Raw genomic sequence first — 57,671 nt, forward strand, 5'->3', positions numbered from 1 at the left:
CTTCTGTAATTTTTCCGTCTCTTAACACAATTCGGCGCGAAGAATATGCCGCAACTTCTTCTTCATGCGTAACCATAACAATCGTTGTACCTTCTGCGTTTAACTTTGTGAAAATATCCATAACCTGCTCTCCAGATTTCGTATCAAGAGCACCTGTTGGTTCATCGGCCATAATGAACGTTGGGTCATTTGCAATGGAACGTGCGATGGCTACACGCTGCTTTTGCCCACCTGAAAGTTCGCTTGGCAAGTGATGCACGCGGTCAGACAATCCGACTTTCCCAAGTGCTTCAAGAGCTCTCTGACGGCGCTCCGCTTTCTTCACGCCGCCATATATAAGCGGAAGTTCTACATTTTCTACCGCTGAAAGACGTGGCAATAAGTTAAAATGCTGGAATACAAAGCCTATATATTCATTGCGAATGAGAGCAAGCTTTGACTCGTCTGCTGTTAAGATATTCACATCGTTCAACATATATTCGCCTTCTGTTGGACGATCTAAACAACCGATAATATTCATGAGCGTTGATTTCCCTGAACCAGACGGTCCCATAATGGAAACAAACTCACCACTTTGAATCGTTAAACTAATACCGTGTAAAATCGGTACCGCCAGTTTCCCTTGATAATATGTTTTATGAATATTGTTTAACGTAATCATTTTTCTTTCACTTCCATTCCGTCATATACATTGTCGGAAGGATTTTTAACCACCTTTTGCCCCACTGTTACGCCTTCAAGAACTTCTGTCCAGTCTCCATCAGTAGAACCTTTTTTCACATTTTGTTTACGAAGTTTTCCTTTTTCTTCTACATAAACAAATGGTTCACCATCTTTTTCTACAATGCTCTTACTAGGAACAGCAATCATTTTCTTGTTTTCTAGGTTTACTTGTAGAGATACATGATAGCCCGGAGATAAACCTTCTTGTCCATCTAAACTAGCTTTATATGTATACTGAGACATGTTTTGTGCTCCCTCACCAGCACCGGCTGCTTGCGCCATTTCTGCACTTGTCGGGAACTCGCTTACCTCTGTAATTTTACCTGTCCATTTCTTCTTACTATTTGCTTTTGCAGTTGCAGTAAATGGTTGATCCTTTTGAATTTGTGATTTTTGAAGTTCTGTTAATGTCCCTTGAATTTGGAATGAATCTTTAGAAGCGATTTGTAAAAATGATTTTCCTTGTCCACCCATTGCTTGCGCTGAACTTTGTGCTGCATCTTTATCTAACTTTTGCACAACACCAGCGAAATTACTATAAATTGTGAGTTCATCTTGTTTTTTCTTTAATTGTTGTGATTGTAATTGACCTTTTTCTTTCTCAAGGTCAATTGTTTTTTGCCCTATTTCTAATTCGCTTACTTGCTCTTCTAACGGATCTGTTACCTCTTTCCCAGCACCGCTATCTTTCGCTTTCTTAATCTGGTTCTTTACTGAATCTATTTTCTTTTTCCCTTGATCATAGCGCATACTTGCCATTTTTTGATCAAGCTCAGCTTGTTTCATTTGTAAATTGATTTCTTCATTATCATAAGAGAATAATTTCGCGCCCTTTTCTACTTCCTGTCCTTCTTTCACCGCAATGTCCTTCACTTTTCCTTTTGTCGGATCTGCGTAGAAGCTCTCAATATTTCCAGGCTTTACTTGTCCGGAAATCAATTTCGTATTATTCAATGTACGTTCTGTTACTTTCTCAAAGCTAACAGCGTCTCCCTGTGCCGCGCCTTTTTTCTTTCCTTGCATGATAAAAATATTGACGGCTGCAACGACGACAATTAATGCAATAACCCCAATGATAATCCATTTCTTCTTTTTGTTTGGAGTACGAACCGTATTTGGTAACATATTCTCGCTCCTTTTATATCTTTATATAGTGGTTCTTTAATTATGTAAGACTTTCAGAAAACGATACCCGCATCTCTTAAATTATTACGCTTTCTTTACAAAGTTTTACACTATCACTTACATTGTAACAAAAATACCAATGTTTAGAAATATGACACTTTATCTTTTAAGCAAGTTTTAAGAAACTTAAAAGCCACATGAAAAGACTAAAAAAAAAAAACCACCTTACATAAGGCGGTTTGGACGTTTCCTCCAAGTACTCCATTTCGCTTGATCCAAATCATGCTCAAATGGAAGAGTTGTCACGTCTTTTCTCATCTCGCGCGGAATATTCTTTTCTATCGTTTGAAACGCTTCACATTCATCAGCTCGCATTGCTCTTTGAACAATGCCTTCTAGGTTATCACCTTGCTTGTCTAACATCCAGCCATTTTCACTATTTAACTGTTTACGAAATTCCTCTTTTGCATCTTCATCTGGAAACATGCTTCCATTCACTTTCAAATAGGTTTCAATTCTCATCGGAAGCCACTCTACTTCATAATCCTCTACTAAACAAATTGCAATCCCTATCGGCGTACTACGAACGACAAAATCAAATGTACAATCTCGCTGTGTGACTGTTGCGGAACAGAACAAAAACTTTTCTACTTCTGATACAAAAATTCCCACTTTCCAGCATCTCCTTCATACATATAATTTGTCTTGCTAACTCCTACTGAATTTTAACATTTGTTTTTGAAGATATTGTAAAATGAATGTTAATTTTCTATATATAATGTACTTTCACTCTATCCGTTCACTCATTCTTAATAGATATCACATATAATCTATTAATTTATAACCATAATACTGTATGTACTAGAAATAACATTATGTAATAAGTGCATCAAAAAAGATTACAAGAAAAAAATTTTGATACTATTACTATTCCAGTAGTCACATTCACATATAATATCCTTGAAACCAATTATAAAGATACATTGAAATATATAACAGTTTGATAAAGTGAAACTTTAATCAGTGGGGGTTTTCTTCATCCCCCACTGATTTTTACGGGCAGTTTATCTCCCACCTAACTTCTTTTCTTTCACCGAATTTTGAGGTAGGAGTATTACTTACTACCCGTTAATGCGGGATAAACCAAGGCTGTAAAGAAAGATATATTATATTTTTCATTGCAATCAAATATTCATACATTTGCCCAAGCTAATTCACGCTTGTCTGAATACTAATATATTAAATCTATTTAAAAGTGAGGTGATAGAATATGCCACCAAAACCACGTACTTGTTGCCCTGCATATAATCAAATACGTGCATTCTATGTGCAAGCAGCAGTAGCAGGGTTTCAGCAGATAAGCTTTGATGTTATCATACCTTTTTCAGGAGCAGCACCTTTAACATATTTTGTAGATAGCATAGATTGGTTCGATAACAAGCATTGCGTTATTATTACTAACTTCCAGTCCCCAACGCTAGGCGTTTCAGATTCAGCATGGAGTTGTGAAATTCTTAATTTATATTTTGCAGGGAACCTTCAGAGAATAGTTTAAAATCTTTCTTATTTTAGCTAACTATCCCCCTCTTTTGTCATCGAAAAATCCCCTCACCAAGATGGGAAAAATAAAACGAAACTTCCATCATTGAGGGTTTTCTTCATCCCTCAATGATGGAAAGCCTCTACCTATCCTCCTTGCTTTTCTCTAAATCTTAAGGTAAAGGTCTTACTGCTCACAAATAAAAAGTGCATCCGAAAACGAGTGCCTTTTTGATAAACTGTTACTAAGTTTCAAAAACTACACCTTATCTCTTTCATTTTATATAAATCTATACTGATAAGATGTACATAAAAGGAGCTGCCCAAAAGTAGTACTTTTGGACAGCTCCCTTAAATAAACGATTATGCTATTTTGCTCTCAGGACCTTTTCTCTCATGACCAAATTGAACGATAAATAAGAATACCGTAGATAAAATACCGCCTGCTAATAATAGAATGAAACAGCCGTCCCACCCAGAGCGATCAACGATAACACCAATCGCTGCGTTTGCAACTAAGCTTCCTCCTAAATAACCGAACAGGCCGCACATACCAACTGTTGTACCTACTGCAAATTTTGGTACTAATTCCATTGCACTTAAACCAATTAAAAATTGTGGTACATAAATTAAGCAACCAATAATCGAAACTGCAGCACTCACAACAAGTATATTCGATGCTTGCCAGTATACTACCGTTCCAATAACAACACCAACCATGCTAAACACACATAGTGGCATACGTTTCCCTTTGAATAACTTATCACTTAACAAACCTACGATTAATGAACTTGGAATTGCCATTGCTTCAAAAATTGAATATGCTGCATGCGCTTCTGTTTTTGTAAATCCTTTAACCGTTGTTAAATAAATCGGTACCCAGTTAATAACACCGAAACGAATTAAATATACAAATGCATTCGCAATACATAAATACCAAATAAATTTGTTTTTCACTACATATTTCATCAAAATTTCTTTTGGTGACATTTTGTTGGCATTGTCTGCCTTCTCAAGATCTTCATAATCATTGCGATATTCATCAATTGGTGGAAGACCTGCAGATTCTGGTGTATCCTTCGCATTCACCCACATAAGAACTGAAATGACCATTGCAATTATCGCTGGGAAGATAAACACGCCGGCTTGCCAATGACTTTCACCGAAAATACCAACACCAATTCCAACAAGCGGTGGTACAAGCATCGCACCAATATTATGTGAAATATTCCAAAGTCCTGTTTTTGTACCGCGCTCTTTCTTCGAGAACCACTTCGTCATTACGGTACTACAAGGAGGCGCTCCCATTCCTTGGAAAATATTATTGAAAACTAATAACGTTAAAATCATGCCAAATGAAGATGCAAAACCAAAACAAATATTTATAATTGCTGATAAGAATAAACCAACCGCAATAAAACGCTGCGCATACGCTTTATCTGATAAATTTCCCATAAAGAACTTACTTAGTCCATACACAATCGCCGTAACGGAACCTAATAAACCATATTCCGTTGTACTAAAACCATATTCTTTTATTAAATACGTACTAGATAACGTAAAGTTACTACGAACTAAATAATACGCTGCATATCCAACTGAAATTCCGAGCAGCACACGAAGACGTAGTAGTCTGTATACTTTGTCAATCATATTCGCTGGCAAACGCTCAATTACTGGTGCAGGCTTAAGCCAATTAAACATATTATCTCTTCTCCTTTTTTCACTTTTGAGAGAGACGTTGTCTATTCCATATCTCGATTACTCCACTATCTGATACATTTTTGTTCGTTCTTCTAACAGGCTGACCTTCTATTTCTTTCTGATTCTTCGCAAGCATTGTTGGTACGCCAAACGAAACTTTTTCTAAAATATGCCCTGCTTCTTCTGATAAACAATAATCAATAAATAAATCCGCTATAATACCACTCGGTGCATGTTTCAGTTTCGAAATTGCATTGACAGATAACCCCGTTTGCTCAGGCACTTTACTCAAAATCGGAAAGCCTTGTTTTTGAAGCATCCGTTGGTCTCCCATGAAGTTAATACCAATCATATATTCACCGCTTGCCACATACTCAGCAGGCATATAACCATTCACCGTTACCTCTGCAACTTGCTTGGCAAGGCTCCTTACATACCCCTTCGTCTCTTCTTCACCAAATGTATCAATAAGTGATTGGAACAACGTATAAGCTGTTCCTGAAACATTCGGATCAGGCATGACAATCTTTCCAGCATACGCTGGATGTAATAAGTCTTTCCACTCCGTTGGATATGAAAGTCCTAGCGGTGCTATTTCCTTATTCCACCGCTCTTTATTAATCGCGATGGCAAGCTTCTCTACTTCATAACCATACCAAAAGCCATCCTTATCTTTAACGGCTTTTGAAATGCTACTTGCATGCTGGCTTGTAACAGGAATAGATAGATTTTTTTGCTTCATCATTTGATGCGCATCCAATGTACCTCCAATGATGATATCGGCTTTTGGATTTCCCGCCTCTTCTTCCACTCTTCTAAGCAGCTCTTCTGTAGAAAGACGAATAAACTCATACGTACATCCACGCGGTTTACAAAACGATGATAAAAGCGCTTCACCAACTTCTTCACGGGCCGCGACATACGCGACAAGATGGCGATCTTTCAAAATTGGAAGACCATTTTTACTATATTTGATAGAGGTAGTATCTCGAGAGCAACTAGACATCGCTCCTCCAATTACTAGCAAAAAGAAGAAAAAGGCTATCTTTCTCATGAAACATTCTCCTTTACAAATAGATTTGCTAGGGAGCCTTTCATATACATCACATTCCCATTATTATCGCCAAGATATTGCACGACAAAGTAAGAAGGATATATAGAAATCGTTAAAATATCCTCACGTTCATTCTTTACATGTTTACCATTTTGATAAGCAGTAATATAAGCGATTGGATCCTTCTGCGATTGCAGCAACTTCTGAATTTCTCCGTAATCTGTCATTTGCTTTGCTTGCCGAATCGAATCAAGTATTGGCGTAAGATTCATAGTACGCACTACATCACCTTCTCGCAAAACAACTTCCTTTGCTGATGCAAAGAAATCGCTAATACGCTCTGGCGTATAATATAGGCCCAGCAAATATGTTTGAAATGCGGAAATCATCGGATCTGTACCATTCTTCCCATATACATTTGCCTCGTACTGGAACAAGTCACCTACTGCAAAAGTACGCCTATGTCCATTCAAGTACGTTACTTCTCCAGTAAATACTTGTTCGTGGATTTTCGCTTCTGTTTGCTTCATTCGAATCTGGTCAAAGAATGAAACAATTGCATGCAGACGAACTTCATCTGTTACAACTACTTCTCCCCACTTCTCATGTCTTACTTTCACTTTAGTAGGAAGAGATTCACTTGCTCTTTCTAAAACAGCCTGCTTGTCATCTAAGGTTGTAACGTGGTTATACAATTGCTTCTCTATGGCAAAAAACAATACAAAAGCAGCAATCGTGCAAAAGACAAACAAGAGAATTTGAAATGATAGCCTTTTCATTTCTGCCTACCTCCAAGATAAAAAAACGTTGTTTCGAAAATACCGCATAATTGTTTCATAAATGTATCATTTAATCGCTTTCAAATTTTTTATATCTTCCATGCGTCTTGGTAATAAGAACGTGATCATCACCATCGTTCCCATTTCCTCACTACTTTCAATTCGCATGCTTCCGCCTTGCTTCGTCATAATCTCCTGACAAATGAACAAACCGTATCCATTTCCATAACTAGAAGAGAGTACTTTTCCTTCCCGAGAACGATTCCACTCTGCAAGTATCGCTTCATCCATACCAATCCCATCATCATGAATGAAGACTTTCGCTTCCTCTTCATTTTTAGCGACGTTCATCCTCAGTTGCGTGGCATCACTATATTTAATCGCATTATCAAACACATTCAAGAAAATCTGCTTCGTCTTATCAAAGTCTGCAACAACATGTGCCTCTGTTAATTCATTTATAACTTCTATCTCGTATTGCTGAAGACGAGGCTTCACGATCGAAATTGCCTCTTCTGCAATTTGCTTTATATCCACAATCGTCGGAGAAACTTCAAACGTACTCGTTCCATACTTCGAAGATTGTAATAACTCCTCAACGAGTGATAATAGACGCTGACTTTCAATCGAAACATAATGAAGACTTTCCTCTATATCTCGCGCAGATTGCAGTTTCGGAATTAAATCTACATATCCAATAATTGCAGTGAGCGGCGTTTTCAGTTCATGTGTAATTCGGTCCAAGAAATCCTTTTGCTTCTCTTTCTCCTCCTTTAACTGCCTCATATGCAGCTCAATCGCATCAGCCATTGCATTGAAAGATGCTGATAACTGGGCAATTTCCACATACTCATTTAGCTCAATCTTACTTTTATAATCCCCATTTGCGAGCCGCTTTGCCATTTGTCTTAACTGATCAATTGGCTTATGAAGAGACTTCGCTAAACGAATCGCAAAGAAAATGCCGCCTGCTACTAAACAAATCGATGTAACGAGAAATGTCCAGCTCACATTCGTTAAAACTTCTTTCTCATCTTGTAATTCATTAATAAAGCGAATTGCCCCTATGACATCGCTTCCATGATAAACCGGACTCGAAAATAAAAGAAGTGGTGCTGGATCATCATTTTCAAACACATATGCCTTCTTTCCTCGTAAGGACTGATCAATATCTATATTCTTATGAAGCAAGGCCCCTTTCTCTGTATCGGCAACGACCTCTCCATTCTTTCCAATCATCTGCACACGAACATCCATCCGCTTCGCTAAATAAGAAGCAATCAAGAGTGAATTCGGTCCTAGTGTCTCCACTTCTGCTTCCTTCTCTAAATAATTCATCGTGTAAATTTGTGCTTCTACACTTAACTTCTCTAAAGAACCTGCTGCATTATGATACATATTCTTTTCCAGTGCAATGTAAATCACCGTATAAAGAAGAAACAAAATCGGAATCAATAATCCTACTATACCAAGTACCATATTTCTTTTTAACGACATCTTATCACCTTTTAACAATCCAACTTATAACCAACGCCATAAATCGTCTTAATATGTTCTCCGCTTGCTCCAAGCTTCTTCCGAAGGCGCTGCACCATAATATCAACTGCTCTCGTATTTCCGCTATACTCAAAGCCCCATACTTTCTCTAATAGCTCATCGCGCATAAACACACGCTGCTTATTAGAAGCAAACAACTGGCATAAATTAAACTCACGGTACGTTAAATCAATTTCTTCTCCATTCACATGCACTTTTCGTTCCTTCGGATAAATGACTAACTCACCGGCCCGAATGACCTTATCATCCTTAGGTACCCCGTGCTTCATTACACGCCGTGCCATATTCTTCACCCGAAGAATCAACTCTGCATAATTGAATGGCTTCGTCACATAATCATCAGCCCCAAGCTGAAGACCAAGCAACTTATCATTCATCTGACTCTTCGCTGTTAACATGAGTACTGGAATATCTCGGTCCTTCTCCCTGAACAACCGAAGCAGCTCATAACCATCCGTATCCGGAAGCATCACATCTAAAATCAATACATTCGGCTCTTCATCCCACCTTTGCAGCGCCTCTTTTCCATCAGCGGCCGTAAGCACTTCATATCCTTCCATCTCTAGCTGCATCCGAATTAAATTCCGAATGCTCGACTCATCATCGACTACAAGTATTTTCATGGTTCCCCTCCTTTCGCAGTACATTTTAGTATAGCAAATATCCCATACAAAAAAAGAGTGCACTATCGAACATATGTTGAACGACAATACACTCTCTTTTATAAATCACTCTTACTTCGTATATCCATGCGGCTTACTTTGATGCCAATCCCACGCATGTTCAATGATTGTTTTCACATCTGTATATTGCGGGCTCCAGCCTAATTTTTCTTTTGCTTTTTGAGACGATGCAACAAGGCGCGCTGGGTCTCCAGCTCTTCTTGGCGCAACTTCTGCTGGGATTTCATGATTTGTTACTTCGCGAACTGCTTCAACAATTTCTTTTACACTAAATCCGTTACCGTTTCCTAAGTTATAAAAGTCACTGTCTCCGCCATTTTGTAAATCTTTCAGTCCAAGGAAATGAGCCGCTACTAAATCATCAACATGGATATAGTCACGAATACATGTACCGTCTGGTGTATTGTAATCATCACCAAACATCATGATTTTCTCACGTTGTCCTAAAGCCACTTGCAGTACAAGGGGAATTAAATGCGTCTCAGGACGATGATCTTCACCAATAATACCGCTTGGCGTTGCACCAGCTACATTAAAGTATCTGAAGATCTTATATTTTAAATTAGAAGCTTGGCTATACCAATGCAACATTTTTTCAATCGCTAATTTTGTTTCTCCATATGTGTTCGTAGGATTTGTTGGTGTTTCTTCTGAAATTAACTCAACATCTACATCTCCATATGTTGCGGCAGTTGATGAGAAGATAAATTTATCAATTTTAAACTCATCCATCACCTCTAGTAAGCATAGCGCACCGTATACGTTGTTATTATAGTATTGAAGCGGTTTTTCCATACTTACACCAACTAAAGAATCCGCTGCAAAATGCATGACTGCGTCAATTGTTTCTTGCTTAAAAATGTCTCTTAAGAAACTTTTATCGCGAAGATCACCTTTATAAAATTTCACGCCTTCTGCAATAGCATCTTCATGACCTGTTTGTAAATTATCAACTACAATTACAGATTGTCCTTCATCAACTAACTTTTTTACAGCATGAGAGCCAATATAACCAGCTCCCCCACACACTAAAATAGAACCCATGTTCTCCACACCCAACTTTTAATGAATTATTTTACCCTGCTATCTGCGGACAGAAAAACCTCTACATCAAAGAAGATAGGTAGAGGAGCACTGCCTGATCGATAAGAACCTTCCATCATTTTGGGGATAAAGCGCCCCACTGATGGAAGGTTCACTTTATAGTACTTTTTAACCTATAAAATATAGCTTATCTTCTTTTATTTTATAGGGCAAGTTAAATTCCAATTATTTCATAAAACCATCAACAATAATTATTTCGCTAAAACAGCTAGTTTTTCTTCTACTTTCTTCAAGTCCAGGGCAGAATCAATTTCAAAACTATCGTTGCTACCAATTTTGTACAAATGAACATTTAAATCTTGAATGTTATCTTTTACAATATTATCCCAGTACAGTTCACTAAAATCTTCCTGATTTACTACTTCTTCTAGTTTCTTCACAATATGGATGCCATCTTCTTTTGACCAGTATGAAATACCACATAAAATGTAGTCATCGTTACCATCACCAATTTCAATATCATATACTTTACGATTTTCGTCATGCTTAATGATCCATTCATTACGGAAATCTTCTTTCTTCGCACTAAAGTATAGGGATGACTCTGGGTTCTCTATAAAAATATTACGGTGTAAATAAACATCCGCATCCATTACATATGCATCTTGTAAATATTCACGAACTAAATACATCGTATAAATGTTGTTGTACACATTATATTTGTCATTGTGCACAAGCTTCACATTATACTTCTCAACAAGATAATCGAATTTCTCTGCTAAATAGCCTGTTACGACAATAATTTCTTCTACACCAATTTCCTGTAAATATTCAATTTGACGCTCTAGCATCGGCTTGCCATTTACTTCTACTAATGATTTTGGAGTCGTTAACGTTAATGGACGTAAACGAGTTCCCATACCCGCCGCTAATAAAATCGCTCTCATGTTACTTCACCTCTATATTTTTTCGCTTTTGTAAATTCAGTTATATCTGCAACTGTTAATATAGCTCCTACAAGGATCGCAATACAACAAATAATTAACTTCCATGAAAACGGTGATCCTAATGCTAACATAGAAATGACAACCGCCCATGCAGAATACGTAATGTTAAGCGCCATCGCTTTTGTCGGTCCAATTTCATGAATTGCCTTATAGTAGAACACGTAGGAAGCTGTTCCAACTAATGCAACCACAATGATTAAAATAAACTCGCTGCTCATCACAACCTCTTTTGTTAAGAAATGCCCTCCAACTGAAGGTAAAATAACAAGTCCATATGTGACTGCTGAAACAAGCTGACGAATTTGGAGTGCCTCTTCTGGAGATACTTCTTCATCTTTCATACCGTACGCACAGATAACACATTCTAAGCCCCAGCCAACGATACAAATAAGGACAAAAATAAATCCTAACATATAGTTTTCCGTTGCAAATCCATCGCCTGTAAATCCAAGTACGATAATAAATGCAATACTAATGATAAGTCCAAGCCAATTCCATGAACGAAGACGGTCTTTCAAAAACACAAATGCAAAAAACGCACCCACTGCTGGATATACAGCTGAAATCGCTGCTGTATAAGAAGCCCCGATATACTTTACAGCTAATACATAAAACGTCATCCCAATTGGTCCACCCATAAGTGCTCCTAACATAACGAACCGTCCACTTCTCGTTTTCAGCTTAGAAAGGGCCGTTTTGAGTTGACCCTTTATCGCCATATAGATCATCATCCATAATGTGGACATAAAGTCGTGTAAAAACGTACTAACTAGAGGAGCAAGAAACACAACTTGTTCTGTTGCTAACATCAGTTGTGAAGATAAAATAATCCCAATCAATACCGTATCTACAGCCCAAGCAAATCCAGAAAATATTCCATAAAATATGCCTTTACTTTGCACTTTTCTCATCGTTATATCCCCCACTACAACTCTAAGAAGAGCTGTAAGTTTTTCTTCGCACGATTATAGCGATCCATTCCATATGTCCCAAAATCACTGCCTGTTGCTTCTTTAATCTTCGTCCAAATACTCCATAAGAAATCTTGGAAAATCTTATTCATCAATATTCTTCTCTGGTAAGACTCTTCTACTTCCTCGTTAAAATAGTAGGATAAGAATAACTCCTCCTCTTCTGAAGAAAAGTCGCACTCTAAACTATGTGCTGCAATATCCCACATCGGATCGTTCATACCGCCATATTCCCAATCGATTAAGTATATTTTGTCTTCTCCACTCTTAACAAAGTTTTCAGGAACCGTATCATTATGACAAGCTGTTAACGTAACATCCATCGCCTCATACATATCCTTTAACCGCATTACTTTGTTCTTCACTTCTGCATAATCATCAAAGTTAGAGCCGTTTACTTTATTTAAAAGCCCTTCATAATGCTCTATTTTTTCAAACACATTGAAAGTATTATTCATTTCGGCATTTGAACTGTGTAATTGTTTTAATATATTCGCCGTTAACTTCATATTATCACTGCGTTTTGCCGTTTTCGGATTCAATGTTTCTGCGTTTGGAATTAACTCTGCTAATTTCACACCAGTTTCTTCATTAAAGTATAGAAGTTCTGCATCAATTCCTAATTGGCTCGCTAAATTAGAAGTTACCATTTCATCACGGCGACTAATCATATCTTCTGTACCGCTTCCTGGAATACGTAGCACATATTCGGATTTTCCAACACTTACTTTGAAATTCGTATTCGTCATACCACCAAATGGCTGAATACCTGTAATTTCATCTTTTGAAATAGAAAGTGCTTCCGAAACATATTTTTTAATTTGTCGTTCTTTAAACTCTGCTTCTTTTTTCACTAAGCGAGGATAGATTTTATTTTTCACAACTTCATATTGCTTCGGTGTATCAATCTCTGCCCATACAACATCTGGTAACTTTGCATAGCCGACATCGTACAACCTTGCAGCATCAAGAAGTAAATATTCATAGTTCACATATGGATTTTGATTATGACGGAATGTTGCTAACATGTTCATGAACACTTCATACGAGATTTTAGAAATCCCAACCATCTCACCATCAATACGATTTAACTGATGAATGTCCTTTGAAATTTTATACAGATAGCCATCTTGAATCTCAACAAACGCTTCATCACCAGATCCACTCTCATTTGTAATGAGTACACAGTCCGGTTCTGGATGATGTAACACTTGCACAAGTGCCTTCTCTTCGATTAAAATATCATCTTCAATTAATAAGAAATCATCTGTAATCAGTTCCTGAACCTCTGCTAGCGATGCCATTGATCCTGTCCACTTATATTTCGGATTTTCCACAAAGTGCACATTATGACGACCTGTCCAGCCTTCAAACTGCTCCTTCTTATAGCCAACAACCACCACAATTTTTTCAATGCCATTATTTTTAAGGATTTCTAAACTGCGATCTAACAAAAGCTTTTCCCCAACCGTTAACAAACCAGATGGTTTTCCAAACTCATGACGCTTACCAGCCGCAAGAACAACAGCTTGCGTAACCTTCTTGCCCTCTTTGCGATGGACTCTAAGCTTCTTCCCTTGGTAAGCCGCTAGCTCCTGTCGCATGTATTCAAAGCCTTTCTGGTACAAATAATAATTCATGTACTTCCCTGACTTTTTGCTATAGATGTATTGATTCTTCGTTAAATCATTCATAATATAATTCACTTTACCAACAGATATATTGCACTGCTCTGCAATCTTTTTTTGGTTCATCTGTGGATTTTGATTGATAACCTCTAATATATTTAATACTTGTTGCATAGAGCTCCCCTCCATCACCCGATTTCATCCGTTCATTTTTTGAACATGTCATTATCATATCATCTATGGACATAAACGTAAATATTTTGTAAATTTAATGTATGCTTTGTAAAGAACATCCTTTATGAATAATATTAACGAAAAAACATAATCAATAAAAGTATAAGGAACAACATATAAAAAGACTGTAGTTGCGTGTCAATTTATCACTGATGTATACTTAAACTTATGATTGTAATCTCTTTCCATGCAATCTGAACCATAAAAAATTTGTCGTATCGATTAGAACAATGGAGGAATTTATTTTGGATTCAACACAGTTAACACCTTTAGAGCAAGCTCAAAAAGTGATGCTGGATATGCTCATAACGGTTCATAAAATCTGTAAAGAACATAATATTAAATTTTGGATCACAGACGGTACTTTACTAGGGTCTGTTAGACATAAAGGATTTATCCCTTGGGATGATGATGCAGATCTTGCTATGCTAAGAGAAGATTACGATAAATTTTTACGCATTATTCCAAACCATTTACCAGAGCCATATAAACTAGAAACAGAAAAAGTAAACACACACGGCAAACATAACTGGACGAAAATTCTCTATCTAGATGATTTTGAATGGCAAGAAAGCGATGGTACACACCGAAAAGGAATATCCATTGATATTTTCCCATTTGACTACGTTTCAGAATCGGCAACGCCGTTAGAAAAAATTGTCCGAAAACTTGCCGCAATCAATTATCCTTCAAAAATAAACGGTCCTGCAGATGTAGCAAGAAGAATTCTAAACAAATCGAAATTCTTTAAACTATATGTAAAAGGCCTTAAAAAAACAAACACTGTAACATACGGAATGGAAACCGGCTATTACAGATGGCATAACTTCGAGCTTAGTGAAATCTTCCCGTTAAAAGAAGGAATTTTCGATGGACACATGTTCCCTGTTCCAAATGATGCAGATCGCTACTTATCAGGAATGTATGGAGACTACATGCAAATACCAGAAGAAAGTAAACAAAAAGCTCATATGCAAAATTTAAAAGTTGGATAGGCTACACATATAAGATTTGGACAAAAATAAGGCGCTACCTATCCTTTATACATAAAGGATAGGTAGCGCCTATTATTTACTATATAAATACAAATTGAAAAACCGACATAAAATCCTTCTTTTCAGGTGGGAGAGAGCATCCAGCCATGTATAGAAGCGGTCAGACCCTTTTCCTGCCCCATGCCAAGGAAAAACAGAGAGAGAAAACAAGTAGCAGGTCACCTTTTGCTGTTCTTAGCAGCTTATATATGAGACATCAAAAAAAGTCTAATGTCCCATTACAGGATCATTAAGCTTATTCCTTATACTCAACTACTATTTTGTTAACTCTAAATGAGTTTTTAATTTATTAGACAAATCTTTACGATCTTTATCAGGAACGAAATAGTACCAAACACCATCCTGCTTATGACCGTCACCAGGAATTTGAATTTCCTCTTTTTTATTCATCGCAGCTTTATAATTACTTTGAAGATCCCACATTTGATCTTGATTTAAATTTGTTTTTACGTTTTTCTCAACAGCACCTAACATCGTGCCAAGTTTTGTAATAGATGATATGTTCGCGCCTTTACTAATAACCGCTTCTAGCACTTGACGCTGACGCATTTGACGACCAAAGTCACCGCGTGGATCTTCCTTACGCATACGCGTATACTTCAGTGCCTGCTCGCCATTTAGATGAATGTTCCCTTTCTCAAATGACATACCTTCAAGCGTAAATGCCAAGTCATTATTCACATCGATCCCGCCAACAGCGTCAACAATATCACGGAAACCTTCCATATTTACTTCAATATAATAATCAATTGGAATATCTAAAAAATTTTCAACCGTCTTCACAGACATATCAATTCCACCAAATGCATACGCATGGTTGATTTTATCTTTCTTCCCTTTCCCAACAATCTCCGTATATGTATCACGAGGAATACTTACAATTTCCATCGAACTTTGCTTCGGATTTAATGTTAATAACATAATCGAATCCGAACGCCCTTTATCTGCCCCACGCTCATCTGCACCTAATAATAAAATAGAAACAGGTTGTTTATTTCCTAACTTCACATCAGTAGAACGTTTCTCAGAATGATCTCGTTCAAGCGGTGTATACACTTTATCTATTGTCCCCGAAACGGATGAGTACAGATAATACGCATAACCGCCTCCTGCAATGACAAGAACGCCGATAATACCCAGTATCCAAAATAGAATTTTTTTCATTATGTAACCTTCTTTCTTGAATCAGCTTTATAGGTTTTTAAGGAATAAAGTACCACACCCATTATACATGGGATTAGTTTCTATATCCAAATTATTCTATAATTTCATACATATATGTTTTCTCATTAGATACCTTACCATACACAAAAAGCCTCGTCTTATCTAGCATAGGATAAGACGAGGCTTTTTCACGTTTACATTATTTCTTCAAAAAAATTGATGATATGTCTAGCAAATCATAAAGAAAGCATTTACAAGATCATATTCACTTCATACATTCTGCTTCTTGGTAGCCATCCTTATTATTCGACTGCCATTTCCATGAGTCCGCGCACATTTCTTCAAGCCCGCGCTTTGCTTCCCATCCTAATTCACGTTTCGCTTTAGATGCATCTGCAAAACATACAGCAACATCTCCAGGACGACGCTCTGTAATTTTATATGGAACGGACTTTCCTGAAACTTTCTCGAATGCTTGTACCATCTCTAGCACGCTATATCCAGTACCTGTACCAAGGTTATATGTATCTACACCTGTTGTATGTAATACTTTTTCAAGAGCCTTCACATGTCCATTCGCAAGATCAACAACGTGAATATAATCACGGACACCTGTACCATCTTTTGTCGGATAATCGTTTCCAAATACACTTAGTTCTTTTAACTTACCAACTGCTACTTGCGTTACATATGGCATTAAGTTGTTCGGAATTCCATTTGGATCTTCTCCAATACGCCCACTTTCATGTGCACCAAATGGATTGAAATAACGAAGTAATACAACACTCCACTCAGAATCAGCTACAACTACATCACGCATCATTTGTTCAATCATCAACTTTGTTTGACCGTATGGGTTTGTTGCATTTAAAGGAAATTCTTCTGTAATTGGTGATGTTTCAGGAAGACCATATACCGTTGCTGATGAACTAAAAATCATTTTCTTTACATTATGCTTCTGCATAACATCGCATAATATTAATGTACTTGTAATGTTGTTATGATAATAAGTAAGCGGAATTGCTACTGATTCTCCAACTGCTTTTAAGCCAGCAAAATGAATGACTGCTTCAATTGTATTTTCTTTAAAAATCACATCGATTGCATCACGATTTAGAAGATTTTCTTCATAAAATTCAAACTGTTTTCCTGTTATTTCTTTCACTCGATTCAACGATTCTACTGAACTATTAGAAAGGTTATCAACTACTATAATATCATAACCATTATTTAATAATTCCACGCATGTATGACTGCCGATATATCCTGCTCCACCTGTTACAAGTATCGCCATAATGAAGACCTCCCAGGGTTATTTATTTCTTATTTATTAACTTTTCATTACTTCTCTTTGTGAATTCCAAACAGAATGAGTTCCAACACATTATATCTATGTACTTCCTATTTTTCATTTTGCATCAAGAAAGCCCAATTGTATAAAAGGGAATTGGGCCTTCTTTAGACCATGACTATTTCTCTAAATCCGGCTTAGACACAAGCTTCGTATACACAATAAAGCGATCCGGAGCATCACCAATATACTCAAACGGATAACATGTCGTTAACGTTAATGTCTCATAATCAGTTAGAACGATAATCGTCTCATCATTCGCTCCCGTAATTTTGAAATCTGTTATTTCATAAACACACTCACCATACGGCGTTGCGAATTTGATTTGATCACCTTTCTTCACATCTTCCAGCTTACGAAAACTCGTATTCCGGTGTCCGCTTAACACAACATTCCCGCCTTGTCCTGGCAACGTACTCCCAGCAAAATGTCCGACTCCTGATTTCAGCTCTTTCGGGTGCGTCCCTTCTACAACAGGAACCTCATAAGAAAGAGAAGGAAACTTCAATTCACCAAGCTTCTCTCCTGGATCAGGAATTTTAGACCAAATTTGTTTAAACTCTTTTTCAGCCTCTACAGGCTTATACGGTGTAACAACTGTATGAGCTAACAATGTTGTTTGCTTTGTAAGTTCCCAGCCGAAAAAAGCAATAATCCCAAGACCTAACAAAATAATGGAAACAGGAATCCCGATGATTACCCATCTCCATTTTGACTTACGCTTATGTACTTTCTTTCGCTTTTCCATAGAGCGTATTACGCTTGTTCTACTTTACGAGCTAATCGTACTGCTGGAACTAATGCAGCTACACCTAGAAGTACAATTAATCCCCCAATTAGCATGTAAGTTTGTTCATAAGATGCTGTATTTGGCATTTCAGCATTTGGCATTGGAACAAAATGATCAGTTGCATTTAGCTCACGCTTTGCTTCCATCGCAACTTTCAATGAATTTACCAAGCTTTTAAAGTTAGCTGCTTGTACCATTTCTCTCGTTGGGTTAATTGTCGCAAGTAACTTTCCATCTAAATCTTTTAATTGAATTAATAAGTTATTATCCTTACTAATTGTATAGTTTAAAAGATCCAACGAATTTCCTTTTTCATCTACAAGTGCTACTTGTAGATGTGCAAGTTTCGCACTATCCAAGAATAAGCGAAGCATTTCTACTTTTTGCTCAGTTTTTAAACTCATTAACCCTTGCTGCATGTGCAGCCGGTGTAGCGAATGCTGTTCAACCGAGAGCAAGTGCAGCGACTAATGAGCCTGTTTTCATGACACCTTTGAAATTCATGGCTATTTCTCCTTTTTATAACAATTTATTAATTTAAATATATCATAAGCAATCCTATGTAGGACAACCTAATTGTGTGTATATCTTTTTACTAGATATAAAAAATGAATGGTTCCCATTCTTTGTACAATCATTAAACGTTATATTCACCTTTTTACCTGCTATTTTCTCACACACTTGAATCTAATAAACTATGCAGTGCTAATACATGTGCTTTTGCTACATCCATGACATGTACATAATCACCGACCGCACTACCATCTTTTGTACCGTATCCACCGTCTATCATAAAACTCTCCTCTTGTTTTTTTACTATATGCAATAAAACATTTGGTACAATATATGTTTCTGGGCGATGGTCTTCACCTATTTTCCCATCTGTATAAGCACCTATAGCATTGTGGTAATGAAGAGACATATAACGCCTTATAAAAATCTTCTAAAGCCTGTTCAATAATAAGCTTAGAATTCCCTTGAAAGACAACTGGGAATGGGACATATATTTCCTGCAATTGATCTTTATAAGGCATACCATGAACTGATATAGATGATGAAAAAACAAAATGTTTAATTTGATACGTGATCATTGTTAGTAACGGTGGTAAAATCCTTTATAACAGCTCGATGTTTTTGTGATAGCAGTTCTTTCACAACATGACTCCCGATATAACCCGCACTGCCGATTACCAGTATCACTTACCTACTTAAAATAAAAAAGTGCATTCAAAAAAAGAATGCACTTTTTATAATTTATTTCGTTACAACTTGCTTTGCTAATACCTCTTTAACAGTAGCGATAACCCTTTCTTGATCTTCCACTGTCATACTTGAACCAGAAGGTAAACATAAACCTTGACTAAACAGCTTATCAGAAATACTATCTGTATCACCATGAGTATAATATTTAGAACCTGCGAAGACAGGCTGTCTATGAAGCGGCTTCCAAACTGGACGCGCTTCAATATTTTGTGCCGCTAAAGCTTCAATCACATCTAAATACGTAACACCTGTTACCTTTTCATCAATTAATAATGTAGATAACCAACGATTTGGAACTGCATCTTCGAATTCTGGCATAAATGTAATTCCAGGTAATTCACCTAAAGCTGTTTTATAGCGAGTAAAAATATCACGACGTGCTTGCACACGATTATTTAATACTTCCAACTGCGCTCGTCCTACACCAGCCACAATATTACTCATACGATAATTATAACCAATATGACTATGTTCATAATGAACTGCTGGATCACGTGCTTGTGTCGAAAGGAAGCGTGCTTTTTGAATCGCCACTTCATCATTAGAAACAAGCATGCCACCACCAGAAGTCGTGATAATCTTGTTACCATTGAAAGAGAAAATACCAAACTTACCAAATGAACCAGTTTGCTTCCCTTTATAAGTTGTTCCAAGTGATTCCGCAGAGTCTTCCACAACTAGTACACCATACTTATCACAAACATCCATAATTTCATCCATCTTTGCACTTTGTCCAAATAAATGAACAACAATTACTGCTTTCGGAAGTTTTCCTGAAGCTTTTGCATCTTCAAAAGCTTTCTCAAGTGCAACTGGAGACATGTTCCATGTATCAGGCTCTGAATCTATGAAAATTGGTTCGGCCCCTTGATACGCAATTGGATTTGCACTTGCTGCAAACGTTAATGAAGAACAAAATACAGTATCATCTCTATTAACACCTAACAGTTGAAGTGCTAAATGGATTGCTGCAGTACCTGCGCTAACAGCAGCGGCACTTTTCACTCCAATATATTCTGCAATTTGATGTTCAAATGCATCTACGTTAGGTCCTAGTGGCGCAATCCAGTTTTGCTCGAATGCTTGATTTACATATTTTTGTTCATTTCCGCTCATGTGTGGTGGTGATAAAAAGATTCTTTTGTTTTCCATGCTTCCATTACACTCCTTATGGTAACGTAACTTATTTTATAACTCTTGCGGGCAAACCTACTGCTGTACAAGAAGATGGTATATCATGAATGACTGTTGCTCCTGCACCAATTATACTCCATTGGCTAATTTTTCGATTCGGGATAACAATTGCCCCTGCACCTATTTGTGTACCTTCATTAACAAAGACTGTTCCCGTTAACGTCGCATTTGGAGAAATATGTGCAAAATCACCAATCTGATTATCATGTTCTATCACTGCTGCAGTATTAACAATAACATGCCTTCCAATTATAGTATCCGCATTAATAACTGCTTTAGGCATAATAACAGTTCCAAATCCAATGGAAGCAGACTCACTCACTACAGCAGTTGGATAAATAATTGTCTCATAACTTCCATCCTTCAATTCTAACTGCTCAACTATCCTTTTTCGTACAGCATTATGCCCAATCGCAAGCACAAGTTTAAATCCAATCTCTTCTATTATTTCTTTAATAGAAGAGATTGGTCCATAACATATGCCCTGGTCCTCACTTAAACATTCATATTTATCATCAAATATAGCAACAATCTCATAACCTGTATTTGCATGAATCATATCTATAATAACTTTCGCATGCCCACCTTGACCAATTAAAGCTATCTTTTTCATTTCACCACTTCTTTATTTGAGTTTAATCCTGTAAATTTCTGCATCGTCACATGACCTTGTTGACTAATCCCTTCTGATTTAAAAACCTTTGCAACTGTTAAAAATAAAATCTTTATATCTAACCAAAGGGACTGATTATCCACATACCAAACATCTAATTTAAATTTATCTTCCCAAGAAATTGCATTTCGTCCATTTACTTGCGCCCATCCAGTAATACCAGGGTGCACTTCATGACGTCTAGCTTGTTGGGAGGTATACAGTGGGAGATATTCCATTAATAATGGACGAGGTCCTACTAAACTAATATATCCTTTTATTAAATTAATAAGTTGTGGTAATTCATCTAGACTTAACTTTCTAAGTAATTTACCAAATGATGTTAAACGAACATTATCTGGTAAGAAATTACCCTCTTCATCTTTTGCATCTGTCATTGTACGAAACTTGTATACATAGAAGGGTTTTCCATGTAAGCCTGGACGTTGTTGTTTGAAAATAATAGGACTACCTAGTTTGAACCTTACAAGAAGAGCGACAATTAAAATTATAAAAGACAACAACATCAGAGTTAAAACTGCTGTAAGAGCATCAAAAGCCCTTTTCATAATATCCATCACACGCCTTTAATTATTTACTAATTGCTTCTTGACACTTTCTAAACCTTTAATTTCATATAAATTATTAAAATTAATATACATTATTTCTGGGTTTTTACATTTCACACAATTACGTGTATCCAGGATAACAGTTTTTTTTGCATGTTCTAAAATACTGGTCTCATTTAGATGCTTAAATTCATTATGATCTGTTAAAACAAGTACACAATCTGCATCTATAATCGCTTCTTCAAAGTCATATAGATTAAATACTACTTGTTGTTGATGGACATGTGGATCATGTACCGCTACTTCATATCCTTTAGCTGTTAATAAATCTACAATTGTCATCGCAGGACTTTCTCGAACATCATCAATATTTCCTTTATAAGTAATGCCTAGAACAGCAACCTTCCCATTACTTGGAACTATTTTTTCTATTTGATCTGTAATAAATATCGGCATAGAATTGTTTATTTCTCTAGAATTTGAGATTAGTACGGATTGTTCTGGTGCCTTTTCGATGATGAAATAAGGATCGACTGCTAAACAATGGCCTCCAACACCTGGTCCTGGTAGGTGTAGATTCACACGCGGATGATGATTAGCTAAACGAATTACATCTAATGCATCAACATTTAACTCTTGAGAAATTTTGACCAATTCATTTGCAAGTGCAATATTAACATCACGATACGTATTCTCCATTAACTTAGACATTTCAGCTGTAACAGCAGTAGTCTCTAATATCTGTCCTGTAACGAAGCTACGATATAGCTCTGCAGCCTTGCTAGTAGAAATATCATTGATTCCCCCAACAATTCTTGTATTTTCAACTAACTCAATTAATATACGTCCTGGTAACACTCGTTCTGGACAATGGGCTAGATAAATATCTTCTCCTACAATCCATCCATGTTCTTTGAAAATTGGCGCCACTACATCATCAATTGTTCTCGGAGGAATTGTAGATTCAACAATAACTACATTTCCTGGTTTTACAAAGGGTACAATAGATTTTGTCGCCCCAATTACATAATCTAAGTTTGCAGTATGATCTGCATTATGCGGTGTTGGTACCGCAATGATATATGCATCTGCATGAGTTGGTTGAAGACTAGCTTTTAATCTTCCCTTCCCAACCATTTCTTTAACTAATTCTCCCAAACCAACTTCCTCAATGTGGATTTCCCCTTGATTAATCATTTCTATCGCAATTGGATTTACATCTACACCTGTTACAGTATAACCAGCTTTTGCAAACATTGCTGATGTGGGTAATCCAATATAGCCTAGTCCTACTACGCATAAATTTTTACTCATTGCTATTTCCTCCTATTTGATTATACTTTCAATTTCTTGAATGTATTTATGTGCTAAAGCTTTTCGACTAAATTTCCTTTGCACGTATTTATAACCTTTAAGACCCATTTCATCTAATCGTTCTCTATTATGATAGAATTCTAATATTTTCTCTTTAAACTGGATAATATCTTCAGGATCAACATAAACTCCACATCCACTTTCCTCTACTAATTCTCTAGCAGCTCCATCAATTCCAAGTAAAATCGGTTTTGCACATGACATATAATCAAACACTTTATTAGGATATACTGTTTTAAATGTATCTACCTTTTTCAAAACTGCAGTACAAATATCTGAAGCATTACAAAAATCAGGAATAACTGCCTTTGGTTGCGAGTCAATAAATATAATATTTTGTAGCCTTTCACTCTTAACTCTTTTTTTCAGTCGTGCTTTTTCCATCCCATCTCCAACTAATAGAAAAGCTATATCTTCATATTCTTCGCATGCCTTCGCAAGATTTAAAAGACTATCTAAATTATTCGCTAGCCCATGTGCCCCCATATAAGTAACGACAAACTTATTTTGCAAACTGTATTTTTCACGAACCCAGTTATCTTTTTCACCTGGTTCGAAAATATCTAAATCTGCCCCATTTGGGATAAAAGTTATTTTATCTGGAGAAATATGTTTCTTCTCAATTAATACATTACGAAACGCAGGAGTTAAAACATTGATTTTATTCGCAAACTTATAAGACATTTTTTCAACAAAAAAAGCCATTTTTATTAATGGCTTACTCTTTAAAACCCCAGTATCAATAGCCGATTCTGGCCATAAATCTCGAACTTCAAATATCATCGGTATTCTTTTAAACCATTTTGTAAAAATACCAGTAACCCCAACAAATAACGGCGGAGAAGTTACAATTACAATATCATGACTTTTCACCCTGAAAAGAATAGCTGTTAATGAAGAAACTGTAAACGAAAAGTACCCCCATAGCCTTCCAAAAAATGACTTATTATAAGCTTCAGATACATATGTTCTTAGTACTTTTACATTCGGGGAATACTCCTCTGCTACAATCCATTTTCCTTTATACTTCTCTTCTTTTTTACCCGTAGTGTAATGTACAGTCCCAGCCACAACTGTAATCTCATGTCCTTGCTCTTCCCAATACTTAACAAATTGATTAAATCTAGAACCACCTGGGTCATCTTTTCCTAAAAAATACTGATGAAGTAATAAAACCCTCATAATTTTTATGCTCCTACTAATTTATTTTTTTATAATACTCTATAAGTTTTTCCGATTCTCTTTCCCAATTAAATTTTTCATAAATATATTTCTTTCCATTATTAGATAAATAACTTTTCAAATTTTCATCCGAACCAATCTTCAATATCAGATCTGCAATCTTGTTTATATTTTGTGGATCTACAAAATATCCCGCATTACTACACCCTATTTTCTTTTCCCATTTCGGGAAGTCACTTGCAATAAATGGGATACCTAAAGTCATATACTCGAAAATCTTATTGGGGCTTGTCTCAGCATGATCAACAACATCTAATATTGTACATAAACCTATATCTGATTTTATTACATATGAAAAAGCTTTCTCTTGAGGAAGCTTTCCTAAATAGTCTACATATTTCCAACCATTCAATTTCTGAAGCTCATTTATTTCTTTTGAATCTGGACCAATTAGCCATAATCTGCAACTATAGGTCTTATTTATTTCTTCTAAAGCTTGTACTATCTGTCTCAAACCCCGTTGCTCACTGATTCCACCAACGTAAACCACCCTTATATAGTTACTCTTTGAGATTAGCTTACTTAATTCATAAGCCCTCGTTATTAGTTCACCCTGATGAATTGGCGCATTCTCAATTAACAATGCATTTTTATATTTGGCAAGTAAACCTTCTTGTGTAACAATAAATCCATCAAAACACCTTGATGCCATTAACTCTAAACCTGTAACTACTTTAGCAATAAGTTTCCTATAAGAATAGGGGATCCATTCCCGAATTAATATTCTTTTTGAAAAATCTTCGTGAGTATCATAAATAACTTTTTTATTAAACATTTTCAACAAAAATCCTAATAATATCGTGTCAGGATTATGCAAATGAACTATTTTAGACCTTGTCTTAAGTATTTTACAAAGTAATTTAGGTTGCAAGATAATTCTACTTAAAAAGTTTTTTGATTTTGGAATTGCGAAGATTTGTATATTACCTATTTTCTCATCATAATCTTTTCTAGCAAGCAAACTAACCTCATAACCACTATTTTCTATAGTTTTTGCTTGTTTTTGGTATACCCTTATATCCTTATAATCGTGTATAGGAGAAACTATACATACCTTCTTAGCTTGATTCATATGCATTCTCCTCCATTATTTAATCTGAAATCTTAGAAAACAAATCTTTAGCTACATTTTCCCATTTATACTTAGGAATGATTTCATACCAATATTCTTTTTTATCTTTATTTTTAACGAACTCTTTTATCATTTCTTTAATTTCTTGCGCATTATTATAAATAATGGGTCCCTTATCGACGTCCTTCATTAATTTACCAACTGGATCTTGATTATTAGCCAATATGGTTAAAATAGGTGATTTAACTCCGAAATACTCGTAGACTTTTCCAGGGATCTGACAACCATGTTTATTGCCCCACAATAATAACCCATCACTATTATGCATATAATCTTGCGCCTCTTCATAAGGAACCCGTGATAGAAGAGATACACATTTTATATCTTTTAATTCTTTTTTAATCTTTAAATTATCAACTCCTCCTACCAAAACTATATTAATTTGATCAAAAATATCCTTCTCTTCCTCTTCTAAGGCTTTCAATGCTTCAATTAAAGGCCTAGTATCTCTCAACTCAGTATATATTTCACCAGTATGCACTAAATTAATTTTATCCTTTTTTAATAAACCTATGAATTTCTTTGAGTTTTCTCGTGAATATTCTTCAAATCCCCTATAAACAATAGCAGTTCTACTTTTAGGTATACTATAGCTACTTATATATAAATCCCTTGTTTCCTCAGTAGTAAATAGAAATTTATCACTCTTTTTAACAACATTACGTTCCAACCACTTTTCAACATTACGTTTTAATAAACTTTCTCTGGATCTATAATATTCAAATGTCCAAGGATCACTCCAATATGTTATCCATTTCACCTCTGGGTTATTTTTTTTTAATTTCAAGCCAGCTAAATGACAAGAAGGGGTTTCATGCGTTGAAATAATGATATCTACTTTATTTTTTTTTATTAGTTTATCTCCTATCTTGGCGGCATTGTTTTTCCATTCAATATAAGAATCTGGAATAGCTAAATTCCTTTTTATAGATGATTTTAAAATATTTTTTTTGCTAGCCTTCGCAGGAGAATCATTACCAATCTGCCTACTCTTCTTAGGATAAATTCTTTTATATATTGATCCCATATCTACTCTAATTACTTTAATGTTTGTATTTATTTTATATAAAAGCTCTTCATCATAATTTATAAAATCTTTAGGATAATCTGGTGTGAGTACCATCACTTCATTCCCCATCACCTGCAAATGATTAACATAATTTAATATTCTAATACTCGCAGAATTGTTTATAGGCGGAAAGTGATTTGCTATAAATAAAATCTTCATGTCCCTTTAGCCCCTTAAATATCAATAAAATTTCAAAATACTGTACATTGTTATACCAATTAAAATCATAAAATAAACTATCGCCAATGGCATTTTCTTATGTTTAAAATATAAATTTGCATTCTGATACCCATAAAAAGCTAACAAAATCATAAATGGATAGAATAAACATATATGTCTAATTGTAAAAGATAACATGCTTACAGAAATATAAACTACAATAAAGCTAAACATAATTGTTGCTACATTACTATTTGAAAAAGACTTCCTAATTCCAATTAATACATAAGGCATCAAAAATAATTGCACAATAGTACCTATACTTAAAAAATTCCGCTCCAATTCAGATGAAAAAATAGGAAAAGGAGTAATAGATAAATATACAACTCTTAGAAAAAAACCCACATATAAAGGAGCATTAAAAACGTATTGAGCTAAACCATCAGTTCTCTCCGTTCTATAATCAGCATAAATTTCATAGTAATTAAATATTGTATTAACTAAAGAAGTATTAAAAATGAGTATAAATAACAAAACAATTATAGAAATACTCATTATATTTTTTAGTTTTAATGGTTTATTTTTCGAATTACGGTATGCTGCCCACATTGTAAATATTATCTGAATCACTAAAAAGTAAGCCGACATATAACGAATTTCATAAAGTATTACAAATAATATAAACATTCCACAAATAGCCATAGATTTTTCCCATAAATTAAATTTATAAAAACCTAATGCAAGGTATATTACAAGTACCATTATGAAAGTAACTACAATATCTCTAAAAACATGCGCAGCATTAAAACTCATTATGGGTGAGCACCCTACTATTACTGCTGCTAGAAAAGCAAACCTTTGTTTCAACCCCATATAATTCATACTTATTTTATATACAAATACAGAAATAAAAGCCAGCAATAAACCATTAAAAAAACGAGGAACTAATGTATGGTATCCATCAAAAAAAGATGCAATTCGAAAGAATATACTTACCAAGTATGTGTATCCTAACGAGTTAGACATCCAAAAAATTTCTTTAAGACTAGAATAATCAAAAATACCTAAACTTTCATACGCATATGCTGCTTGTTGTTCGTAAACTAAATCATCACTTCCACCAATATAATAAGGTACTCCATATCTATCTATATATATGTAGTACATTAAAATACTTATTAAGACATTAAAAATAAAGATAATATGAAATAACTTAACCTCTTTACGTCCTAATCTTAAGGTTAAGATTGTGCCTATAAGATAAAAAAATACTAAAAAAACTAATGTTGTAAGCATGTATAATTTACCTCTTAACTAACGTTTTTTATCCTTTTCCTTAAAAATAATTCTTTTAATTCTATAATTAGTTGTCGTTGAAATACCAAAGAAGCCGTTATGTAAAACACGGCTCCCAACGAAACCACTAAAACTAGCTGAATTGTCATATCTAACTGCTTTATAAAATTCAGTATCACCAATACAGTTCCCATCATAACTAATGAAGCTTTTATAGAACTCATAAAACTTTCTAAAAACTCTTTCAAACAAGAACCCACTAATGTTCGAATCACAAATGTGTAATTTGTAATTATGTATACCACTTGATGGCAACAATATCCCATAGCTACTCCCGTTATTCCACCAAAATATGCTCCGGTGATAATTAAGGGCACTTGAGAAAACAGCATAAAAAAGTGCCACTTAAATCCTAAATCTACTCTTCCCCTGGCCATTACTAATGCCCCAATTGGATTGACAATAGCTCTTGTTATTCCAACAAAAGAGAGTATTTGAATAAGTAATACACTAGGCATCCATTTCTCTCCAAAAATAACAGGAACTAAAATTGGAGCAGATATAAATAAACCAAAAAAATAAGGGAAATTTATACAACTCAAAATCTGAATGATTTTAAAGTATGATTTTTTTAGCAAAGATATATCATTTTGCATCTTAGAAAATATAGGAAATGCCACTCTTGTCACTATGGGATTAATCTTTGAAATAGGTAATATTATAAGATTGAAAGCAATAGTATAATAACCTAGAGCTTTTGAACCAAGTAGACTTCCAATAATTATATAATCTAGATTAGAATTGATGTAATGAATTGTTCTTTCACCTAATTGATATAAACCAAAACTTACGAAAGATTTCACTTCACTAAATCTAAAGTACATCATAGGCTTCGATACATTTTTACTAATAAAAACATATCCACACATTTTCATAAAGTTAATAAATATTTGACCAATAACTAATGAGTAGACATCATAGCCTATATAAGCAAGAGTTATGGTTAATAAAAAACCTGATATAGCCGCTATTATTTCTATCTTTGCTAGAATATCAAATTTAAGCTCTTTTTGATGTAAAACCATAGATTGTTGGCCTATTGGATTAATCAAAAATATTACTGCTATTAAGCATAATAAAATGCTTAATCTTGGTTCATGATAAAAATATGCTATAACTGGAGTAAATCCAATAATAACTAAAGTTAATAATAACCCTAACATTATATTAAACCAATAAAGACTCGATAATTGTTTTTTAGTTAAATTCTCTTTATAAATTATAGCGTTAGTAATTCCCATATCCGAATATAATTGAGCAAACCCTACAACTACCATAATAGTAGTCATTAATCCTAATGATTCAGGCGGAAGTATTCTAGATACTATAACCAATTGAATTATTTGTAAACTAGAAACAATTAGTGCTGATGTTGTAGTCCATTTAGCTCCACTAAATGCTTTTTGCTTTAAATTTGTAATCATACAAGGTATCCTCTCACCTAACTTAAACACAAAGATAATAATTTTTTAATAAATATCATATTTTTTTCCACCAAGTGCTGTTAAATATTCATTTTATCTATTACTTTTTGACGATTATTAGTTAAATCTAATAAGAAATCTCTTAAATGATTACCTTCTAAATTAGAAATATATTGTACTAAATACGGTAATTCGGCACTTAATTCATGATTAGATTTACCAATGTATATCTTGGGATAAATTTGCTCTTTATGCACTTCATCATCCTTTAATAATTCTTCAAAAAGTTTTTCCCCAGGGCGTATCCCAGAAAACTTAATTCCAATATCCTCGACCTGATAACCAGATAGTTTAATAAGATTTTTAGCTAAATCAACAATTTTAACAGGTTCTCCCATATCAAGAACGAAAATCTCCCCACCTTTAGCTAAAGATCCAGCTTGAATAACCAAACGTGAAGCCTCTGGAATTGTCATAAAATAACGAATCATATCAGGATGTGTAACAGTAACCGGTCCACCCTTTTGAATTTGTTTCTTAAATAAAGGAATAACACTACCACGACTTCCCAGTACATTGCCAAAACGAACAGCTACAAAACGAGTATTACTGACTGTGTCCATATGTTGCACAATCATTTCTGCAATACGCTTCGTTGCCCCCATTACACTTGTTGGGTTAACAGCTTTATCTGTAGAGACCATAACAAATGTGTTTATACCAAAAGTAGCCGATGCTTCCGCAACATTTTTCGTACCAATAATATTATTTTTTACAGCTTCCTCTGGGTTCCTTTCCATAAGTGGAACATGTTTATGTGCCGCTGCATGATACACAATGTATGGGTTATGCTTCTTCATCACTTCAAACATTTTATTACGGTCTTGCACATCTGCAATTTCTGTTGTAATTTCGATGGAATCTTTATATAGTGAACGCAATTCCATTTCAATTGTATAAATGCTGTTCTCACCGTGACCAAGTAATACAATTTTACCTGGTTTAAATTTCATGACTTGGCGACACAGCTCGGAACCAATTGATCCTCCAGCGCCAGTTACTAAGATTGTTTTTCCTGTAATCTTTTCGCCAATACCTGCATCATCTAATTTCACAGGCTCACGTCCTAATAAATCTTCTACTTGTACATCACGAAACTCATTAACAGAAACTTTCCCATCCAGAATATCTTCTAGCATTGGCACAATTTGTGTTTTTGCCTTCGTTTTTGTACATGCTTCAAAAATTCCATTCACTTCTTTACGACTAAGGGAAGGAATAGCAATAATAATATGTTCAATTTGATAACGATCAACAACCCGTTGAATGTCTTCTCTTGTTCCTACAACAGGGATATTGTATATTTCTAACCTTTGTTTCCTTAGATCATCATCAACAAATGCTACCGCTTCTAAATGTGCCTCATGACTTTTTTGAAGCTGACGTACAATCATCGCTCCTGCTGAACCCGCTCCTACAATTAATGTACGAGCTTTATCTGTTTTCTTTGAAATGTATGTATCACGGAAAATAAGCCATATAAATCGTGAACCACCAATAAGTAGCATATGGAACATCCATGCGATTGCTAAGATGCGGAAATAAATATCGTGATTAATAACTTGCTGAACGATTGCAGTCACGATAATAGAGAATGTAACGGCTTTGAAAATATTTTCTAACTCTCCTATACTTGCATACTCCCAAGCTTTTTTGTACAACTTGTAAATTGCAGCAAACACATGATGACTACAAAGTAACGTAATTGAACTAATAATAAGTGTAGTTGGAATATTGTCTAATGCATTAGGATGAATAAACCAGTAACTCAAGTATACCGATGTTAAAACAATGAATGAATCTAATAATACTAATAATGAGAGCCTATTTTGATAACTCAAGACACATGTTCCTTTCTTTTATATAACTTTAAAATAAGAGTCCTTCCCACACCTAACATTTTATAAACCATGCCCTATATTTAAAAACAGCCTATTTTTCAGTTATATACAATCTATACGTTTAAAAGTTCTTTCTGTACAAGTTCATTCATATACTTCACAAGTTCATCTTTTAATTCATCATGCTGAAGCGTCATTTCAATCGTTGTCTGAATAAAACCTAATTTCTCCCCAACGTCATAACGCTTACCTTCAAAGTCATATGCAAATACACGTTGAATTTCATTTAATCGCTGAATCGCATCCGTTAGCTGAATTTCTCCACCCGTACCTGTTTGTTGGTCTTCTAGGAACATAAAAATTTCTGGTGTTAATACGTAACGCCCCATAATCGCTAAGTTCGATGGTGCTGTTCCTTGCGCTGGTTTTTCCACAAATCTGCTCACCTGATAACTGCGTCCCTTTTGCTCTAATGGATCGATAATACCGTAGCGATGTGCTTCATTTTCCGGCACTGTTTGTACACCGATTACTGATGATCTCGTTGCTTCATATTGATTCATTAATTGACGTAAGCATGGCGTTTCCGCTTGAACAATGTCATCACCAAGTAATACAGCAAACGGTTCGTTGCCAATGAATTTACATGCGCACCATACAGCATGCCCGAGTCCTTTTGGTTCTTTTTGTCTTATGTAGTGAATGTTAATTTGGGAAGGCGCTTGTACTTTTTCAAGCATTTCGTACTTCCCTTTTTCTAGTAGATTTTGTTCTAGTTCAAAGGAGTGATCAAAGTGATCTTCAATTGCACGCTTTCCTTTACCCGTTACGATGATGATGTCTTCAATTCCAGATGCAATTGCTTCTTCCACAATGTACTGAATCGTCGGTTTATCAACGATTGGCAACATTTCTTTCGGCATTGCTTTTGTCGCTGGTAAAAATCTTGTCCCCAGCCCAGCTGCTGGAATGATGGCTTTTTTTACTTGTTTCAACTTGTATTGTCCCTTATTCTTTATTATATTTATATATAAATATAATAAAGGTTCCAACAATTTTATAATCATAACGGGCATCTAACCCGACCTCACACCATGCTTTTGACAACAAGCGTGTCTAAGGTAAAGCTTACTCTACCCACAGCATAGTCGAGTGTCTCCATTGATATTGGTTAGGAGGCATCACCAAATGTTTATACTTAAAAGAGACCCAGTATTTTCTTACGTCGCACCTGTTCTGGTTCTTCTCGGTAAATTATCTTCCCACTTATTAGTGAATATGTATTTTCTTTGAAACAATAAAGTGTAGAGCTCCCAAATGACTTCTCTATTACCTCATATGCTGCTTGTAAGTGAAATGAGCGCGTTGTTGTGTTATGGGCATCTGATGATATGACATGTGCTAAATGGTGTTCAATGAGTTGTAACGAAAATTTCTTGATTTTCTTTCCGAACTTTCCTGTTACACTCCCTGCAGTAATTTGCGTGAGTGCACCTTGAGTTACGAACTTATACAATACTTGAGGGCGTTCGATGATTTCCGTATTTCGCTCTGGATGCACAATGATCGGCGTGATTCCTTTTATACGCAGTTCATATAACATTTTTTCTGCATAGCGCGGGACATGATTTGCTGGGAATTCAATTAATATGTATTTATCCGTACGATTCAATGTAACAATTTTACCCAATTCGTAGTCTTCTAACAATTCTCCATATAACCTGATTTCTTGACCAGGTAAAATGGTTAAATTAATGTCTTCTTCTTTCAATCTATCATTTAACTGCTTTACCTGATGAAGAATGCCTTCTGCTGGATTAATATAAACACCATTTTGATGATGCGGAGTGGCAACGATTGTATGAATACCTTCTTTACATGCTGCCTTTGCCATCGCGATACTATCTTCGATTGATTGTGCCCCATCATCGATACTAGGCAAAATGTGACAATGTAAATCAATCATTCCCTTACACCTCTTCTCTATCTATTCTTCATTTACTCTTCACATTGTGAATATAAGAGGAAAAGAAGATGTCTCCTCTTTCCTCTCATCTATTTAGTTAGAACTGTAATAATAATACTCAGATCCTGTTTGTTCTTTATCATTTAGAATAACGCCAAGTAATGTACCCTTTGCGCCATCAAGTGCTTGTTTTGCTTTAATCGCCGTATCCTTTTCTGTTACGCCACTTCGGACAACTAGTACAGAAGCATCACATTGATTTGCCATGACTTGCGCATCAGTAACTGGTAAAATCGGAGATGTGTCAAAGATAACGAGATCATACATGCCATATGCTTCTGAAAGTAAATCTTTCATCGAGTTTGACCCTAATAATTCCGCTGGGTTTGGTGGGATTGGCCCACATGGCAGGAAGTTTAAATTTCTAATTTTTGTATTTTCTACACATGTCTCAAGTTTTTTACTACGTGTTAATACACTTGTTAAGCCAAAAACATTCTCAACTTGTAACATGTGATGTAGTGCAGGCTTACGTAAATCCGCATCAATGAGTAATACTTTTTTACCTTGCTGTGCAAAGACTATTGCAATGTTAGCAGCTGTTGTTGTCTTTCCTTCACTTGAATTAGCGGATGTAACTATAAGAGAACGAATTTTTTTATCAACGGATGCAAATTCAATATTTGTTCGTACATTTCGATATTGTTCCGAAACAAATGATTTCGGTTGTTCATATGCAATAAGCCGACGACGTGCGCGTGATGCTTTTTTCTTAAGAACCAATTGTATGCCCTCCTACTCTCTTTGCCCTTGACGGACTTCTGCTTTTCACATTATCTTCTTCTATATGAGAAATCACCCCAAGAACTGGTAGACCTAGAAATTTTTCGATATCTTCTTCTTTTTTGAATGTGTTATCTAAATATTCTAGTAAGAATGCAAGTCCGACAGAAGCCATTAAGCCAACGACAAATGCAATAGCTACATTTAACATCTTATTAGGCTTAATTGGAGATTGCCCTTCCGCCACTTCTGCTTTTGATAGGATTGTTACATTATCTACACTCATAATTTTTGCAATTTTACTTTTGAATACTTCCGCTGTTGTATTTGCGATATCACGAGCTAATTTTGCATCTTTGTCTTGTACTGTAACCGCAATAACTTGCGAATCTTTCTCATTAGCTACGTTAATTTTGTTATTTAATGCTCCAGTTGACATATTCAGTTTCAACTTTTCTTTCACTTGATCTAAAATAACTGGGCTTTTCACAATAACTTTATATGTATTTGTTAATTGAAGACTTGTTTGTACTTCCCCAGGTTGGAAAACACCCTCTTGTTTCTTTTGGTTAACAAGAATTTGCGTTGAAGTTTGGTAAATCGGCGTTATAAAGTAGAAACTTACAATTGCGCTTACAAGAGCTGCCCCAATCGTAATTGCGATGATCATAACTAAACGTTTTCTTAAAATAGTAAATAGTTCTTTCAAACTTATTGTTTCTTCCATGCCTTCCTCCAGCTTCCAATAATTTGTCATAAATTCCTTTATAAATAAATAAAATGTCAGATTTGCGGCTGACAATAAGAATCTAGTATCTAGTCCTAATCATGTTTAGTCCTAGACAACTATTTAACATATTACATAACTTACATTAGTATAACAATAATGGTTGAGAAATTCATTTAATAAATTGACAAATGTTATAATGACAAATTCGACAAATTTAGATATCCTTTGTCGGGTATGGGTTTACATTTACCATATATTGATAATATGTGAATGTAGTTAGTATTATTAGTGAATATATTATAAATTAACCTGTATATTTATAATAACTCGTTTAAAAAACACTTTCCATTATAAATTTTCATTCTATTTTTCAACAGCGTTTCTAGACGCTAAGTTGAGAAAGTTTTCCCGAAAATCCCTTATGTTATTTAATCAAACGTTTGTTTAAATAAAGAGAACCTACCTATCAACAAATTCTCTTACTTTTCTTTTATTAAAAAGGAGGTGAATGAAAAGTTTATTTTCATTCACCTCCCAACTTATCATATCTTTATTCTTTCTTATCACCAAGCGCGAATGTAACCTCAGCTTCACAAGCAATTTCACCGTTTACAGTTGCGACTGCTTTTCCTTTACCAATTGGTCCACGTACACGTGTCATTTCCACTTCTAAACGAAGTTGGTCACCTGGACGTACTTGACGCTTGAAGCGGCAGTTATCAATACCAGCGAAGAATGCGAGGCGTCCACGATTCTCCTCTTTTTTTAATACCGCAACAGCACCCACCTGCGCTAATGCTTCTACAATTAGAACACCTGGCATCACAGGATAATCTGGAAAGTGTCCATTAAAGTATTCCTCATTTGCCGTTACATTTTTAATCCCAACCGCACGCTTTCCTTCTTCTACTTCTAGAATTTGATCGACTAGTAGAAATGGATAACGATGTGGAATAATTTCTTTAATCTGTTGAATATCTAGCATATCATTCTCTCCTTATATACCAAATTGGTCATACCACCAACACACTGTCCTTATTATCCCATTCTCTATTGTTTTTGTCACGAAAAACAAGAAATGCTTTCTACCCAAAATATCTATTAGGACTATTCATACAAAAAAGATACACCCTTTTCCCTTCGCTAATCGGTATAACAAAATAATAGCAATTAACACGGAGGTTGGAAAAAGGTGTATATCAAAGTTAGGGAGAGGCAATATACATTATTTGCCTCATGTGTCGTATTCATAGCTCATTATAAAGGACAAAAATAAGAAAGAAAAATTTAATATTTACTGCTTTTTACCATTATAGCCTTAATTTTCTACAATTTTCTACAATTTTCTTCATTTTTCTTATATTATCTTAAATAGCATATCTAGAAATTAAGATTCATAATCCAGAACACTATGATTTATAAAAAAATAAATCTTCGTGGATTAGCCTTTAATAAAAGTCCTATAAAATATCATCACAAAAGATATATTTGTATTTTACATAAATATCCAATACTACATATAAATTCTTTTAAATCTATTTAACAATACATAAAAATAAAGTATAACTAATAAGAAATTGTTGCTTTTCCTTGTTTATCTGTTAAATAAGGCATCCTGGAGGATTTGAGAGAAAAATTCAAATGAAATAAAAAGAAATACTTATATAATATTCTTCACTATCTCTCTTTCCTCTCCTCAAATCGTTTCCCTTCTTAATTACTTATATAAAATTAGTAGCAATTCAAAATACCAACAATTCAGTAGGCACTACCTCTCATTAATCACTGACCATAAAAATATCTACAAGGTGCTTCAAAATATATTATCACAACTACACTAATAAACCTTTATATACAAAAATAGAAAAGACCCCTAGTCCTAAAGACGAGGGGTCTCGCTGCTTTTGTTATATGGTATAAATAAAATCAGGTTCCATGTTAAATTATAACACGGATATTTATACATGTATATAGATGGTATATTAATAAGTCACAAAAAGTATTTCTCATTTTTTTACTGGTCACACAATTAAATTAAGCTCATATTTCCATAAAAAGACCAGTACACAAATACCAATTATACCCCAAACCATAAATAATCAAATTGTGTTACCGGCCCGAAAGAAATAAAGGCAGTGCATTCCGTGAATTTATAAAAAACAATTATAACAAGCCATATTTAAATGTTTACTTTGGCCTGTTGTCCAAGTAGGCTACTAAACAAACCACTTTCATCTTTCGCCAGTTGTGTGAAACTACCATGTTGAATAATTTGTCCTTGATCCATTACAATTACTTGGTCAGCTTTACGGATAGTAGATAGTCTATGCGCAATGACAATAATTGTCATGCTTCCTTTCAATCTTTCCAATGCTTCTTGTATTTTCGCTTCATTTTCAGCATCCAACGCACTTGTTGCCTCATCTAATACTAAAATAGAAGGCTTTCGAAGTATCGCTCTAGCCAGAACAAGACGTTGTCGTTCTCCCCCTGAAAGTTTGACTCCCCTATCGCCAATCATTGTATCTAATCCTTGTGAGAGCCTACTAACAAACTCAGCGGAAGCAGAAAATTCCAAAGCTTCCCAAAGCTGTTCCTCACTTGCATTTGGTTCAACCATTCTCAAATTGTCTCTTATACTGGCATTGAATAGAAATGGATCTTGAGGAACATAGCTAATAGATTTTCTCAATGATAATAGGTCCTTACTTATCAACGGTTTGTTATCTATTAATAGCTGACCGCTCTCTGGCTGCATAAGTCCCATTATGATATCAATTAATGTACTCTTTCCAGCACCAGAACGCCCTGAGATAGCTGTCATACAATTTGCAGGAATACGCAAATTAATATCTTTAAGTGAGTACACAGCATTTTCTTTATTGTAGCGGAAAGAGATATTCTGACACTCAATAGATTGTTCTATCTGCATAGGATTTATACAATCATAATCCTGCTCTATATCTTGCAATTCTATACTTTTCTTACACTCTTCCTGTAATTGCAGCAAATCTTTAAAAGCGGGAAGATTCGCTGCAATTTGTTCCATGTTTGATTGTATACCTGCAAATCTTGGCCACAAACGAGAAAATATAAGAATAATTAATAATAATTGCTCCGTTTTCGTCTGAAACAACTTAACAGATAGAAAGATAAGAATAGCAATGAAAACAGCTGATGCAATTTTATAAAAGAGTTGAGAATTATTTCTCACCTTAATATATGCAAACTGTTCACGTTCCACATCTTCCACCCAATTACGTAACCACATATAACGAGATCGTTCTAGTGTATTGCTCTTAATATCCTTAATTCCATTAAAATGATCAGTTATACCTGCAAGATACGCTTTTGAATTCTCTGAGGTTCGACCACCTAATCTTTTTGATTTTTTAATAAATCTTCGTGAAAGAAAGGCAAGTACCACAGCGCAACATAGTACAAAAATTGTTATATCTGCCGCTAACCAAAAAGCGAAACCAATCTGTATAAATGTAAACATTAAAGAAGTGAGCAACTGTAAAAATAAATTAGTGCCTGCGCTAACACGCCCTAATTCCGTTGTCAAAGAATTGATAAGATCTGATTTTCTCTTTTTCACAAAAAAACTCCAGTTGGCCTGCAACAATCCACGATAAGTTTCCAATCTCAAATGATTAATAAAACGTATTTGGATTTTCGCATTACGAACTGTTATATTCCTTTGCAAAAGCGCTTGTCCCACGACCAATATAATATATATTCCTAATACAAGTGGTAATCCTAAAGTAGTTGGAAACTCACCTAGGAATCCAAGAACCCCTGAAAGAGGGCTTGCCTGTTCATTCATCTTCGCAATACCACTAATACTTATCATAGGGATTAATAGTAAAATACCGATCCCTTCTACAAGACTGACCAATACCATTCCCAAGAGATTAACAATGAGAATGTTTCCAGTAAAAGAGTATAACTGCTTTGTAAAATATAAAATATTTCTCATTTTCACTTCTCCTTACGGTACCTCATTCCCCTCCAAATCCATAAAACCGGCCGCAAAGGGAAATATAAAACATGCAGTTGTTTTGGCAGTGGTAAAGTTTCCACATCCTGAGGATAAGGATACAACCAACTAAGATGAAACAGTAGCTTTTGAGAGCTTGTCTTTAACAAATATAAATATCGCTCATGATATTTTGAAACTTCTTCTGGGACGGGATCTGTATGCAAGTTAATCATATTTTCCAAGTAATATATAGCAAGCTGCGCTAATTGCGGTACCCTTCTCCCTGACATTAATACTTTTGCCTCTTCTTCTATTATAAGAGTATCTAAAAGCTCAGAAGATAAAATAAGCGCCTGGCCTACCAGTTGCTTACATCCATATCTTTCCAAAATAGCAGTGAGTTCTTTCCAGTCTATTTCTTGCCTTACCATACGGTCAATGTCTGTTAACCATCGAAGCCTAGACCAGCCATGCCTAGTCCCATGAGTCACAAGGAACATAAACAAATCCTCTCTACCTAAAAAATAGACAGGATAATTTGTGACAGGACTCGTCCTCTTTCGCCCCCACAACTCATCGAAGCGTGGTTCCTTTCCCGGTCCTGGGTGTAGTCGCCAATGAATCTCCAATTTCACCTTACTTATCGGATGCATGTAAGTTGTATGGTGGCGTCTCCACTTCCATTCATTCATAACCGTCGGAAAATCATCCTCTTTGACATAACCATTCTTTACAAGTAATTCGTTCACTTTTCCAAGATCATCTATAGGAACAAGGGCATCCAGATCCCCTGATGTTCGAAGGGAAACATCTCCATATAGATCTGCGCCAAGAATAGGGCCCTTCAAAAATAAAAGTCGAAGTTGGTTTTCAGCAAATAATTTACTTACCTTTCCCATTTCTCCACTTAAATGAAGCATATGGAATGTATTCCTTTTAAAATATGTACTTAATACTTGCACAACATTTGATGGAACTAATTGTTTATCAATAGATTTCATTTTTGGATAAATGAACGCGTACATACGATGATGCAGCGCCAGTTTCAAAAATTTGTTCCAATCAATATTTATGAACCAGTCTCCCGGGATTTCTTGTATCTCTTTATCTTCCTTCTTTATAATTTCAAGTAACAATTTTAGTTCTTTAGGTAAATGACTCAAATCAAGATTACAACCGGTATACATCTCATTCTCCTTCAAGATTTTTTTACCCTATCCTTTTTGCAAATTTACCAACAACAGTAAATCTCTTCATTTCTTCTACGCCAGTAATATAAAAGGGCCCGCTACGTAACCACGCATGGGCAATCATATTTCCTGTCTCATCTTTCGCGGTCCCTAAGTAAAGGGTACTTTCAATTTGACGCTTCTCCAACATTTTCATTGCAGCGATAGCTTTAACGAGACACTGGCTTTCCCAAAATGTATAACGGCTCATCATATGCACTGCTTGAGAAATTTTCCTTAATGTAACCTTTTCCGATTCATCATGGCTTAAAGACGTTTCTGCCATATGAATTCCTAATATAGGAGCAGCTTTAGAAAACGGTATACTTTTAAGAATACGAGCCCAGCCTAAATAAAAGAAAGCTTCTATAAGTAATAATTTTGTTCCCATATCGAACGACAAGAAAGCTTTGGCTTTATTTATGATATTCATCGATCCTACTCCTAATCTATTAAATCTGGAACGTTCAATTAAAAATCAAAGTTTTTCATCAACCGAGATTAACCCTTCTGCATACAAATGATTTAAGAAAGAGAGTACTTGTTCCTTACATTCTGCCTCTTCAATCATATATCGAGACAATAATATATCAATCACTTGATTGACAGATATTAATTCATTAATTAAACTCCAAATTTCACCACCTATACCTCCCAAGTTATAGTATTTCCCATTATGGATGCTCATCATCACTTTCTCCCCATCCATATCGCTCACTACATTTTCCTGACCTTGTACAACAAAACTGTGTAATGAAATTGTTTGTTTACTACTCATTATTTTTCCTCCTCTTTTAAAGACTCTAGAATTTTGGATACTAAATCATGTGCCGTAAACTTTGAAATAGGACGTCTCAATTGAAACATATCTATTTTGTTTACGATATTTGTAGAATGCATAAAATGCCATTCCATCATCCCCAATCGTGGGATTAATGAATTCCTATATGTATGACGCAGCAATGTGCGTAGTCTCTCCAGTCCTTCAATCTGCTGAAGTTCAACATCCCCATTTTCTACTTTCACTAATTCGAATACACCTGCCAATGGCAATGGCTCCTCGAAAAAGTTAGCTGTAACGGGGACAGCATATTTAGTTTCCCTTTCAAATAATGGCTGATAATGCGCTGTCTCCATTCCAAACTGATCAAGACTCTCTTTCCATAACTTTTGTTGCGGGTAAGATGGTGTAACAAAAGGAGTATTATCCTCAGAAAGAGACACAGCAATTACATCATCGCTTAAAAGCTGATAGCCTTTGCTTAAAAGGGCTGATGCAAGAGTTGATTTTCCAGCTCCCGATCTTCCTACAAAAGCATACGCCTTTCCATTGATGGCTATTGCACTTCCATGCAGAGGGAGTATTTTTCTCTGCATCAACAATGCCCCCATACAAGTCCCAAGAATATAAAGCCGAATCTTATCTTGATCAGACCCTTTCATAGGTGAAACAATAATTTTTTCTCCATTTTGAATACAAAACGTAGCAGTTTCGGGGATTTGAAACATAATTAATTCTTCTTCAACTACAAATACTGACTTCGGAGAAGATAACTCTCCCCATAATTGGGACAAATCTGCAGTTTCTATTTTTACGTCTACTTCATTTTCGTAATTACTTACTTGAGGTAATTCCGGCAGGGGAATCTCACTTAATAGGGCTAATCCGAAGGCTTTGTAAATCTCTTTCTTTACAGTATGTATCATCTTTCTCACTCCAAATAGTTGAAAAATTGATTAAAAAAAACCCTTATACCGTAATTAAACTATATAAGGGCTGTAAAGCATATAAATCTCATTTAAATATTAGTGCATTAGCTGTGGTGAAGTGCGCCTTGCTCATCCTCATCTTCAAAAACTTGGTCAACAAGTCTCTTTCCAGGTCCAGCCATTGTCATGTTGATATCAAGCACTTCTAATACTGGTGATTGCCATTCTTGTTTCATAATTTCACCCCCTTTCAAATATATTTTTTGATAAATCGATAGACAATAAGACTACGCATTAAAATTCTAAAATCCGGATCAAACACGTATTCTACTCGTGGTTCTCCTTGAATTTTCAAAATCGCACTCTTAATAATCTCTATATTAAAAAAGTTAGAGGCCACTGGGTCTTTACTAAGCTGCTGAAGTTCCTCGATAAACATTTTCCATGAAGGAATCATGCGATGAACCACATCAGCTGCCTGTATTCCCCGCACACGTTGATTTAATCTTACTTTGTCAGGAAGAAATCCTTTTGTGGACCTCCGGACAAGTGCACGATTTAAGCCATTTTGAACAAATTGTTCGAGTGGTAACGATAAACAGAATCGAATTACCCGTAAGTCATTCGTTGGATCATGCCCTTGTAAACCATAGCGCAAGGAGAGCTTTGTTCCACTTGTACCCGTTGTATTCCACAAGTTTAGCTGTTCAAAATGTTTCTGCCTTATTTCATATATATTTGGGATAGAAGCCCCTGTTACTTTCACACCATGTTCTTCAAGCTTTCTGAATACATCAGTACGTTTTGCGAGTTCTGGACTAACTAACGTTGGCAGTTCGTATTGCTGTTCCGAGGAAAACATGTTTTTTATCGATGGAAATGCTTTCTCCCCTACAACTTTCAGTATTCTCGATTTTTTGACCCCAACGTTCTTACCATACAAATCAATTTCACGATAAAGCTGCAACCAGCTGAATTTTTTAAGTAAAGTCGCATAATAATCTAAAGCTGGCCCCCAAGAGATTGTGAAATTTCCTCTCGCTCCATTTAAGAGCACCCCAATCCCTTGTTGTTGGGCTTTTTCATAAATTCCTTTCACCCAGACGGAATTTTCGAAAAATTTATATGGCATCTCCATAATCTCAAGCCAATCATCAATTTCTGAGAAAGAATTTTCTCCCGGGAAATTCAAATAATTCCCTTTAATATTTCCTACATGTTGTACTGTAGTTTGGATAAATGGCTTTTCATCAGCAATCGTATGGCCACGAGTCCAATCAGTAAATCCTTCTGCAGGTACTGAGCTGAATGTATATAATTTTTTGTTCTCTTTTTGCAGAGCTCTCGCAGCAAAGCTAGCAACAGCTCCTGAATCTAATCCCCCACTTAAATGAGAACCAACATTACGATGAGTACGTAACCTTGATGTTACTGCGCTTTCAAATACGTCCCTGAACGCCTCTTCATAATCTTCATTTGATTTGAGTTGCAACTGCTCCTCTACAAATAACGTGTCGTATTTCGCAATACTAACTCTTCCCTTAACTACGGAGATAGTATGAGAAGGGGGGACTTGCTCTATATTTTTATGCACTGTTGAAAATGCATCTATTGTATCAAGCATATTAGGTATTGCTAAATATTCAGCTAACCATTGCTCACTCAATTCCTTCCCGACGTACGGTAAAGAAAACAGCGGTTGTATGCTAGTACAAAAAGCAAATTGATTTTGATTGCGGTAAAAGTAAAAAGTCCGACTTCCTGAAAAATCACGTGCACCAAAAAGTAATTGCTTTCTCTCATCCCAAATCATAAAAGCAAAATCACCAATTAGATACTTTGGTACATGCTCTCCCCACTTTTGATAAGCGAGTAAAATCAACTTACTATCAGGCATCTCTCTTCTATGTACCTTTTCTACTTGCAATCTATCGAATAATTCATTGCGATTATCAATAATAGCATCAGCAGTTATAACCAACTGTGTTTCATAATCATAGTAAGGTAATTGTTCATTAATAGATTCAGATGTTATCCATTTTGCATGGGAGCCCAAAAAAATATTTTCCTTGTGCCATATATCGGTATTGTCACCTGGATAACGAGATAAATCCTTCATGATTCCAATCCTATGTTCAGGCGGTATCGGTTCTCCATTTAAATGATAAATTCCGGTTATTGCACTCATTTTTTTCCTCCCACTACGAGACAATTAAGGGAAAACCCGATGGATAAGCAAATTACCAGATATATCAAAAAAATGTTATTAATATACCAGAAAACCCTTTCCTCAAACTACCTCGTTTACGCATAACAGATTTTAAAACCCAATTTTATAGCCTTAAATCTTTTTTCAGTTGAAGTATTCAAGCTTTCAGGCTACCTATCCTAATGTAAACCCTTGCATTTTAATTTTCTCAAAAAAAGAACAAAGATATGATCTTCTTAATCCGAATCAAAATATTACCATCTGAATTTTATATGAATAAAAATCCTTGAATTTAATATATCAATAAAACGTTTATATTCTTTATAAAGAATATAAAATCAGATTACCATTTCACTATTGTATTGTCAAGCATCTATATACTCAAAAAAATGAATATTTATGTATCTTTTTTAGTAACTGTCAGAACAAATAATACAGTAAAACTTTAATCGGTAGGAGACTCTACATCCCTACCGACTATTAACCTCACCAATCGAGCTTTTACGAACATTCCATCTATCTTCTTAGTTCCCCTAAAATCTTAAGGTAGTGCTCTTAATGTTCACAAATAGCAGGATAAACGTTATATCTTACAAATACACAGCAAAATTTTCATCTTTTTATATTTTAAAAATTTCTGTGCTATGATATTTTATATAATTTATTATTAACCTATTAATTAAAGCTGATTTTTATATTTTATGTTCTCTATTACTTTATTCTTCTGCTTCTTTAATCGAAACAGGAGAATAACCTTTTTATATTTATACCATTTTCACAAAGGGGATGATATAATATGCGTTCACCACTAATAATGCTAGCAAAGAATATAATTCGCATTTACCACAAGATTATGTACGCTTACTATTTCACTCTTTATAGGGATTGCCGTGACTTTCATTCAAAAAAAATTTTTTTCCGTAAAATGAAATTTCACAAAAACGGCACTGAATAAGATATTAAATCCTCCTAGTTCATTAACGCCTTTCTTAATTGAAGCTCTTTCTATTTTTTATCTTTACATGCCAGCACTTACCGTCAATATATTCTTAATACATGTAATAACTCTTGTCTGATCTTGTTCTGTCATACCTGATCCAGATGGAAGACATAGACCGGTTTCAAATAGTTTTCTAGCAATATCTTCACGTTCACTATGAGAATAATAAGTTATTCCCTCAAATAGCGGTTGCATATGAAGAGGTTTCCAAACAGGACGCGCCTCAATGTTTTCATTTTCCAGTTGTTTCAGTAATGTCTGAATCGATACTCCTATTTTTTCTTCATCTACAGTAAGAACTGTAAGCCATCGGTTTGAATAAGTATCCTCTAACTCAGGCATAAACTGTACCCCTGGAATATGAGATAATTCTTGATAGTATCTATCAAATATTTTTCTCCTTGCCTGTACTCTATCCCGTAAGACTTGCAGCTGCGCTCTACCTACACCCGCTAAAATATTACTCATACGATAATTATATCCAACCTCACTATGTTGGTAGTGTGGAGCCGGATCTCTTGCTTGAGTAGCTAAAAATCTTGCTTTTCTCAATGCTTCGACATCATTCGAAACAAGCATACCTCCACCTGAAGTTGTAATGATTTTATTGCCGTTGAACGAATAAACACCGAATTTTCCGAATGTCCCACTCGCTTTACCTTTGTAGGAAGAACCAAGTGATTCCGCTGCATCCTCTACTACTGGAACATTATATGTATCACATAACGAAAGAATTTCATCCATTTTAGCGCTTTGTCCATATAAATTTACAACAATGACTGCTTTCGGAAGTATTCCTTTCTCATTTGCATCACGTAATGCACGTTCTAAAGCTTGTGGCGACATATTCCATGTTTCAAGCTCAGAATCAATAAATACTGGTTTAGCCCCTAAATATAGAATTGGATTTGCGCTCGCTATAAAAGTAAGACTCGAACAAAATACCGTATCTCCATCTCTTACATCCAGTAAGCGAAGTGCCAAATGGATAGCAGAGGTTCCTGAACTAACTGCAGCCGCATCAAGAACTCCAACATGGGATGAAAGTTCACTTTCAAACGCATCTACATTTGGACCAAGTGGAGCAATCCAATTCATATCAAATGCTTCCCCTATATATTTTTGTTCATTACCGCTCATATGTGGAGCGGAGAGATAGATTCTTGTTTTTTCCTGTGAATATACCACTTTAAACACTCTCCTATAATTCTTTTTTTATTACTCTAGCTGGAATGCCAACTGCTTTACAATTCGCTACAATGTCACAGATCACTGTTGCTCCGGCACCGATAACGGACCAATCGCCAATTGTAATATTTGGAATTACATTAACTCCTGCTCCTATATGTACTCCTGTTCCTACAGTAACGGATCCTGTAAGCACTGCATTTGGGGAAATATGTGCAAAATCTTTTACCTTATTATCATGTTCAATAATAGCGCCTGAATTGACAATAACGTGATTCCCAATTTCAACATCTGCATTAATAATTGCACCAGGCATCACAACCGTACCAGCTCCAATCTTTGCACTTAAACTAACAATAGATTGTTTATGTATAAGCGTCGCATAGCGATGACTGGGAATCTCTAACTGCTCCATAATTATCTTTCTTGTTCTGTTATTTCCTATAGCTATCACGAACTTTGTATCTACATGCTCATCCATTAACTTTACAGCTGCAGAAATAGGTCCAAAATAAACGCCATCCTCAACTTTTAACTCTTTATACACATCATCTAATTGCGCAATGATTTCATAATTTCCATACGATAGGATAATATCTCGGATTACTTTACTATGACCACCTGCCCCAATCATAATTATTCGCATCCATCTCACCTCCTCAAGAATTCTTTGTACCATTAAATTTTTCCACAGTTACATGCCCAACCTGATTGATTCCTTCTGACTTAAATACTTTCTTTGCCGTTAACAACAAAATTTTCATATCAAGCCAAAAAGTCCTATTATCGACATACCACACATCAAAATCAAATTTCTCTTCCCATGAAATTGCATTTCTTCCATTCACTTGAGCCCACCCTGTAATTCCTGGTCTTACCATATGCCGCCTAGATTGTTCTTCTGTATATAACTCCAAATATTCCATTAATAGTGGTCTGGGACCTACTAAACTTAAATCGCCTTTTATAACATTGAATAACTGTGGCAACTCATCCAAACTACACTTTCTAAGAAATCCCCCAAACTTAGTAAACCTTACATCATCAGGCAACAGATTGCCGTTGCTATCTTTCTCATCAGTCATAGATCTAAACTTATAAAGAGAAAAAGACGCACCATGTAATCCCGGGCGTTGCTGCTTAAATATGATAGGGGAACCTAACTTACATCTAACTAATACGGCTACTATACTAATAGGAACTAACAGTAACACCAATAATGATAAAGAAACAAATAAATCAAAAAATCTTTTCATAAATAATTATACTCCAATCGAAAATTTTTTAGAGAGTTCCCCACAGAACAGGATTCCAATCTTCTAATTACTTTTTAGTAATTCTCTCCAATTTAATCCTACCGTCAGTTTCATATACATAACATGAAAGTCATTTGCAGTGTATATGTTCACTCAGTATGCTATAGATACAATCCTTCGTTTCCTAAAGTACCGGACGCCTAAGCCCATAATAAAACCGCTATATTTTTATACAAAGATAGCGGTTTATTATTTCTACATTCAGTTAATGATAGTATCATCTATTAATCTAGCATTTGTACTTATATCAATAGATACATCATTGAATACATATTTGGCCGTAGTCATCTTCTTCTCCCTAATCAATCAGTATGAACTAAGAAGGGCTTCATTCCATAGTCTATAGTTCACAGGGCTTTCCTTAAAACGTATGGTAATAGAATTTAACAATATCTTAGTTAAAATTAATAAGAAATTTTCTTGTTTAAATTGAATTTTTTTAATAACTTTTGTGAAATCCCTCTAATAATCCCAAATAAATATTTAAACTCTGTTGTTTTATGAAAAATCAATATATAAATCACATTAGGAACTATGATACAAATCATTCCCTTTAACAATAACTCCAAGACATGGCTTGATAACGTGAAATTGCTCAAAAAACTTGTAATAAAATACGTTCCTATACCTATCGCTGCGTAGTAGGAGTATTTCAAGAAATAATCCATTACAGACCTATTAAATACATTTTTGTATACTAAATAAGGAGTAATCCAGAAAGGAACAACAAGCACACTTACAAGTGTACCAATAAAGACACCTATTATTCCCATATACTTAACTAATACAATAGAAATTACTAAATTAACAGCAGCTTGAACCAAAGGCGCATATCTATCCTCATGAAAAACACCCGCTGTAGTTTTTATAGTCGTTATGGAATTCCTCATGCCCCTTTCATAAAAAATAATTATTAATACAAGCAACACACTTTTGCTCATAAGATACTCGGTTCCAATCCATAAAGTGATAAAAGGTTCTATTGTAATGCATAAAAGTATAGAGAAGAATGAGTATAACCAAAAATTTAAAAGCATATAGACTTTATACACACTATAAACCTTCTCTACACTTTCCTCTGCTACTAAATTTCCTACACTATGATATGTATTATTAAAGATTTGATAAGTAAAGTTTCTACAAATATCTATTAACATATTATAATTAGAATATAATCCGACTGCCGCCACACTGATAAATGAAGATATAATAATGTTATCAGTACCCAATACTAAATAATTCCCTATGTTTTGTAGTACAATTGCTTTCACATTCTTAACAATTTTCTCTTTAGTTTCAGCATCTAATACACCCGAAACTTTCTCTTTTAAAAATGGATACATCCTGTTGACTATAATTGCCAAAACAATGCTAGTAGCGACTGTTATCACACTATCAATAACTAAGTATAGAATATAATTTTTTGTAAAATGAAGTATTCCAATCTTGAGACAAGCAGATGCAATTGAAGATATAGAATATATTCCTGTTACAATATAACCCTTTTGCGAAACACTTAAGAATGAATTCTTATGCATGTACAAATAAGGTACAACTGTATTGAATAGAAAAATAAGATAAATCCAATGGATATTTTCGACATTCGAATCTTTAATGAAATAACCAAGAAATGGCATCAAGGACAATCCAAGTAACAAGACAATTAAGGCGATTACCATATATGCTTTCCGATACAATCTCATAAGTACGTTAATCTTTTCTTGATCGTTCTCTGCAACCGGCTTATAAAGACTATACATTATACTAGCACCTATCCCTGCCTCAGCTAAAGAAAGCATAGATAATATATTAGTAAGGAATCCATTTATACCTAGATATTCAATACCTAGACTATTGATAAATACAGTTCGTGAAATGAAGCTTAAAGATGTAACAATGATTTGGTTCCCGATCCCAGCAGATATATTAATTATGGAGTTTTTTATCCTCATTTTAAGACCTTCTTGATATAATTTTTTTACATTTAGCTAAAAAGATAGCCGCCATTAAAGTAACCGGTTGAATACCTAAGTATTCTGCAGCCTTCTTTACATTTAAATTAGACTTAACAAAATCGTAATATAAATTATAATAGGATAATCTACCCTTTGGACTACACTTATAAAATTCAATTTGCTGCTTCATATAATATGCTGTACCTTTAGGACTTCCGGCGAATATCTCCTTCATATTTTGAGTTAAACCATCCTCTAAATAATTACATATATATATTGTTTTATTAAACCATCTTATTTTATAACCTTCATAAGCCATTTTATTCCATACTGTAGCCTCTGTCATAAATTTTTCCCCTTCAAACTCACGAAACTTGTATTTCCTTAATATATCGGTATAAAAAACCTCAGCCTTATCTCCCGTTATATTATATGTATTCCGTTCAAGTGAAGTTGCATCAATATATTTACCTTCAAATGTTGTCCCTACGAGGTCCTCAATACTCCCCCCTTTATTACCCGAAACACCACAAAATAGCTTTTTATCTTCTAGGCTATTTTCCCAACTTACTATACTTTCTAAAGCATCTTCTGTAAGATTGTCATCAGAATCTACTATAAAGAACATTTCACCTTCAGCCAAATCGACAGCCCTGTTAATCGCTCTATGTTTCCCTCCGTTTTTGACTTTATAATACCGTATGGGAAATGGGTTTTTTTCTAGTTTCCACATCTTGAATAATTCCTCTGTATTATCACTTGACCCATCATCAATAACTAGCCATTCAAAATCCGTATATGTTTGTTCTTGTAACGATCTATATAATTTCTCTATGATATAACTCCTGTTGTATGTTGGAGTGAATACTGTTATTCTCATTTAATCCCCTCATTTTTATCCTAACTTTTTCTTTCCATCTATTCACAGTAATCATTTCAGTTAATTATTTGCCTATTTCAAGACTTAACTTCTACAAATGAAAATATATCTTTTAATATTACAAAAAGAAAATCCATTTATACTCCCTCTCGTTTACGTACTAAATCTATTACACTTTATTCTACTTGTTATCTTTAGATATTAATTTTTTCGAGCTATGAAGAAGAAAATGTTTGTTTTCTAGGACTACATTTAACAATAATCTTTTATAAAAATCTCTTATTTAAGGAATTCTTTTGGTAAAGGCACTTGTATCTTTTGATGTTTTTTTTGAAAACCAAAACGAATTTTCTTACGTAACGGCTCTTCATAAAATTGATAAATTACTGCACTTAACAATAAAGAAACTATTAAACAAACCACAAAACTATATGTATTTTCTAACTTCAAGAAATCCAAGTATCGTATCACTATTTGGTGAATCATATAAAATGAGAAACTAATTTCACCTAAGTAAACAAATAGCCTTTGTGATAATAATTTTGAAAATATACCGCATTGAAATGAAAAGGTGAAAATTAACAAGCACCATAGTGGAACAAAATAAACACCACGAACAATTCCTACATCTAATTTTATCGAATACGATAATAAAGCAATGGATAAAAGTAAACATAGTAGTTCTAAAACAGTAAATATGTTTTTGTTAAAGTTTGCTTTATCGGATTTTTCAATATAAATCAATCCCAAAAGTATACCCGTTGAAAATTCGAACAATCTAGTAACCGGAAAAATATGTAATATCCAAATAAAAAATGGATTATCTTCATCCAAGTTTTTATTCAATAGAAATAAAATTATCCATACTACCAAGAATACCAATATGGATGTAATGATGTTCTTTTTAACTTTAAGTTTCATAAATACCCATAGCAGAAAAGGAAACATAACATAAAAGAAAGCTTCAACCGATAATGTCCACGAAACGCCGTTAAAATTGAAATAAGTACCCTGACTAGGTACGAAGCTTTGTATCAATAGCAAATTAATGATTGACATAAAAGCAAGTTTTATAAAATATAAACTATTAGGGTGAAAGTATAAAATAACTAATGGTGCAGAAAGAAGAAAGGTTAATACATGAACTGGATATACTTTAGAAAATCTTGCTTTATAGAATTTTTTGATACTGTGTTTATTTAGCTCTGTAAATTTAGAATGATAGTTATAAGCTAAAATAAAGCCAGATAAAACAAAAAAGAATTGAACGCCCGCTGAACCTAATTGATATTGGCTAAACACACCCATATGAAATAAGAAAACCATTAGCGCAGCAATAAACCTAAATGACGTTAAAGAGTTTAACATATGATTCCCACCTTTCTCATTTCCCCAAAAAATAAATGGTTCGAATTTTCAAACCATTTATTTTCTTTATCAATAAAGTTGCCTCATACAAATATGAGTAAAGGGGATGAAGGTTTAGTTCCTACTTAAATATGAATTGATTAATCTAATGCAGAACCCTTGAGCAAACGGCAATATATTGAACAGTGTGGAATACACCCCTATGTCTTTTGTATCGCCTTGAGAAAAGTCAACTGCCCCATCTTTCCTCGTAACTTTCATTAAATAACTCATAGCCTTTTCTGTGCTATCTAGGCATTCTTTTGATACCTTCTCTATCTTTGAGGCATTTAACATAAACCAGCCTAGCGTAGCTGTAGCGGAAGAGTCGGACCTACTCTCATTTCTAGTTACAGTCCAATTCCAACTACCATTATCTTGTTGAAAGCTCATTGCAGCTTCCGCGAATCTTTTAACACTTTCTTCGAAAGCAAATTTATATTTACTATCTTGTGGCAATTCATTCCACGCATCTATAAGACCTATAGCAAACCAACCAAGTCCTCTTCCCCATCCGTATAATCCAAGAGGAACTTTATTCTCAATCTTGTAAACATGACATGGTAGTGAATGTTTGTCTAACATTCCATATTGCTCATACTCTTTAATTTGTTTCACTGCTAAATCTATACAATCATCTTTGTTAAATTTAGTACCGTAACAAACTAAAAAGGGGCATATAAACCCTATAGTATCTACATATCTGTAGCTTTTCATAAACTTCCTATATTCTACTGTGCCGTCCTCACCTATATGTTCCTTAATCATTTCCCATGTATAATCTAATGCTTTTTTGTATTTGTTTATATCAATATATTCCAACTTCATAATAGCGTAAGCAAGTATAGCTCCGTCTATATGCTTAGGTTTTTCTAACCATTGACCATTACTATCAAATTTCGAATTCAAAAATTTTTCAATCTCAGATTTCATTTCCTTATCATCATTATGTTTTACATACTCAGATAAGCCTAATACTAATGATGCTTCTTGCCAATGTTGTATCGTGCTTTTCGTATAATTCCCTTTCAACATATCTATTACAACTAATCTTGTATTGTCTGTTACTTTTATTTTTGGTGTGTTTAGTAACCACTTAGACCCTTTTTTAGTTATAGTCTCATTCCATATGGATTTATCTTCATATCTCCCCATATGAATTCTCAGTACCCAATCTTTTATTACAGGTACTAAGTCTATGGTAATAACCATTAAAATAATAAAAATTACAATATAGCTCAAAATTTGAAATATCATCTTTATATTGCCCTTTCAACGTGAAAATAATTTAAATACTCATTTAACATATCCAACAGTACTACCTAATTCTTCTGACATTTTAGTACACATGTCTGATGTGATATTCTCACCTATTGTCCAGTTTTTATCATAACGATTTGCTGTCTTTAGATTTAATTTGTGCTTATTGATATAATCCTTTGTTTTCCCTATAATTTTCGCGGGATTTCCTCCAACTATGCACCCTTCAGGAACCGATTTTGTTACTACACTTCCCGCGGCCACAATAGCATTTTTCCCTATTGTAACCCCCGGCATAATTAAAGCCCTTGCCCCTATAAATGCATGGTCTTCTATTTTTACTTTTGCTATTTTTGTATAATCTAAATACCGTTTCGTACTGGCGTCATGTGCAAGGAGATAGACTTGAGGTGCAAATGTAACATTATCACCTATTTCTATTAGCCAACAATGAGCATAGTCAATTGTACTTCCAGCTAATCCACTACAATTTTTCCCTACCTTCATACCTCTTTGCAAACACGCTTCTACCGTTAAATCCTCAAGAGATACCATTCCTAATCTTACCATTAAAGATTTTTTTATCCGATTAAACATAATTGCCTCCAGTGAATGTATTTCATTATTTAACTTATTTTTAAACGCTACACTTAACTGTTCATTAAATTATACAAATGATTCACTTCATCCTCTGTCCCTAATTCTTCTTTCTTGAGATTATCGATAAACTTAATTCTTAATTTTTCTTCTTTTATTAATAACTCAAGATGCTTTGCCACTGACATAGGGTTCATCTCTGCAATTACTCCATTGATATTATTTCTTATATGATTATTAGCTGTCTCAAAATTAGTAATTAATATTGGTTTTGCCAGTATTTTTGCCTCATCTATAGAAATAGATTTACCTTCATATCTGGATGTCTGTATATATATATCTGCTTGCTTTATGTATGGATATGGATTTTCTTTTATACCTAATAAAATTACTCTTTTTTCTAGTTTTTCTTCCCTTATACGTCTTTCAAGTTCTTCTCTTACGTTGCCTTCTCCAATCAAATACCATTTAAGATCGTACCCTTTTTTTACGAGTATATTAAATGCTTCTAAAGAGATATCTAATCCCTTTTCTTTAGCCAATCTTCCTACCGAAATTAATGATATACTTCTATCGTTCTCTTCTTTAAAATCAACTTTCTCTAATGACATTTTCCTTATCATTCTTGAAGAAACTATATTGTGTATACACCCAATTTTCTTTCCATATTCAGGGAAATTATCCCTTAAAATATTAACTAACTCTTCTGATACAGTCACTATATGATCTAGTTTACCAAAATAAAATTTTTCTTTACTATAATCAATCCCTAATTTATTATAATCCGTGTGTATCCATCCAATCTTTTTTTTCGCTTTTACCTTGTCTACACAGAAATATATAGGGTTTTTTTCTTGAAATCCTATCGCTACATCATATTCCTTATTGATTTCATCTATTGATTTCGACATGTATTTCCATATTTTTTGTTCGATTATAGCTCCATTCGTTTCTGTCTTAGCCAGATACCCTAATACTCCTCTAGAAAATGTCGTTTTAAAATCTCCTATTTTCATTAATTCTGTCAAAGACCTTTTTATAGGCATATCAAAATATTTATACTTTATTGGTTCAGGTAATAGAGTGACTTCTTTTGGTAACTTATTTATAAATATTCCTTCATGCTTAAATAAAAATAAATCCACTTTGTATTTAGAATAATCTATAACGCCCAATAAAGAAATTAGGGCTTTTTCAGCCCCACCACAATTTAAATTATTCATTATAAATAATATTTTTTTTTTCATGAACCTCACCCATTATAGAATTTCATATAACTTATATATTTCTTCTTCCGTTCCTAATTTCTCTTTCGAAAGGTTATTTACTAATTTTTTTCTTAATTCTGTATCTTTTATAAGCCTCTCAATTCCTTTTGCAATAGCCTCCGGCTTCATATCTACAATTAATCCATTTATTTCATTGTCAATTTGATCTTTCGCGGTACTAAAATCAGTAACAAGTATAGGCTTATTCAATATTTTCGCCTCATCAATTGCTATAGATTTCCCTTCAAATTTAGATGTCTGTGCATAAATATCTGCTTGTTTTATATACGGATAAGGATTAGATTTTAATCCTAACAATTTGAAATTGTTTTCTAATTTATTTGCTTTTATCAAATTAGTCAGTCGTTCTCTTTCCTCGCCCTCTCCTATAATATTCCACTTTACTTTATACCCTTTATCTATTAGTTTCTTACAGGATTCTATAGCCATTTCAAAGCCTTTTTGGTAGTGCAGCCTACCTACTGAAAGTATAATAATTTCATTATCTTTCTTAGTATAAACATCCTTATTTTCCTGGTTAGCCATTTTATGTATCATTGTCGGTGATACAATATTATAAATAACGCTTATCTCATCTTTTTGATTAGGAAATCTGTTTTTTAGAATATTGGCACACTCTTCCGATACTGTAACTATATTGTTTAGCTTTCTGAAGTACAAAGCATCAAAGTTCGAATCCATCCCTAATTTATTATAGTCAATATGTACCCATCCTATTTTCTTATGTGCTTTCACCTTATCTACACAAAAATATGTAGCGGTTTTTTCTAAAAACCCTATAGTAGCATCATACTGTTTCTCAATTTCATTTAAAGACTTAGCGATATATTTCCAGCTGTATTGTTCCTTTATCGATGTATTTTTTCCTGCTCTATTCTTTATGGTGAACATACATCTATTATAGGCTAGCGATATTTCTCCTTTTAATAAAAACGTTTTGACCGATTTAAACAAAGGTAAAGTAAACGTCTTATATGTTTCTGGTATAGGTAAAATTTGTACATCTTTTGGTACAAATTCCATAAATATACCTTCATGGTTAAACAAAAATAAATCTACATTATATAACTGATAATCTATTTGAGATAATAAGTTTACTAGACTCTTTTCTCCACCACCAGCAGATAGACTAGGCATAACAAATAATAAATTTTTTTTCATAATATACCTCGATTTACTTAGCTAATTCTTGTAAGTATTCTACCGCTTTATATGACATTTTTTTAATATTAGGCATAGTTTGCTCTAGTTTGCTCTTCAATTGATCTTCTTCTCTTACCATCTCATCGAATTTAGCTTTTAATTTATTACTATTAGATATTTCTTCTATATTTAAGACTAATTTCTCTTCTCCAAATAAGTCTTTAGCTATTCCCTTCGATTTTATACTGTATCCCAATACCATAGTTGGAACACAATTTGAGTAAGCCGCTATCGTGGCATGTGTTCTAGCTCCTATAAAGAATCGCATCCTAGCTATATACCCTTTATATTGTATTGCATTTAAATTGTTTGGTAATATAATTACCCTACCTGTATTTTTAAATTCCTCATAATATGTATACAGAACTTCATAATCGTTATTCCCATCCTGCATAACATGCGGTGTGAGAGCAATTGTTGAATCTGTAGTATCTAGTATATGGTTAATTAAATCTCTTACTGCAACTTGTGAATCCTTGTTTCTATTCCATACAAGTGGACTAAAATTAAGACCTATTGTATTGCCATCTTGCCATCCTTTAGGTAATTCCAACTCTTCTTTCTCCATGGTAAATGCAGGATCTGCACACAATTTAACGTTATTAAGTCCCTTGTTTTTCAACATATTATAGGTAAGAGTTTCACGAGCTAATATTAAATCAAACTGTTTTAAGTCTCCTAACTTTCTCTCAGACATATCCTCTTCACCTATAGAACATCCCCATAACACTAACTTCTTTCCTGCTGCTTTTACTTTTTTATTTATTTCATACAATGCAGGCTGTTCCCCGTAACAATAATTATCTCCACCTATAGATAAACATACATCCATATTCTTTATATGTTTAATTATATTATCTTCCATTTTAGCTATTGCATAAGATTCATCATTAAACAATTTTACTTTAAGTAAAGCCATCCACCAATCGTATGAGTACTTCGCTATATTCTTAGTAGAACCATCATATATTCCATCTAACTTTGTTATAATCTTATCTGTTTCAGGCTTACTTGATACCAAATATATCTTTGTTTCATCTACCTTTTCTTTTATGATATTAGTAGAGGAACGAACAATAGCCTCACATCCCCTATTAAGACTTCCACCATGGGCAAACATCATAATTTTCATACTTAAACTCCCTCACTATTATTTATTTCTGAATCTACTGTAAGCTGTAACGCAATACAGCCCAACAGTTGATTGTCTCTTTATTAAAT

54 protein-coding genes (2 of these 54 running past the window's edge) are annotated in these 57,671 nt (G+C 34.5%); 2 read left to right on the forward strand and 52 right to left on the reverse strand.

Going from position 1 to position 57,671, the window contains the following annotated elements; translation table 11 throughout:
• From NSQ40_RS26485 to NSQ40_RS26495, 3 genes are all read right to left on the reverse strand, one after another.
• Positions 1-661, reverse strand: partial view of an ABC transporter ATP-binding protein gene (locus tag NSQ40_RS26485; RefSeq protein ID WP_018781240.1) — the 5' portion only. 20 nt of this gene lie to the left of the window's left edge; the window shows 661 of its 681 coding nt (coding positions 1-661); the start codon lies at positions 659-661; its stop codon lies off the left edge, out of view.
• Positions 658-1,848: an efflux RND transporter periplasmic adaptor subunit gene (locus NSQ40_RS26490; RefSeq protein ID WP_003202236.1), complete on the reverse strand. Its 1,191-nt coding sequence runs from the start codon at positions 1,846-1,848 to the stop codon at positions 658-660. Before NSQ40_RS26490 ends, NSQ40_RS26485 begins: the two co-directional genes overlap by 4 nt.
• A 225-nt stretch (positions 1,849-2,073) precedes the next feature.
• Positions 2,074-2,520 carry a hypothetical protein gene (locus NSQ40_RS26495; RefSeq protein WP_003202234.1) on the reverse strand — a complete coding sequence of 149 codons (447 nt, stop codon included), beginning with the start codon at positions 2,518-2,520 and terminating at the stop codon, positions 2,074-2,076.
• A 598-nt stretch (positions 2,521-3,118) separates the two neighbouring features.
• Between NSQ40_RS26495 and NSQ40_RS26500 the strand changes: the two genes are divergently transcribed.
• Entirely contained in the window at positions 3,119-3,403 is a 285-nt protein-coding gene (locus NSQ40_RS26500; RefSeq protein ID WP_098158667.1) for a hypothetical protein, read from the forward strand.
• 347 nt (positions 3,404-3,750) lie between these two features.
• Here NSQ40_RS26500 and NSQ40_RS26505 read toward each other — a convergent pair whose 3' ends face one another.
• The 9 genes from NSQ40_RS26505 to NSQ40_RS26545 form a co-directional block, all read right to left on the reverse strand.
• Positions 3,751-5,091 carry an MFS transporter gene (locus NSQ40_RS26505; RefSeq protein ID WP_003202232.1) on the reverse strand — a complete coding sequence of 447 codons (1,341 nt, stop codon included), beginning with the start codon at positions 5,089-5,091 and terminating at the stop codon, positions 3,751-3,753.
• 19 nt (positions 5,092-5,110) lie between these two features.
• Positions 5,111-6,145: an ABC transporter substrate-binding protein gene (locus tag NSQ40_RS26510; protein ID WP_018764996.1), complete on the reverse strand. Its 1,035-nt coding sequence runs from the start codon at positions 6,143-6,145 to the stop codon at positions 5,111-5,113.
• On the reverse strand, positions 6,142-6,924 hold the full coding sequence (locus NSQ40_RS26515) for a DUF3919 family protein (protein ID WP_003209201.1): 783 nt from the start codon (positions 6,922-6,924) through the stop codon (positions 6,142-6,144). Before NSQ40_RS26515 ends, NSQ40_RS26510 begins: the two co-directional genes overlap by 4 nt.
• A gap of 66 nt (positions 6,925-6,990) precedes the next feature.
• Positions 6,991-8,421, reverse strand: coding sequence for a HAMP domain-containing sensor histidine kinase (locus NSQ40_RS26520; protein WP_006096588.1), 1,431 nt, complete (start codon positions 8,419-8,421; stop codon positions 6,991-6,993).
• An 11-nt stretch (positions 8,422-8,432) separates the two neighbouring features.
• On the reverse strand, positions 8,433-9,104 hold the full coding sequence (locus tag NSQ40_RS26525) for a response regulator transcription factor (protein ID WP_003202224.1): 672 nt from the start codon (positions 9,102-9,104) through the stop codon (positions 8,433-8,435).
• Positions 9,105-9,215: 111 nt separating this feature from the next.
• Entirely contained in the window at positions 9,216-10,208 is a 993-nt protein-coding gene (gene galE / locus NSQ40_RS26530; RefSeq protein WP_003202222.1) for a UDP-glucose 4-epimerase GalE, read from the reverse strand.
• A gap of 251 nt (positions 10,209-10,459) precedes the next feature.
• Positions 10,460-11,155 (reverse strand): CTP--phosphocholine cytidylyltransferase, encoded by a 696-nt coding sequence (locus NSQ40_RS26535; protein WP_018764993.1) that lies wholly within the window; start codon positions 11,153-11,155, stop codon positions 10,460-10,462.
• The gene (locus NSQ40_RS26540; RefSeq protein ID WP_018764992.1) at positions 11,152-12,126 is read right to left on the reverse strand and encodes a DMT family transporter; all 975 of its coding nucleotides are present in this window, start codon (positions 12,124-12,126) and stop codon (positions 11,152-11,154) included. The genes NSQ40_RS26535 and NSQ40_RS26540 overlap by 4 nt, the downstream gene beginning before the upstream one ends.
• 14 nt (positions 12,127-12,140) lie before the next feature.
• Positions 12,141-13,988 carry an NTP transferase domain-containing protein gene (locus NSQ40_RS26545; protein WP_041488634.1) on the reverse strand — a complete coding sequence of 616 codons (1,848 nt, stop codon included), beginning with the start codon at positions 13,986-13,988 and terminating at the stop codon, positions 12,141-12,143.
• 290 nt (positions 13,989-14,278) lie between these two features.
• On the opposite strand from NSQ40_RS26545, the gene NSQ40_RS26550 reads away from it, so the two are divergent.
• Positions 14,279-15,043 (forward strand): LicD family protein, encoded by a 765-nt coding sequence (locus NSQ40_RS26550; RefSeq protein WP_003202215.1) that lies wholly within the window; start codon positions 14,279-14,281, stop codon positions 15,041-15,043.
• A gap of 315 nt (positions 15,044-15,358) precedes the next feature.
• Here the strand turns inward: NSQ40_RS26550 and tagU are convergent, their stop codons facing one another.
• The 40 genes from tagU to NSQ40_RS26745 form a co-directional block, all read right to left on the reverse strand.
• Positions 15,359-16,267 carry a polyisoprenyl-teichoic acid--peptidoglycan teichoic acid transferase TagU gene (gene tagU / locus NSQ40_RS26555; protein ID WP_033797507.1) on the reverse strand — a complete coding sequence of 303 codons (909 nt, stop codon included), beginning with the start codon at positions 16,265-16,267 and terminating at the stop codon, positions 15,359-15,361.
• Positions 16,268-16,532: 265 nt separating this feature from the next.
• Complete coding sequence (galE, locus tag NSQ40_RS26560; protein ID WP_033797508.1) at positions 16,533-17,561, reverse strand: UDP-glucose 4-epimerase GalE; 1,029 nt, start codon at positions 17,559-17,561, stop codon at positions 16,533-16,535.
• A gap of 175 nt (positions 17,562-17,736) precedes the next feature.
• The gene (locus NSQ40_RS26565; protein WP_003202210.1) at positions 17,737-18,366 is read right to left on the reverse strand and encodes a class D sortase; all 630 of its coding nucleotides are present in this window, start codon (positions 18,364-18,366) and stop codon (positions 17,737-17,739) included.
• 8 nt (positions 18,367-18,374) lie between these two features.
• Positions 18,375-18,827, reverse strand: a complete 453-nt coding sequence (locus NSQ40_RS26570; RefSeq protein ID WP_033797509.1) for a hypothetical protein — start codon at positions 18,825-18,827, stop codon at positions 18,375-18,377.
• Between the two features lie 254 nt (positions 18,828-19,081).
• Positions 19,082-19,330 carry an NAD-dependent epimerase/dehydratase family protein gene (locus NSQ40_RS26575; RefSeq protein WP_003209186.1) on the reverse strand — a complete coding sequence of 83 codons (249 nt, stop codon included), beginning with the start codon at positions 19,328-19,330 and terminating at the stop codon, positions 19,082-19,084.
• Positions 19,331-19,479: 149 nt separating this feature from the next.
• Positions 19,480-19,608, reverse strand: coding sequence for an NAD-dependent epimerase/dehydratase family protein (locus NSQ40_RS29550; protein ID WP_113708569.1), 129 nt, complete (start codon positions 19,606-19,608; stop codon positions 19,480-19,482).
• Between the two features lie 54 nt (positions 19,609-19,662).
• Positions 19,663-20,823 carry an aminotransferase class I/II-fold pyridoxal phosphate-dependent enzyme gene (locus NSQ40_RS26580; protein WP_003202204.1) on the reverse strand — a complete coding sequence of 387 codons (1,161 nt, stop codon included), beginning with the start codon at positions 20,821-20,823 and terminating at the stop codon, positions 19,663-19,665.
• A 31-nt stretch (positions 20,824-20,854) separates the two neighbouring features.
• A complete protein-coding gene (locus tag NSQ40_RS26585; protein ID WP_033796577.1) occupies positions 20,855-21,478 on the reverse strand; it encodes an acetyltransferase in 624 nt (207 codons plus the stop codon).
• Entirely contained in the window at positions 21,475-22,095 is a 621-nt protein-coding gene (locus NSQ40_RS26590) for a sugar transferase (RefSeq protein ID WP_003209182.1), read from the reverse strand. The genes NSQ40_RS26585 and NSQ40_RS26590 overlap by 4 nt, the downstream gene beginning before the upstream one ends.
• Positions 22,096-22,104: 9 nt before the next feature.
• On the reverse strand, positions 22,105-23,400 hold the full coding sequence (locus tag NSQ40_RS26595) for a nucleotide sugar dehydrogenase (RefSeq protein WP_033796576.1): 1,296 nt from the start codon (positions 23,398-23,400) through the stop codon (positions 22,105-22,107).
• Positions 23,401-23,412: 12 nt separating this feature from the next.
• Positions 23,413-24,642: a glycosyltransferase family 4 protein gene (locus NSQ40_RS26600; RefSeq protein ID WP_003202196.1), complete on the reverse strand. Its 1,230-nt coding sequence runs from the start codon at positions 24,640-24,642 to the stop codon at positions 23,413-23,415.
• 16 nt (positions 24,643-24,658) lie between these two features.
• The gene (locus tag NSQ40_RS26605; protein WP_224796032.1) at positions 24,659-25,774 is read right to left on the reverse strand and encodes a glycosyltransferase; all 1,116 of its coding nucleotides are present in this window, start codon (positions 25,772-25,774) and stop codon (positions 24,659-24,661) included.
• Between the two features lie 19 nt (positions 25,775-25,793).
• Complete coding sequence (locus NSQ40_RS26610) at positions 25,794-27,062, reverse strand: glycosyltransferase (protein WP_098158665.1); 1,269 nt, start codon at positions 27,060-27,062, stop codon at positions 25,794-25,796.
• A 21-nt stretch (positions 27,063-27,083) separates the two neighbouring features.
• Positions 27,084-28,358, reverse strand: coding sequence for a hypothetical protein (locus NSQ40_RS26615; protein WP_003202190.1), 1,275 nt, complete (start codon positions 28,356-28,358; stop codon positions 27,084-27,086).
• Positions 28,359-28,372: 14 nt separating this feature from the next.
• A complete protein-coding gene (locus NSQ40_RS26620) occupies positions 28,373-29,842 on the reverse strand; it encodes an MOP flippase family protein (RefSeq protein WP_033796574.1) in 1,470 nt (489 codons plus the stop codon).
• 80 nt (positions 29,843-29,922) lie between these two features.
• On the reverse strand, positions 29,923-31,743 hold the full coding sequence (locus NSQ40_RS26625) for a polysaccharide biosynthesis protein (RefSeq protein WP_018764977.1): 1,821 nt from the start codon (positions 31,741-31,743) through the stop codon (positions 29,923-29,925).
• 113 nt (positions 31,744-31,856) lie between these two features.
• Positions 31,857-32,738 carry a UTP--glucose-1-phosphate uridylyltransferase GalU gene (gene galU, locus NSQ40_RS26630; protein WP_041488630.1) on the reverse strand — a complete coding sequence of 294 codons (882 nt, stop codon included), beginning with the start codon at positions 32,736-32,738 and terminating at the stop codon, positions 31,857-31,859.
• 203 nt (positions 32,739-32,941) lie between these two features.
• Positions 32,942-33,709 (reverse strand): tyrosine-protein phosphatase, encoded by a 768-nt coding sequence (locus tag NSQ40_RS26635; RefSeq protein WP_003202182.1) that lies wholly within the window; start codon positions 33,707-33,709, stop codon positions 32,942-32,944.
• Between the two features lie 93 nt (positions 33,710-33,802).
• A complete protein-coding gene (locus tag NSQ40_RS26640; protein WP_018764975.1) occupies positions 33,803-34,492 on the reverse strand; it encodes a CpsD/CapB family tyrosine-protein kinase in 690 nt (229 codons plus the stop codon).
• Complete coding sequence (locus NSQ40_RS26645) at positions 34,482-35,219, reverse strand: YveK family protein (protein ID WP_018764974.1); 738 nt, start codon at positions 35,217-35,219, stop codon at positions 34,482-34,484. The genes NSQ40_RS26640 and NSQ40_RS26645 overlap by 11 nt, the downstream gene beginning before the upstream one ends.
• A gap of 553 nt (positions 35,220-35,772) precedes the next feature.
• Positions 35,773-36,207, reverse strand: a complete 435-nt coding sequence (gene fabZ, locus NSQ40_RS26650; protein ID WP_003202177.1) for a 3-hydroxyacyl-ACP dehydratase FabZ — start codon at positions 36,205-36,207, stop codon at positions 35,773-35,775.
• A gap of 1,194 nt (positions 36,208-37,401) precedes the next feature.
• Positions 37,402-39,204, reverse strand: a complete 1,803-nt coding sequence (locus NSQ40_RS26655; RefSeq protein WP_098158664.1) for an ABC transporter ATP-binding protein — start codon at positions 39,202-39,204, stop codon at positions 37,402-37,404.
• 2 nt (positions 39,205-39,206) lie between these two features.
• Positions 39,207-40,394: a nucleotidyltransferase domain-containing protein gene (locus NSQ40_RS26660; protein ID WP_098158663.1), complete on the reverse strand. Its 1,188-nt coding sequence runs from the start codon at positions 40,392-40,394 to the stop codon at positions 39,207-39,209.
• Between the two features lie 22 nt (positions 40,395-40,416).
• Positions 40,417-40,869, reverse strand: coding sequence for a lasso peptide biosynthesis B2 protein (locus NSQ40_RS26665; protein ID WP_018764971.1), 453 nt, complete (start codon positions 40,867-40,869; stop codon positions 40,417-40,419).
• 45 nt (positions 40,870-40,914) lie between these two features.
• Entirely contained in the window at positions 40,915-41,214 is a 300-nt protein-coding gene (locus NSQ40_RS26670; RefSeq protein ID WP_000095761.1) for a lasso peptide biosynthesis PqqD family chaperone, read from the reverse strand.
• Positions 41,214-42,143 carry a hypothetical protein gene (locus tag NSQ40_RS26675; RefSeq protein WP_003202169.1) on the reverse strand — a complete coding sequence of 310 codons (930 nt, stop codon included), beginning with the start codon at positions 42,141-42,143 and terminating at the stop codon, positions 41,214-41,216. The genes NSQ40_RS26670 and NSQ40_RS26675 overlap by 1 nt, the downstream gene beginning before the upstream one ends.
• Before the next feature lie 107 nt (positions 42,144-42,250).
• Positions 42,251-42,382, reverse strand: coding sequence for a paeninodin family lasso peptide (locus tag NSQ40_RS26680; protein ID WP_000808480.1), 132 nt, complete (start codon positions 42,380-42,382; stop codon positions 42,251-42,253).
• A 14-nt stretch (positions 42,383-42,396) separates the two neighbouring features.
• Positions 42,397-44,334: a lasso peptide isopeptide bond-forming cyclase gene (locus tag NSQ40_RS26685; RefSeq protein WP_098101818.1), complete on the reverse strand. Its 1,938-nt coding sequence runs from the start codon at positions 44,332-44,334 to the stop codon at positions 42,397-42,399.
• Positions 44,335-45,373: 1,039 nt separating this feature from the next.
• Positions 45,374-46,543 (reverse strand): DegT/DnrJ/EryC1/StrS family aminotransferase, encoded by a 1,170-nt coding sequence (locus NSQ40_RS26690; protein WP_018764970.1) that lies wholly within the window; start codon positions 46,541-46,543, stop codon positions 45,374-45,376.
• Positions 46,544-46,556: 13 nt separating this feature from the next.
• Positions 46,557-47,189 carry an acetyltransferase gene (locus NSQ40_RS26695; RefSeq protein WP_018781215.1) on the reverse strand — a complete coding sequence of 211 codons (633 nt, stop codon included), beginning with the start codon at positions 47,187-47,189 and terminating at the stop codon, positions 46,557-46,559.
• A 13-nt stretch (positions 47,190-47,202) separates the two neighbouring features.
• The gene (locus NSQ40_RS26700) at positions 47,203-47,799 is read right to left on the reverse strand and encodes a sugar transferase (protein ID WP_003202160.1); all 597 of its coding nucleotides are present in this window, start codon (positions 47,797-47,799) and stop codon (positions 47,203-47,205) included.
• A 464-nt stretch (positions 47,800-48,263) separates the two neighbouring features.
• A complete protein-coding gene (locus NSQ40_RS26705; protein WP_003202158.1) occupies positions 48,264-49,811 on the reverse strand; it encodes a lipopolysaccharide biosynthesis protein in 1,548 nt (515 codons plus the stop codon).
• A gap of 1 nt (position 49,812) precedes the next feature.
• Positions 49,813-50,694, reverse strand: coding sequence for a glycosyltransferase family 2 protein (locus NSQ40_RS26710; protein ID WP_003202156.1), 882 nt, complete (start codon positions 50,692-50,694; stop codon positions 49,813-49,815).
• Positions 50,695-50,973: 279 nt separating this feature from the next.
• Positions 50,974-52,062 (reverse strand): acyltransferase family protein, encoded by a 1,089-nt coding sequence (locus NSQ40_RS26715; protein WP_018781212.1) that lies wholly within the window; start codon positions 52,060-52,062, stop codon positions 50,974-50,976.
• A 114-nt stretch (positions 52,063-52,176) separates the two neighbouring features.
• Positions 52,177-53,358, reverse strand: coding sequence for a glycoside hydrolase family 88 protein (locus NSQ40_RS26720; RefSeq protein ID WP_258248366.1), 1,182 nt, complete (start codon positions 53,356-53,358; stop codon positions 52,177-52,179).
• A gap of 39 nt (positions 53,359-53,397) precedes the next feature.
• Positions 53,398-53,958, reverse strand: a complete 561-nt coding sequence (locus tag NSQ40_RS26725) for an acyltransferase (protein ID WP_258248367.1) — start codon at positions 53,956-53,958, stop codon at positions 53,398-53,400.
• 53 nt (positions 53,959-54,011) lie between these two features.
• Positions 54,012-55,205, reverse strand: a complete 1,194-nt coding sequence (locus NSQ40_RS26730; protein WP_003209162.1) for a glycosyltransferase — start codon at positions 55,203-55,205, stop codon at positions 54,012-54,014.
• A 12-nt stretch (positions 55,206-55,217) separates the two neighbouring features.
• Positions 55,218-56,408 carry a glycosyltransferase gene (locus NSQ40_RS26735; RefSeq protein ID WP_033797514.1) on the reverse strand — a complete coding sequence of 397 codons (1,191 nt, stop codon included), beginning with the start codon at positions 56,406-56,408 and terminating at the stop codon, positions 55,218-55,220.
• A 13-nt stretch (positions 56,409-56,421) separates the two neighbouring features.
• Positions 56,422-57,582: a polysaccharide pyruvyl transferase family protein gene (locus NSQ40_RS26740; RefSeq protein ID WP_003202141.1), complete on the reverse strand. Its 1,161-nt coding sequence runs from the start codon at positions 57,580-57,582 to the stop codon at positions 56,422-56,424.
• Between the two features lie 18 nt (positions 57,583-57,600).
• Positions 57,601-57,671: the end of a glycosyltransferase gene (locus tag NSQ40_RS26745; RefSeq protein WP_003202137.1), read on the reverse strand. Its footprint extends 961 nt past the window's final position; 71 of the gene's 1,032 nt are visible here — the last part of the coding sequence; its start codon lies beyond the right edge, outside the window; the stop codon is at positions 57,601-57,603.

Origin of the sequence: Bacillus sp. FSL K6-6038 (assembly GCF_038050455.1) — a bacterium.
Lineage (GTDB): Bacteria > Bacillota > Bacilli > Bacillales > Bacillaceae_G > Bacillus_A > Bacillus_A pseudomycoides.

Coding starts and splice junctions, on each gene's coding strand:
- NSQ40_RS26545 (WP_041488634.1), bottom strand. CDS start 13,988: ATGCAACAAGTATTAAATATATTAGAGGTTATCAATCAAAATCCACAG.
- NSQ40_RS26635 (WP_003202182.1), bottom strand. CDS start 33,709: ATGATTGATTTACATTGTCACATTTTGCCTAGTATCGATGATGGGGCA.
- NSQ40_RS26525 (WP_003202224.1), bottom strand. CDS start 9,104: ATGAAAATACTTGTAGTCGATGATGAGTCGAGCATTCGGAATTTAATT.
- NSQ40_RS26570 (WP_033797509.1), bottom strand. CDS start 18,827: ATGCAGCAAGGGTTAATGAGTTTAAAAACTGAGCAAAAAGTAGAAATG.
- NSQ40_RS26490 (WP_003202236.1), bottom strand. CDS start 1,848: ATGTTACCAAATACGGTTCGTACTCCAAACAAAAAGAAGAAATGGATT.
- NSQ40_RS26720 (WP_258248366.1), bottom strand. CDS start 53,358: ATGATATTTCAAATTTTGAGCTATATTGTAATTTTTATTATTTTAATG.
- NSQ40_RS26725 (WP_258248367.1), bottom strand. CDS start 53,958: ATGTTTAATCGGATAAAAAAATCTTTAATGGTAAGATTAGGAATGGTA.
- NSQ40_RS26620 (WP_033796574.1), bottom strand. CDS start 29,842: ATGATTACAAATTTAAAGCAAAAAGCATTTAGTGGAGCTAAATGGACT.
- NSQ40_RS26740 (WP_003202141.1), bottom strand. CDS start 57,582: ATGAAAATTATGATGTTTGCCCATGGTGGAAGTCTTAATAGGGGATGT.
- fabZ (WP_003202177.1), bottom strand. CDS start 36,207: ATGCTAGATATTCAACAGATTAAAGAAATTATTCCACATCGTTATCCA.
- tagU (WP_033797507.1), bottom strand. CDS start 16,267: ATGAAAAAAATTCTATTTTGGATACTGGGTATTATCGGCGTTCTTGTC.
- NSQ40_RS26645 (WP_018764974.1), bottom strand. CDS start 35,219: ATGGAAGAAACAATAAGTTTGAAAGAACTATTTACTATTTTAAGAAAA.
- NSQ40_RS26575 (WP_003209186.1), bottom strand. CDS start 19,330: ATGTCTCTTCATTACCACAATGCTATAGGTGCTTATACAGATGGGAAA.
- NSQ40_RS26655 (WP_098158664.1), bottom strand. CDS start 39,204: ATGAGAAATATTTTATATTTTACAAAGCAGTTATACTCTTTTACTGGA.
- NSQ40_RS26735 (WP_033797514.1), bottom strand. CDS start 56,408: ATGAAAAAAAATTTATTATTTGTTATGCCTAGTCTATCTGCTGGTGGT.
- NSQ40_RS26660 (WP_098158663.1), bottom strand. CDS start 40,394: ATGTATACCGGTTGTAATCTTGATTTGAGTCATTTACCTAAAGAACTA.
- NSQ40_RS26715 (WP_018781212.1), bottom strand. CDS start 52,062: ATGTTAAACTCTTTAACGTCATTTAGGTTTATTGCTGCGCTAATGGTT.
- NSQ40_RS26615 (WP_003202190.1), bottom strand. CDS start 28,358: ATGCTTACAACATTAGTTTTTTTAGTATTTTTTTATCTTATAGGCACA.
- NSQ40_RS26565 (WP_003202210.1), bottom strand. CDS start 18,366: ATGGAAAAGCGAAAGAAAGTACATAAGCGTAAGTCAAAATGGAGATGG.
- NSQ40_RS26705 (WP_003202158.1), bottom strand. CDS start 49,811: ATGAGGATAAAAAACTCCATAATTAATATATCTGCTGGGATCGGGAAC.
- NSQ40_RS26585 (WP_033796577.1), bottom strand. CDS start 21,478: ATGAAAAAGATAGCTTTAATTGGTCAAGGTGGGCATGCGAAAGTTATT.
- NSQ40_RS26500 (WP_098158667.1), top strand. CDS start 3,119: ATGCCACCAAAACCACGTACTTGTTGCCCTGCATATAATCAAATACGT.
- NSQ40_RS26665 (WP_018764971.1), bottom strand. CDS start 40,869: ATGAATATCATAAATAAAGCCAAAGCTTTCTTGTCGTTCGATATGGGA.
- NSQ40_RS26505 (WP_003202232.1), bottom strand. CDS start 5,091: ATGTTTAATTGGCTTAAGCCTGCACCAGTAATTGAGCGTTTGCCAGCG.
- NSQ40_RS26605 (WP_224796032.1), bottom strand. CDS start 25,774: ATGAATCAAGCTAAGAAGGTATGTATAGTTTCTCCTATACACGATTAT.
- NSQ40_RS26590 (WP_003209182.1), bottom strand. CDS start 22,095: ATGGATATTATGAAAAGGGCTTTTGATGCTCTTACAGCAGTTTTAACT.
- NSQ40_RS26550 (WP_003202215.1), top strand. CDS start 14,279: ATGGAGGAATTTATTTTGGATTCAACACAGTTAACACCTTTAGAGCAA.
- NSQ40_RS26515 (WP_003209201.1), bottom strand. CDS start 6,924: ATGAAAAGGCTATCATTTCAAATTCTCTTGTTTGTCTTTTGCACGATT.
- NSQ40_RS26510 (WP_018764996.1), bottom strand. CDS start 6,145: ATGAGAAAGATAGCCTTTTTCTTCTTTTTGCTAGTAATTGGAGGAGCG.
- NSQ40_RS26580 (WP_003202204.1), bottom strand. CDS start 20,823: ATGGAAAACAAAAGAATCTTTTTATCACCACCACACATGAGCGGAAAT.
- NSQ40_RS26675 (WP_003202169.1), bottom strand. CDS start 42,143: ATGATACATACTGTAAAGAAAGAGATTTACAAAGCCTTCGGATTAGCC.
- NSQ40_RS26610 (WP_098158665.1), bottom strand. CDS start 27,062: ATGAAGATTTTATTTATAGCAAATCACTTTCCGCCTATAAACAATTCT.
- NSQ40_RS26540 (WP_018764992.1), bottom strand. CDS start 12,126: ATGAGAAAAGTGCAAAGTAAAGGCATATTTTATGGAATATTTTCTGGA.
- NSQ40_RS26600 (WP_003202196.1), bottom strand. CDS start 24,642: ATGAGGGTTTTATTACTTCATCAGTATTTTTTAGGAAAAGATGACCCA.
- NSQ40_RS26595 (WP_033796576.1), bottom strand. CDS start 23,400: ATGAGTAAAAATTTATGCGTAGTAGGACTAGGCTATATTGGATTACCC.
- NSQ40_RS26710 (WP_003202156.1), bottom strand. CDS start 50,694: ATGAGAATAACAGTATTCACTCCAACATACAACAGGAGTTATATCATA.
- NSQ40_RS26695 (WP_018781215.1), bottom strand. CDS start 47,189: ATGCGAATAATTATGATTGGGGCAGGTGGTCATAGTAAAGTAATCCGA.
- NSQ40_RS26730 (WP_003209162.1), bottom strand. CDS start 55,205: ATGAAAAAAAAAATATTATTTATAATGAATAATTTAAATTGTGGTGGG.
- NSQ40_RS26670 (WP_000095761.1), bottom strand. CDS start 41,214: ATGAGTAGTAAACAAACAATTTCATTACACAGTTTTGTTGTACAAGGT.
- NSQ40_RS26685 (WP_098101818.1), bottom strand. CDS start 44,334: ATGAGTGCAATAACCGGAATTTATCATTTAAATGGAGAACCGATACCG.
- NSQ40_RS26700 (WP_003202160.1), bottom strand. CDS start 47,799: ATGAAAAGATTTTTTGATTTATTTGTTTCTTTATCATTATTGGTGTTA.
- galE (WP_003202222.1), bottom strand. CDS start 10,208: ATGGGTTCTATTTTAGTGTGTGGGGGAGCTGGTTATATTGGCTCTCAT.
- NSQ40_RS26520 (WP_006096588.1), bottom strand. CDS start 8,421: ATGTCGTTAAAAAGAAATATGGTACTTGGTATAGTAGGATTATTGATT.
- NSQ40_RS26535 (WP_018764993.1), bottom strand. CDS start 11,155: ATGAGAGCGATTTTATTAGCGGCGGGTATGGGAACTCGTTTACGTCCA.
- NSQ40_RS26680 (WP_000808480.1), bottom strand. CDS start 42,382: ATGAAACAAGAATGGCAATCACCAGTATTAGAAGTGCTTGATATCAAC.
- galE (WP_033797508.1), bottom strand. CDS start 17,561: ATGGCGATACTTGTAACAGGTGGAGCAGGATATATCGGCAGTCATACA.